Raw genomic sequence first — 56,599 nt, 5'->3', positions numbered from 1 at the left:
CCTCGTCGTCGAGTTGGCGCACGGGTCGCTGCCCGACACCCTCCTCACGGCGGCCGAGGCGTTGAACGGTGTGCGGGTCGACTCGATACGGCCGTACACCGGGCTGCTCGACACCCACCGCGAGCTGGAGCTGATCGACCAGGTCGCGACCGCGCACGACGACCGGATGCAGGTCCTCGTCGACGGTGCCGCCCGCGTGCTCCGGGTGAGTTGGTCGATCGTTGCCGGCATCGGCCCGCACGGGGCGTTCCGGGTCGCGGGCAGCGTCGGCGCGCCGGAGACACACGCCGGCGACGTGCCGTGGATGCCGCTGGAGAAGCCCACGATCCTCGACGGCGGCGCCGACTGGGTGCCCGACGTCTGGAAGGACATGGACACCACCCTCGCCGCGGCGCCGCTCGGCGATTCCGGCCGGGTTCTCCTCCTCGGGCGTTCCGGCGGCCCCGAGTTCCGGCCGTCCGAACTCGCTCGACTCGGCTACCTCGCCGGCATCGTCGCAACCGTCCTGGGCTGACGTTCGTCCACCCCGCCGAGCCCGGGCTCGGTCAGACGATCTCGCGGACCAGCACGGTGAGCGCCATACCGCGGACCGGCTCCCAGTCGCGTTCCGGGATGTGCACGAAGTCGTTGCGGTCGTAGATGCGCCGGGCCTCGACCATCTCCGGTTCCGTCGAGATGACCACGGCATGCAGGCCGCGGTCGTAGGCCGCGTCGAGGCAGTGACGGACGAGCGCCGACCCCGCGCCCTTGCCGCGGGCCGCCGGGGACACCGCCAGCATGCGGAACTCGAGTTCGCCGTCCGTCGCGACGTCCGAGAACGGGGTACCCGGCTCCGCGATGGTGACCGATCCGACGACCTCGCCGTCGAGCTCGGCGACGAGAACCTCCGCCTGGTCGGACCGTCCGGCGGTGTCCCGCAGACGCTGGACGTAGGCGCTCGCCTCCGCGACGAAGCCACCGCTCACGTAGGACTCGACGGTCAGGTCGGCGACGACGTCGAAGTCGGTGGGCTCGACGGGGCGGATCGTGATCATGGCGTCACTATCGCAGGCGGCTCGCGATCCGCTCAAGCCCGTGGTATCAGGCGCGAGCGAGCCGGTCGGCTCATCTGCAGCTACCGCACACCCTCGTCGAACGTGCCGGTGAGCAGGGATTTCCCGACTCCGACCGGTTCAGGACACAGGCAGGCAACTGCTCTCACCGACGCCCCGGGCGTGATGTTCACCACGGCTGGAAGACCCCCGTGAGGTCGTGCGTCTACTCGGATCCGGGCTCGGACACCGCCTCGGGACCGCCCTCGAGAAGCCGCACGAAGCCCGCCTCGTCGAGGATCGGAACCCCGAGCTGTTCCGCCTTGTCCGCCTTCGATCCCGGCGCGTCACCGATGACGACGAAGGCGGTCTTCTTCGACACCGACCCGGCGGCCTTGCCGCCGCGCTGGAGGATCGCCTCCTTCGCGCCGTCGCGGGTGAAGCCCTCCAGCGATCCGGTCACCACGATCGACAGCCCCTCGAGGTTGCGGTCGATCGACTCGTCCCGCTCGTCCTCCATGGACACGCCTGCCGCGCGCCACTTCTCGACGATCTCCCGGTGCCAGTCGACGGCGAACCACTCGACGACCGCAGCCGCGATTGTGCCACCGACGCCGTCGACGGCGGCCAGCTCGTCCACCGAGGCCGCCTCGATCCGTTCGAGGCTCGCGAACTCCGACGCCAGCGCCCGGGCCGCGGTCGGTCCGACGTGCCGGATCGACAGCGCGACCAGCACCCGCCACAGCGGCTTCGACTTCGACGAGTCGAGGTTGTCGAGCAGACGCTTGCCGTTCGCCGACAGGGCTCCGGCCTTGGTGGTGAAGAGCGCGGTGCGCATCAGGTCGTCGGCCGTGAGCGAGAACAGGTCACCCTCGTCCTGGATGACGCCCGACTCGAGGAGCGCCGTGGCGGCCTCGTAGCCGAGGACCTCGATGTCGAACGCACCGCGCCCGGCGACGTGGAAGACCCTCTCCCGCAACTGCGCCGGGCAGGACCGCTGGTTGGGGCAGCGAATGTCCGCGTCGCCCTCCTTCGCCGGTGCCAGTTCGGTGCCGCACTCGGGGCAGTGCGTCGGCATCACGAAGGCACGTTCGGTGCCGTCCCGGGTGTCGACCACCGGGCCGAGCACCTCGGGAATCACCTCACCGGCCTTGCGGATCACGACGGTGTCGCCGATGAGCACGCCCTTCCGCACCACCTCGGAGGCGTTGTGCAGCGTCGCGAGCGAGACGGTGGATCCGGCGACGGTGACCGGCTCCATGTACGCGAACGGGGTCACTCGGCCGGTGCGACCGACGCTGACCCGGATGTCGAGGAGCTTGGTCGTCGCCTCCTCGGGCGGGTACTTGTAGGCGATGGCCCAGCGCGGCGCCCGCGACGTCGCACCGAGCCTGCGGTGCAGCGACATCTCGTCGACCTTGACGACCAGGCCGTCGATCTCGTGCTCGACGTCGTGCCGGTGTTCGTCCCAGTAGGCGACGCGCTCGACCACCGCGTCGGCGCCCTGCACCCGCGCGGTGTGAGTGGACACGGGCAGTCCCCACGCGGCGAGTGCCGTGTACGCGTCGTGCTGGCTGACCGGATCGAATCCCTCGGTGCGGCCGATGCCGTGGCAGATCATGCCCAGCCGACGCTTCGCGGTGACCGCCGGGTTCTTCTGTCGCAGCGACCCGGCCGCGGAGTTACGGGGATTGGCGAACGGCGCCTTGCCCTCGGCGACGAGCGAGGCGTTCAGCGCCTCGAAGTCCTCCAGCCGGAAGAACACCTCGCCGCGCACCTCCAGCAGCGCCGGGATCGGGTAGTCGTCCGTACCGGTCAGGACGTGTGGGATGTCGTCGATAGTGCGGGCGTTGAGGGTGACGTCCTCGCCGGTGCGGCCGTCACCCCGGGTGGCGGCCCGCACGAGCCGCCCGTTCTCGTACACCAGGTTCAGCGCGACACCGTCGATCTTCACCTCGCACAGGTAGTGCAGGTCAGGGCCCGTCGCCGGAGCGGAGCCTGCGGAGCGACCACCCACCTCGGCCTCCACCCGGGAGATCCAGGTGCGCAACTCGGACTCGTCGAACACGTTGTCCAGGCTGAGCATTCGCTCCAGGTGGTCGACGGCGGTGAACTCCGTCGCGAATCCGCCGCCGACGAGCTGGGTCGGCGAGTCCGGGGTCCGCAGGTCCGGCCGACGCTCCTCGAGGTCCGTGAGCTGCCGCAGCAGCGCGTCGAACTCGCCGTCCGAGACGATCGGCGCGTCCTTGACGTAGTAGCGGAACTGGTGCTCGCGAACCTCCTCCGCGAGACGCTGCCACTCGTCGCGTTCCTCGGCCGTCGCCGCCACGTTCTCGGTCACGAGGGAAAGGCTATCCCAGCTCACCGACACCTCCGGAGTGTCAGTCGCCGGAGCCACCCTCCCTCGCCCGCTGCCCGAACGTGCCCGCGGTGAGCGCCGCGTAGGACCCGCCCACGAGCTGTTCGAGCACGTCGAGGTCGATCCTCTCGAGGTCCTTGAGATACAGACATCCGACGCCGGAGGTGTGCCCTCCCAGCCGCTCGACGAGTTCCCGATGCGCGTCGATCCCGTCGTTCAGGTAGATCACCGACGCCGTTTTCCGAGGCGAGAAGCCCGCGGCCGGGGCGTCGCCCTCACGCCCGCTCGCGTACTTGTAGTGGTACGTCCCGAAGCCGACGATGGACGGCCCCCACATCGCGGCTGGTTCCCCCGTCACCCGCGTCATGAGCGCGAGCAGGGTGTCCGCGTCGCGGCGGCGGACACGATGCGTCACACCATCCAGGTAGGTCCGCACAGCGGGGTCGAGCGATTCGTCCGGCGACTCGGTCATGACGTCACTCTACGATCGGGGTGGGACCGAGCCGGTCAGTCGAACTCGGCGCCGTCCGCGAATGCCCGGGCGAGCTCGGATGCGCTGCGCAGCGCCCGGCGCGACCAGTCGGCACCCGCACCCGCGAGACCGCAGGTCGGGGTGACGAGCACCCTCTCTGCGAGAGTGCGGCGCGGGAAGCCGAGGCGGTCGACGAGCGTGACGGCAGGGCGTGCGAGGTCACGCCAGCCCGGCGCCCGTTCGGGCGGGGTGGTCGGGACCAGGCCCAGAGCGAGCGGAAGGCCCGCTTCGAGGATCTCCCCGATCCCGTCGAGGTCGGCAACCGTCAACGCGGTGACGTCGACGCCGATCATCTCGGCGCCGCTGCGGCGCAGCAGGTCGAGCGGCGGTGCGGCCGCGCAGCAGTGCACGAGAACGGGGACGTCGATCGCCTCGATCACGGACTGCACGACCGCGAGAGCCTCGGGTTCGGGCAGGGCGCGCGGCGCCTGCAGGATCGACACCCCGGACAGCGAGCCGTCGAGCACCTCACGTAGTCCGGGCTCGTCGAGTTGCACGAGCACCGGGGAGCCGAGGCGACGTTCGACCTCGGCGACGTGGGCGCGCACCCCCTCGGCGAGCGACTCGGCGAGGTCGCGCAGTGCGCCGTGATCGGTGAGGGCACGATGCCCGCCGAACAACTCGACCTGGGAGGCCAGCGTCAGCGGTCCGACCGCCTGCACCTTCACCGGCTGGTCGGTGCCGCGCCGACCGGCCACCTCCCACGCCTCCTCCAGCGCGTCGAGGTCGCGGGCGAGGAGGTCTCGGGCGGTCCGGGTGACGGGGCCCGGTCGCTGAGCGACGCGGTAGCCGGTGGTGGAGGTGTCGAGCGGGAGGTCGACGAGGAGCGCGGCGGCGCGACCGATCATGTCGGCGCCGAGTCCGCGTCCGGGCAGCTCGACGAGATGCGGCAACTGCGGCAGTTCGCCGACCACGATCGTGGCGGCCTCGCGGGCGTCGTCGGTCGGCCAGGAGCCGACCCCCGTCGCGATACCGACGGGAAAGGACTTCTCCGTCAACGCGATTCGGCCTCGGTACCGGCGATCGTCCCGCTGCCGAGCACGACGTCACCGGCGGCGTCCTTGCGGTACAGCACCACGGCCTGTCCGCGGGCCACGCCGGTCAGCGGCTCACGCAACCGGATGTCCAGGCGCCCGCCGACCTCCTCGACGACCGCGTCCGCGAGACCACCGTGCGCACGGACCTGCACGGTGCACTCGATCGGCCCCTCGGGTGCGGAACCCGACGTCCAGATCGGGCGGTCGGCCCGAATCGTCCGTACCTGCAACCGCTCCGCCGAACCGACCTTCACGGTCCCGGTCTCGGGCTCGATGGCGGTGACGTAGCGGGGCCGTCCGTCGGCGGCGGGGCCCTCGACGCCGAGGCCCTTGCGCTGACCGATGGTGAAGCCGTGCACACCGTCGTGATCGGCAAGTTCGACACCGGTGTCGGCGTCGACGACCTTCCCAGGCCGGACGCCGATCTTCGCGCCGAGGAACGCACGCGTGTCACCGGACGGGATGAAGCAGATGTCGTGGCTGTCGGGCTTGTCCGCGACCGCGAGACCACGCTCCGCCGCCTCGACCCGGATCTGCGGCTTCGGGGTGTCCCCGACCGGGAACATCGCCCGCGAGAGCTGCTGCGCGGTCAGCACGCCCAGCACGTACGACTGGTCCTTGTCCGCGTCGACCGCGCGCCGCAGCACACCGTCCTCGAGCTGCGCGTAGTGGCCGGTGACGACGGCGTCGAACCCGAGCGCGATCGCCCGGTCCGCGAGGGCGGCGAACTTGATCTTCTCGTTGCAGCGCAGGCACGGGTTGGGCGTCTCGCCCGCAGCGTAGGCCGCCACGAAGTCGTCGATGACGTCTTCCTTGAACTGGTCCGCGAAATCCCAGACGTAGAAAGGGATTCCGAGGACGTCGGCCGCGCGGCGAGCGTCGCCCGCGTCCTCCTTGGAGCAGCAGCCGCGCGAGCCGGTGCGCAGGGTGCCCGGAGCCGTGGACAGTGCCAGGTGCACACCGACCACCTCGTGCCCGGCCTCGACGGCGCGTGCCGCGGCCACCGCCGAGTCCACACCGCCACTCATTGCCGCCAGTACCCGCATCAGCGTGTTCCTCCTGCGCTCTGGATCCGACGCGATCCCGCGCCCGCCAGTCCGGCGGCACGAGCCCGCTCGACGACCTGCGGCAGCGCCGCCAGCAGCGCGTCGACGTCGGCGTCGGTCGAGGTGTGCCCGAGCGAGAATCGCAGCGATCCCCGCGCCACCGGCGAATCGACCCCCATCGCGAGCAGGACGTGGCTCGCACTCGCGACTCCGGCGGTGCAGGCCGACCCGGTCGAGCACTCGATGCCCGCCGCATCGAGCAGCATCAGCAGCGAATCGCCCTCGCAACCGGGAAAGGTGAAGTGCGCGTTGCCCGGAAGCCGGCGCGTGCCGACAGCTCCGTTCAGCACGGCGTCCGGAACGAGCTCCCGCACACCGTCGATCAGCTTGTCCCGCAGTCGAATCAGCTCGCCGGCGGTGCGCTCGCGGTCCGCGACCGCCGCCCGCAGCGCGGTCGCGGTCGCGACCACCGCGGCCGTGTCGAGTGTGCCTGCCCGCAGATCGCGCTCGTGGCCGCCGCCGTGCACCAGTGGCACGCACGGCACCTGCCGCCCGAGGAGCAGCGCACCCGATCCGTGCGGACCGCCGAACTTGTGCGCGGCGACGCTCAATGCAGACAGTCCGCTCGCGGCGAAGTCCACGTGAATCTGCGCCGCGGCCTGCACCGCGTCGCTGTGCATCGGGACGGCGAATTCGGCGGCCACCGCGGCCAGGTCCGCGATCGGCATGATCGTCCCGACCTCGTTGTTCGCCCACATCACGGTGACCAGCGCCGTCTCCGCGGCATGCTCCGCGAGTTCTCGGCGCAGGTCGGCGGGGTTCACCGCGCCCTGCTCGTCGACGGGAAGCCAGGCGATCTCCGCTCCCTCGTGCTTCGCCAGCCATTCGACCGCGTCGAGGACGGCATGGTGCTCGACGGGACTGGTGACGATCCGGCGGCGGCGCGGATCGGCATCGCGGCGCGCCAGGTAGATGCCCTTGACGGCGAGATTGTCGGATTCCGTGCCGCCGGAGGTGAAGATCACCTCCGAGGGGCGGGCACCGAGGTCGGCGGCGATGGACTCGCGGGACTCCTCGACGCGGCGACGGGCCGCGCGACCCGATCCGTGCAGGGAAGACGCGTTACCCACCGTCGCGAGGGCCTCGGCCATCGCGGCGATCGCCTCCGGCAGCATCGGCGTGGTCGCGGCGTGGTCGAGATACACCACGGCGGACCGCGCCGAATCGACGCGGTCTCCGGCGGAGTGCAGGTGGGACGAAGTCATGTCGTGACCAGGATAACCCGTCGTCGGGACCGGTCCGGACGGCGACCGGACCCGGGGAACCCGCCTGTGGGGCGTGTCACCGACCGGCGGGCACCGCATCCGACACGGTCCGGGCGAGAATCGCCTCCGCCTCCCGGGTGTCGCGGGCCGAGCCGTGCACCAGGTCCTCGCAGCGGGCCGCGAGCTCTCGGCGGTCCGAACCCGGCTCCTGATGCGGGGCCAGACGTACCCTCGCCTCGACCTGCCGCAGCCCGACGGTCCGCCGCAGACTCTGCAGCAACGTCTGGTCACCGACGAAGCACACGCCCGTCTCGACGGAGCCGTCGACGCCCAGATAGCGCAGTTCGACCGGTTCGATCAGGGCATCTGCGTCGATCGCCGCCTGGAACAGTGCCGGACGCAACCGTCCGGTGGCGCGGCCGCACCACGTGGTGCCCTCCGGAAAGGCGACCATGCGCTGCCCGGTCCGCAGCCGTTCGGCCACCTCGTCGACCACCCCGGACAACTCCCGGAGCCGGTCGCGATCGATGGGCACGACCCCCATCCTGTGTGCCACCGACCCCAGGAAGGGCCACTGCAGCAGGTCGCCGCGAGCGACGAACTGTCCGGGGACCACTGCACCGAGGACGAGGACGTCGAGCCACGACACGTGCCCGGCCACGACGAGCCGCCCGCGCCCGTCCGAAACCTGCGGCTCGCGTTCGTCGTCGACGTGCAACCGGACGCCGAGGGCCCGGAGCGCGGCGCGGGCATAACCGCGGTGCAGAACCGCCCGCCGGCGACGCGGCAGCACGGCGGCCACGGGAAGCAACGGCAACGTCAGCGCCACTCCGATCAGTCCGACCCCGCGCAGGGCGATCCTGGCCACCGCTGCACGGTCGGAGGCCACGCCGAGGCAGCCGTCACCGCAGGGACTGTGCGGCATCCAGGCGTGACTCATCAGGCCACCACCAGCGAGGACGCCATCGACCGCAGGCGCGACAGGTACCGCTGGTCCGCCTCGCCCATGCCGAGCAGGGCCACGAAGTCGGCGACACCGAAGTCCGGGTCGTGCGCGGGCTGTCCGCAGATGCTCGCGCCGAGCCGCAGGTAACCGCGCAGCAGCGGCGGAAGCACCGGCTTCGCGGGTGCGGGCAGCAGGTCGATGTCGGGCACCGGGCGCAGTGGGTGGACACGCCGCTCGTTCGGCCCGGCGTGCCGGTCCAGGAGCAGGTCCCGGACGCCACGCACATTCGCGCCGGGCAGTTCCGCGGGATCGAGCTGCATCGGCACCGACACGCAGCCCATCGCCCAGCGGTGCCCGGTCAGGTCGAGGAAGTTGAGCATGCCCGCCCACATCAAGCCGAGGACCGCGCCGGTCCGGTGGTCGGGGTGCACACACGCCCGGCCCAGCTCGACGAGCTGGTCCCGCAGCGGGTCGAGGGCGCTGACGTCGAACTCGGTCGCGGTGTAGAGGCCGCCTGCGGCACGGGCGGCGTCGGGGGTGAGGATCCGGTAGCAGCCGACGGTCTCGTCGAGGTGCTCGTCCCGCACGAGCAGATGCTCGCAGAACTCGTCGAAGGGGTCGACGTCGCGGTCACCGGACGAGGGATCGAGCCGGAACCCCGGCTCGGCGGCGAACACGGTGTGCCGCAGCCGTTGCGCGGCCTCGCGGTGTTCGCGGTCCGAGGAGAGGAGCACGCGGTATCGGGCGGTGAGGGCGTCGGGCGGGTTCGGGGCCGTGGCCTCGGAGGCGCTCATGGCTCGAAGCGTCGACTCCGCACCCTGCGGCGGGGCGTCGCGGCGGTGTCATGTCGAGGGCAGAACGGTGAAGAACGAGTGATGGGGGCCTTCCGCATGCGGAAGGCCCCCGTCACGGAGCGTCGGCAGTTGCCGGGAGATCAGCCCTTGTGAGCCTTGACCGCCTCGGTGAGCTGCGGTGCGACGTTGAACAGGTCGCCCACGACACCGTAGTCGGCGATCTCGAAGATCGGCGCCTCTTCGTCCTTGTTGACGGCGACGATGGTCTTCGAGGTCTGCATGCCGGCGCGGTGCTGGATGGCACCGGAGATGCCGAGCGCGATGTACAGCTGCGGGGAGACCGTCTTACCGGTCTGACCGACCTGGAACTGACCCGGGTAGTAGCCGGAGTCGACCGCGGCACGCGAGGCACCGACGGCGGCACCGAGCGCGTCGGCGAGCTCCTCGACGACCGAGAACTTCTCGGCGGAGCCGACACCGCGGCCACCCGAGACGACGACCGAGGCCTCGGTGAGCTCGGGGCGGTCTCCACCGACGATCGGCTGACGCGAGGTCACCTTGACCGCGTTCTCCTCCTGAGCCGGGACCTCGACGGCCACGCGCTCGGCGGCACCGGCCTGCGGCTGCGCCTCGACGGCACCCGGGCGGACCGAGATGACCGGAACCTCGCCGTTGGCCTTGGCCTCGACGGTGAACGCGCCACCGAAGATGGAGTGCACGGCGCTGTCGGCCTTGACGTCGATGACGTCGACGAGCAGACCGGAGCCGATGCGTGCAGCCAGGCGACCGGACACCTCCTTGCCCTCGGTCGAGGCGGCGGTCAGAACCGCGGCGGGCGAGACGGACTCGACCAGCGAGGCGAGAACGTCGACCTTCGGGGTGACCAGGTAGCCGTCGATGTCGTCGGACTCCGCGGCGTAGACCTTCGCGGCGCCGGCGGCGGCGAGGGCTTCCTGCAGCTTGTCGGCGGTGCCGGCGGGGCCGGCGACGACGGCGGCGGGCTCACCCAGGACACGGGCGGCGGTGATCAGCTCGGTGCTGACCTTCTTGAGCGCGCCCTCGGCGTGCTCGACGAGCACGAGTACTTCAGCCATTGCTTCTCTCTCCTACGTGTGTTTCTGCTGATGGGGGGCGCGAATCAGATGATCTTCTGACCGACCAGGTAGGACGCGATCTGCTTGCCGCCCTCACCCTCGTCGGCGACGCGCTCACCAGCGGTACGCGGGGGCTTCGGGGTGGAGGCGGTGACCGTGGTCGCGGCGTTCTCGACACCGAAGATGGCCGGATCGAGACCGATCTCGGCGAGGGTCAGGACCTGAACTTCCTTCTTCTTCGCGGCCATGATGCCCTTGAAGGACGGGAAGCGCGGCTCGTTGATCTTCTCGGTGACCGAGACGATCGCGGGCAGCGGGGCCTCGAGCTCGAAGACGCCCTCGTCGGTCTCGCGCTCGCCGGTGGCCTTGCCGTCGGCGACGGTCAGCTTGCGCAAGTGGGTCAGCTGCGGCAGGCCGAGGTACTCGGCGATGATCGCGGGCACGGCGCCGGCGCGACCGTCGGTCGCCTCGTTGCCTGCGATGACCAGCTCGACGCCCTCGATCTGACCGAGCGCAGCGGCGAGCGCGTACGAGGTCTGGATCGCGTCGGAGCCGTGCAGCGCGGGATCGTTGAGGTGGATGGCCTTGTCGGCGCCCATGGACAGCGCCTTGCGGATGGCGTCGGTGGCGCGGTCGGGACCTGCGGACAGCACCGTCACCTCACCGCCCTGGGCCTCCTTGATGAGCAGGGCTTCCTCGACGGCGCGCTCGTTGATCTCGTCGAGCACGGCGTCCGCGGCCTCACGGTCGAGCGTGAAGTCACCGTCGGTGAGCTTGCGCTCCGACCAGGTGTCCGGAACCTGCTTGATCAAAACGACGATGTTCGTCATGGGTCTTCGTCGACCTCCTGTGTCAGTTCTCGGTGAGCGGCTCGTCGGTGGCCGAGCTCTCGTATGTTCATCCACTTCGCATGATGACCGTGCGTCACGTTACAACACGCAAAGCTACTCGTGAGTAACTTAGCGCGAAATTCGCCTCTTCACAGGGCCCGAACGGGGTCCCGTGGATGTGATCTGGCCCACCCTCACACGCGGTGGAACACGTGGCAGTAACCTCGCAGCGGTGAGTGACACTTCAGTTCCGACCGCCGCCGCGACCGACGACCACGCGCCCCTGCCGCTGACCGGCGAGCGCACCGTCCCCGGCGTACCCGAGGAGAACTACTGGTTTCGCCGCCACGAGGTGGTCTACCAGCGACTGCTCGGCCGCTGTGCCGGCCGCGTCGTTCTCGAGGCCGGTTCGGGAGAAGGCTACGGCGCCAACATGATCGCCGACGTCGCCGAGCTCGTCATCGGGCTCGACTACGACACCTCCGCCGTCGAACACGTGCGCGCACGCTACCCGCGGATCGACATGCGTCAGGGCAATCTCGCGGAGCTCCCCCTCGACGACGCGAGCGTCGGCATCGTCGTCAACTTCCAGGTCATCGAGCACCTCTGGGACCAGGCGCAGTTCCTCGCCGAGTGCTTCCGCGTCCTGACGCCCGGGGGCGAGCTCCTGATCAGCACTCCGAACCGGATCACCTTCTCCCCCGGCCGTGACACCCCGCTCAACCCGTTCCACACCCGCGAACTGAACGCCGCAGAGCTCACCGAGCTGCTGGAAGAGGCCGGATTCGAGGTCACCACGATGACCGGCGTGCACCACGGTCCGCGACTGCGTGAACTCGACGAGTCGCACGGCGGGTCGTTCATCGACGCACAGATCGACCGGGCGCTCGCCGGCGAGCCCTGGCCCGCCGACCTCGTCCGCGACGTCGAGTCGATCACCGTCGACGACTTCGCTCTCGTCGAAGCGGACATCGACGCCAGCCTCGACCTCGTCGCGATCGCCCGCAAGCCGGAAGGCCAAGGATGACCGCGCCCCGCACCACCGAGCAGCAGCCGGGCATGTTCGCCCTGGTGCTGCACTCCCATCTGCCCTGGCTGGCCAACCACGGCCGGTGGCCGGTCGGCGAGGAGTGGCTGTACCAGTCGTGGGCCGCGTCCTATCTGCCGCTGACCCGGGTGCTGCGCACCCTCGCGACCGAGGGCAGGCAGAACCTGCTGACGCTCGGCATCACCCCGGTACTGGCCGCGATGCTCGACGATCCGCACAGCCTCTCCGGAATGCACCACTGGCTCGGCAACTGGCAGCTGCGCGCACACGAGGCCGCACTGATGCCGGACCGCGCGCGACGCGAGCTGGGCGCCCGCGAACACCGGCTGGCCGCGCAGTCCCTCGCCGAGTTCGAGCAGTCCTGGGCGCACGGCGCGTCGCCGGTGCTGCGGTCGCTCGTCGACGGCGGCACGATCGAACTCCTCGGCGGCCCGCTCGCCCACCCGTTCCAGCCGTTGCTGCACCCGCGCCTGCGCCGGTTCGAGCTCGCGGAGGGCCTCGAGGACGCCCGGATGCGTTGGGGCACCAAGCCTTCCGGCATCTGGGCGCCGGAGTGCGGATACACCCCGGGGATGGAGGTCGAGTACGCGGAAGCGGGGATCACCCACTTCATGGTGGACGGCCCGTCGCTGCGCGGCGACACGTCCGTCGGCCGTCCGGTGCGCGACTCCGACGTCGTCGCGTTCGGCCGCGACCTCCAGGTCTCGTACCGGGTGTGGTCGCCGAAACAGGGCTACCCGGGACACGCCGCCTACCGAGACTTCCACACCTACGACCACGACACCGGGCTGAAGCCCGCGCGGGTCACGGGCAAGACCGTCGACTCCAAGGACAAGGCACCGTACGACCCGAACCTGGCGGCCGCGGCCGTGGACCGTCACGTCGAGGACTTCGTCCGCACCGTCGTCGACCGGATCCGCAGTGAACGCGCACGCACCGGCCGCGACGCCCTCGTCGTCGCCGCCTTCGACACCGAACTGTTCGGGCACTGGTGGTTCGAGGGACCGCAGTGGCTGGAGAAGGTGCTGCGCGCCCTGCCCGAGGCGGGCGTGCGCGTCGGAACGCTCGCCCAGGCCCGGGAGCAGGGCTACGTCGGGGAACCTGTGCAGCTGACGGACTCGTCCTGGGGCAGCGGCAAGGACTGGCGGGTGTGGGCGGGAGACCAGGTCACCGACCTGGTCCAGCTCAACTCCGAAGTGGTCCAGACCGCGCTCGACACCGTGGACAAGACGCGGGGCAGCGCCCGCGCGCCGGGTCGTCCGGAGCTGCGGGACCGGGTCAACGACCAGATCCTGCGCGAGGCGATCATGACGGTGCAGAGCGACTGGGCGTTCATGGTCAGCAAGGACTCCGCTGCGGGATACGCTCGCGAACGCGCCCACAAGCACGCACACGCGACCAGGGAGATCGCCGACGCGGTCGCGACGGGTCACCCCGATCGCGCCCTCCGCCTCGCCGACGGCTGGAACCACGCCGACGGACTGTTCCCCGGCCTCGACGCGCGACGCCTGCCCGACGACGTCACCCCAGGGAGATGAGATGAAGGTCCTGATCGTGTCGTGGGAGTACCCGCCGGTGGTCGTCGGCGGCCTCGGCAGGCACGTCCACCACCTGGCGACGGAACTGGTCAAAGCGGGCCACGAGGTCGTCGTGCTGTCGCGCAGGCCCACCGGAACGGACGCGTCCACCCATCCGACGATCACGCACATCTCCGATGGCGTCCTCGTCGTCGCGGTCGCCGAGGACCCCGCCCACTTCGTCTTCGGCGAGGACATGCTCGCCTGGACCCTCGCCATGGGACACGCGATGGTGCGTGCCGGAGTCGGACTCGCCCGTCCGGGCATCGGCGAGGGCTGGCGCCCCGACGTGGTGCACGCACACGACTGGCTCGTCGCCCATCCCGCGATCGCCCTCGCCGAGTACTACGACGTCCCGCTGGTGTCCACGTTGCACGCCACCGAGGCAGGCAGGCACAGCGGCTGGCTCTCCGGAGTCATCAACCGCCAGGTGCACTCCGTCGAGTGGTGGCTCGCGAACGAATCGGACTCGATCATCACCTGCTCGGCCTCCATGGAGGAGGAGGTGACCGCGCTGTACGGACCGAACCTGTCGCCGGTCACCGTGATCCGCAACGGGATCGACGTCGCGACGTGGAGCTTCCGCGAGCGGGCACCCCGCTCGGGACCGCCGCGACTGCTGTTCGTCGGCAGGCTCGAGTACGAGAAGGGTGTGCAGGACGCGATCGCCGCCCTGCCCAGGATCCGGCGCAGCCACCCCGGCACGACGCTCGCGGTCGCGGGCGAGGGAACCCAGTACGAATGGCTGCGCGAGCAGGCCCGCACGCACCGGGTGCTGCGTTCGGTGAACTTCCTCGGCTCCCTCGACCACGCGGAGCTGCTCGGCTGGCTGCACGGCGCCGACGCCATCGTGTTACCGAGTCGATACGAACCGTTCGGCATCATCGCGCTCGAGGCGGCGGCGGCGGGGACTCCGCTCGTCGCGTCCACTGCGGGCGGACTCGGCGAGGCGGTCGTCGACGGTGTGACGGGTCTGTCGTTCCAGCCGGGCGACGTCGACGGGCTCACGTCCGCTGTGCGCGAGGCGCTCGATGATCCCCAGGCGACACAGCAGCGCGCCCTGGCGGCCCGTGAGCGGCTCACCGAGGACTTCGACTGGCATCAGGTCGCGCTGGACACCGCGCAGGTGTACCTGAGCGCGAAGCGCCGCGTCCGGCACCCGCTGGCCCGCCCCGACATCCCGCAGCGGCCCCTCCCGGGCCGGTAGGCGCTTCGCGCTCGTGCGCGGTGCGCGGGTCCGGACACCCGCAAACCGCGCACGAGCGCCGCAGGCGCACTACTGCGCGGCGGCCTTCTTGCGCGCGATGTCCTCGAGCGCCGCGATGTACTTGGCCCGATCCTCGGCGCCGGCCTCCCACGACTCCCTACGGTTCTTGACCACCTTCGCAGGCGCACCGACGGCGATGCTGTAGTCGGGCACGACGCCCTTGACGACGGCATGCGCGCCGAGCACGCAGCCGCGGCCGGTGATCGTGTTCCGCAGGACCGTCACCTTGGCGGCGATCCAGGTGTCGGGACCGATCCGGACCGGGCCCTTCACGATGCCCTGATCCTTGATCGGCGTGTTCACGTCGTCCATGCGGTGGTCGAAGTCGCAGATGTAGCACCAGTCCGCAACGAGCGTGGATGCACCGATCTCGATGTCGAGGTAGGTGTTGACGACGTTGTCCTTGCCGAACACCACCTTGTCACCGATGCGCAGGGAGCCCTCGTGGCACCGGATGGCGTTGCCGTCGCCGATGTGCACCCAGCGGCCGATCTCGAGCCGCGACAGTCCGGGCGTGGAGTGGATCTCGACGCGCTTGCCGAGGAACACCATGCCGCGCAGTATCACGTGCGGGTTGGCGAGCTTGAACTTCGCGAGCCGGTAGTACCGCACCAGGTACCACGGCGTGTACGCCTTGTTCGCGATCACCCACCGCAGCGAGTCACGGGTCAGGAACTTGGCCTGGTCCGGGTCGGTTCGCCGGGATCCACGCCACCTCGTGCGCAACGGAGCGCCCCACATGCTGGTCATAGGGGAACAGACTACGTTCACCCATGGTGAGGTCGGTCACGGCCCACACCCTGTCCCACGTGGTCGAGTCCGCTGAGCATCAGCGCAACTCCGACCGCGCCGACGACGACCACGAGGACGGCCAGCGCCGACCAGGTGAGTACGCCGATCAGGACGGTGCTGCCGAGGATCAGCGCGACGACGATGACGACCCCGGCGCGCGGGGTGGCCAGGAGGTGGTCGACCTCGCGATCGCTCGCGGACGTCCCTCCCATTGTGGCGTTCGTCGCTGCCGTTGCCATGAATACATTTCAACACACCATTGATGAAGAATTGACCCCTTGAGAAGATTAACAAATTGTGACAATTGAACGAAGCAAATATCGCAAAACAATAACGCGCAATTCATGTCGTGTAACCGAATGACATCGAGCGCTTTTCGCGCGACCGCCACGGCCACCGATCGGGCGGCGCCAGGACACGTGCGCGGGCCACCCTCGCCGCCCGATAGTGTGCACCGAGCGAAGAACACAGAGGAGTGATGCATGCGGCGCGTCGTACGGTCGACAGCGGTGGCACTTGCGACGGTATCGGCCCTGGTGACGGCCGGCTGCGGAAGCGACCCGGAAACCCCCGGCATCTACTCCCCCTCCGGCTGGCCGGGTATGCACGCCGACGCCCGGAACAGTGACACCAGCCCGGTCACCGGTTCCCGCTCGATTTCACCTGCCTGGTCGCGGCCGCTCGGCGCGCCGACGTCCACGTACGCGTCGGTCGCGGCAACCGGACAGATCTTCGTCACGACGAGCGCCGAGAACGGTTGCACGATCTGGTCGTTCGAGATGGACAGCGGCCGCAAGCGCTGGTGCACCCGCCTCGGCCCAGGCGGCGCCCTGTCGACACCGCTCGTCGACAAGGCGACGAACGTGTACATCGGCGAGGACGGCGCCATGAACTCGTTCAACGAGCACGGTCAGCTCCGCTGGCGGACCGTCGTGAGCGGAACGCCGGTCTCCGCACAGTTCACCGGTGACGGAAACCTGTTGTTCGTCACACACTTCGGGGTCGTGTCGGTGCTCAACCCGCAGAACGGCCGCGAAGTCGTCCCGTCGTACCAGCTGATTCCGGCGCCGACGGCCGACCAGGCGCAGAACGTGCCGCTGATTCCCGCCGCGCAGGGGCTCGACCGGTGCTTCCTCGGTGGCCCCGAATGTGCAGTGGCGCAGCCCCCGGCGATCGATCTGGCGTCTGGACGCTTCTATCTGACGGTGTGGCGGCCCGGGGCGCCGAGCGCCGCACTGGTCGGGATGCGCTACGCGGACGGTGAGCTGACCGAGGAGTGGTCGACCACCACCCTGCCGGGCGGGAGCACGTCGGCTCCGGTTCTGTCCGCCGACGGCTCGACCGTGTACGTGAACGACGGCCGCGGCGCGCTGTGGGCCGTCGACGCGGGCACCGGCGAACCCCGCTGGCACCACGACATCGGGTACGACGCGGCGGCCGGCCCGTCCGTCTCCTCGGACGGACTGATCGTCCCGGCCGGTGGCAGCGAGGGCCGCCTGCTCGCGCTGCGCGACAACGGCGACAGCGCCGAGGTCGTGTGGGAGCGTTCGGACGTCCTGCAGCTCGGGGTGCCCGCGCAGACCGCGGGCGGCACCGGCTACACGGTCGTCCGCGAGGGCACCGACGGCCTGGCGGTGCTCACGTTCGACACGGCGACCGGCGAGACCGCGGACACGGACACCCTGCCCGGCGCCGCGGGATTCACCGTCGGTACGTCGGTCGGCCCCGAGGGCGAGGTCCTCACGCAGACCCTCCTCGGTGAACTGTTCGTGCTCAAGCCCTGAGGTCACCCGCACACACGACGGCCCGGTGATCCCCTGCGACTGCGGGGATCACCGGGCCGTCGTGAACGGTGTCGGGCTAGGCCGGGATGTTCGGCACGAGGGTCGCCCGGGCGTAGACGGTCTCGCCCTCCTCGAGCTGAAGTGCCTCGCTGTCGCCGCGGGTCACCTGTGCGGCGAACAGATCACCGGTGGCGGCGTTGCGCAGTTCGACACGCACCTCGAACCCGAGGTGGACGACGCGTTCGACGGTTGCGCGGGTGACTCCGGCCGACTCCGCGGTTCCGGCCTTCTGCGCCACGGCCATGCTCGGGTCGCGGCCGACGCGGATGTCGTGCGGACGCACCAGCTGGCCGTTCAGCTTCGCCACCGGGCCGAGGAACGACATGACGAAGTCGTTGGCGGGGCTGTCGTACAGCTCGCGCGGCGTGCCGACCTGCTCGATCCGGCCCTTGTTGAGCACTGCGATCCGGTCGGCGACGTCGAGCGCCTCCTCCTGGTCGTGGGTGACGAGCACGGTCGTCACGTGCACCTCGTCGTGGAGGCGACGCAGCCAGGTCCGCAGGTCCTCACGAACCTTCGCGTCGAGCGCACCGAACGGCTCGTCGAGCAGCAGCACCTGCGGGTCCACCGCGAGTGCCCGGGCCAGCGCCATGCGCTGGCGCTGACCGCCCGACAGCTGCGCCGGGTAGCGGTGCTGGAAACCGTCGAGCCCGACGATCCCGAGCAGTTCGTTGACCCGCTTCTCGATCTCCGCCTTCGGCCGCTTGCGGATCTTGAGCCCGAACGCGACGTTGTCCCGCACGGTCATGTGCTTGAACGCCGCGTAGTGCTGGAACACGAACCCGATGTCGCGCTTCTGCGGCGGAACGTCGGTGACGTCCTTGCCCGCGATCGTGATGGTGCCGGAGTCGGGGTGCTCGAGGCCGGCGATCGACCGCAGCAGGGTCGACTTGCCCGAGCCCGACGGCCCGAGCAACGCAGTCAGGGACCCGGACGGGATGTCGAGGGAGAGATTGTCGAGCGCGGCGAAGTCGCCGTAGTTCTTCTGGGCAGCGATCACCGAAATCATGCGTTGCTCCTCTTGCGGTCCAGCAGCGTCATCAGCAGCAACGTCACGAGGGCGATGCCCATCAGCAGCGTGGCCGCGCAGTACGCGCCGTAGGTGTTGTGATCGTCGATGTAGCGCGAGTGCACCAGCAGGGTCAGGGTCTGGGAGACGCCGGGGAATCCGGAGGACACCATGATCACGGCCCCGAACTCACCGAGCGAGCGGGCCACCGTCAGCACGATGCCGTACGTCAGGCCCCAGCGGATCGCGGGCAGGGTGATCCGCCAGAACGTCTGCCACTTGGAGGCGCCGAGCGTCGCGGCGGCCTGTTCCTGCTCGTCGCCGATCTCGTGCAGGACGGGCTCGACCTCCCGGACCACGAACGGCAGCGTCACGAAGATCGTCGCGAGCACCATGCCGGGCAGCCCGAAGATGACCTTGAATCCCACGTTGTCGAGTCCGCCGAACCAACCGTTGACACCCCACAGCAGGATGAGCGACACGCCGACGACGACGGGCGAGACCGCGAACGGCAGGTCGACCACCGCCTGGACGAACCCGCGGCCGGGGAACCGGCCGCGCACCAGAGCCAGTGCGGTGACGACACCGAAGATCACGTTGATCGGGACGACGATCGCGACGATCAGCAGCGACAGGTTCAGCGCCGAGATCGCGGCGGGGGTCGAGATCGCCTCGACGAAACTGAGGAATCCACGCTCGAACGTGCGCCAGAGGATCACGCCGATCGGCACCAGAAGCAGGAGCACCAGGTAGCCGAGGGCGACCACCCTCATGCCGAGCCGGGCCGGTGTCGAGACGTTCATGCCGACTGCTCCTCACGTCGCTGGCTGCGGCTCGCGAGGATGCGCAGCACGAGCAGGGTGACGAACGCGATCGCCAGCAACGCGACCGACACCGCGGCCGCGTTGACCGGCCGGTCGATCTCGATCTGCTGCTGGATGTACTGCGACGTCACCTGCGTCTCACGCGGAATGTTGCCGCCGATGAGCACGACCGAGCCGTACTCGCCGATGGCCCGCGCGAACGCCAGGCCCGCACCTCCGATGATGGCCGGGAGCAGCGTCGGCAGGACGACCTTGCGGAAGATCGTCCAGTTGTCGGCACCCAGAGATGCGGCCGCCTGCTCCACGTCACGGTCGAGTTCGATCAGCACCGGCTGCACCGAGCGCACCACGAACGGCAGCGTGACGAAGGCGAGCGCGACGATCAGGCCGGGCTGAGTCGCGTTGAGCTGCACGTCGATCGGGCTGTTCGGACCGTACAGCGAGAGCAGCACGATGCTGGCGACGATGGTCGGCAGCGCGAACGGCAGGTCGATCAGCGCGTTGACAACGCGCTTGCCCGGAAACTCGTCCCGAACGAGCACCCACGCAATGAGGGTGCCCATCACCACGTTGATCAGCGCGACCACGACGGAAACCGTCACCGTCACCCGCAACGACGCGAGGGCGGTGGGGCTGGTGACTGCGTCCCAGAATCCGCTGATGCCGTCCTCGAACGAGGTGACCGTCAGCGCAGCGAGGGGAAGCAGCACGATGATGCTGAGCCACAGCATCGTGATGCCGATACCGAGGGGCCCGACCGTGCCGCTGACGGCGAACCACCGACGACGACGGGGAGCGGGCTTCTTCGCCGGGGCCTGGGCGCCGGTCGTGGGGGAATCCGGGGGTGACGGAAACTCGGACACCGATCCCCCCGTCGTCGCGGTAGTGGTCATCGTGAGACTACTCAGCTCGCGGCGTCGTAGATCACGGCGATCGAGCCGGTGTCCTTGGCGAACAGCTCGGCGTCGACGGTCTTCCAGCCGCCGAGGTCGGCGATCGTCCACAGCTTCGCCGGCGTCGGGAACTCATCGGCGAACTCGGCGGCGACCGCCGGGTCGACCGGCCGGAAGCCCGCCTCGGCCCACAGGGTCTGCCCCTCGGTGGTGTAGAGGTAGTCGTTGAACGCGGTGGCCTGCTCGAGCACCTTGCTGCTCGAGACGACCGCCACCGGGTTCTCGATCTTGAAGGTGGTCGGCGGGGTGACGTACTCGATGGGGTCGCCGTTGCGCTGCGCGAAGATGGCTTCGTTCTCGTAGCTGAGCAGCACGTCGCCGGTGCCCTGGAGGAAGGTTTCGGTGGCCTCACGACCCGACTTCGGCTGCACCTTCACATGATCGGTGACGAGAGCGTTCACGTAGTCGAGTCCGGCCTGGGGGTTCGCGCCGCCGTCGCTCTTCGCTGCGTACGGTGCGAGGAGGTTCCACTTCGCCGAGCCGGAGCTGAACGGGTTGGGGGTGACGACCTCGACTCCCGGCTGGAGGAGGTCGTCCCAGTCCCGGATGTTCTTCGGGTTGCCCTCGCGGACGACGATGGTCACGACGGAGCCGAACGGAATTCCGTTGTAGGCGTTCTTGTTCCAGTCCCCACTCACGAGCCCCGCATCGACCAGGCGGGTGATGTCCGGCTCGACGGAGAAGTTCACGACATCGGCCTGCGCGCCGTCCTTGACCTTGCGCGACTGATCGCCCGAGGCTCCGTAGGACTGCTGGAACTGCACGTTCGCGCCCTCGTCGGTGGCCTGGAACGCGGGGATCACCTTGTCGAAACCCGGCTTCGGCACCGCGTAGGCGAACAGGCTGACGGTGCCGCCGCTGCCGTCCGCTGCGCCGGTCGCGCCTTCGCCCGCGACGTCGCTCGACCCGCCGCTGCATGCGGTCAACGCGAGAGATCCGGCGGTGACGACGGCGGCCAGCAGGAGGCCGGAACGGGAGATACGGGCACGAACACTCATCGAGATATGCCTTTCACGGATCGCCGGACTGCGGCGAAGAATGGGTCCGTGATCCGCAGCCGAAAGCTGCGGATCACGGTCACAGAAATGGGAGGGTGCCCTCTACGTGGGGCAGACCGTCCGTGCGCGTGGCGCCGGCTCAGTCGATCAACGACAGTCGATGTCGGCGACTGCGAGCATGCCGACAGCGATCAACGCCAGTTCATGGCGGACCTGGTGTACGGCGGTGGCAGACACGCGGGCGAATCTAGCAGAGCAACCCGGCCCGAATCCAACCGGCGGCAAAACCTGCCGATTCACCGGGTGAAGAGCCACCCGACGAGGACGAGGACGAGGAGGGCGATGAGAACGAGGGTGACGCGGGACCGAGGCATCAGCGGTCACCGCCCGCCCGGTCAGCGGACGCCACGTCGATGGGTACCGGAACGCGGTCCCGTCCGAGGAGGGCGAGAGCACGGGCGAGTGCGATGTCGAACACCGTCGCGCACCCGTAGGCGAGGGGCAGCGCCACGACCATGACCAGCACCAACTGCGGAACATAGGGTAGTCCGCTGAGCCACAGTTCGAGTCCGTCCCACCAGTCGGCGATCGCATTCACGTCCACAACCCTACGCGGCGTCTCCACCGTTGGACGACGACGCCCGGCGGGCACAGAATGTGCTGATGACGGCCACCGAGCACGAGGCGACCGGATTCGATCCGGTCGCGGACGACGACCTGACAGCCAACCTGCCCGTGCTGGCGGAGCGCCATGCGCGCCGCAGTCCGTTCCCTCCCATCGACGACTACGCCTTCCTCTCGGACTGCGAGACGACCTGCCTGATCGCCCGTAACGGTTCCGTCGAATGGATGTGCGTGCCGCGCCCCGACTCGCCCAGCGTCTTCGGCGCAATCCTCGACCGCAGCGCCGGCCACTTCCGCCTGGGCCCGTACGGGCAGAACGTTCCGGCCGCCCGCCGGTACCTCCCGGGCGGATTGATCGTCGAGACGACCTGGCAGACCGAGACCGGCTGGCTGGTCGTCCGCGACGCCCTGGTGATGGGTCCCTGGCACAACAACGTCGAGCGGTCCCGCACGCATCGGCGGACCCCGACCGACTGGGATGCCGAGCACATCCTGCTCCGCACGGTGAAATGCGTCAGCGGCGTCGTCGAACTGGAGATGAGTTGTGAGCCGTCCTTCGACTACCACCGGGCGCCCGCCAGGTGGGAGTACACCGGCAAGGTGTACGAGGAGGCGACCGCGACGTGTCACGACAGCGCCCTCGGTGAGCATCCGTCGCTGCGCCTGACCACCAACCTCAAGCTCGGCCTCGAAGGCCGCGAGGCGCGAGCCCGGACCCGGATGAAGGAGGGCGACAACGTGTTCGTCGCCCTGTCCTGGTCGGACCTGCCTGCCCCGCAGACGTTCGAGGAGGCCGCGGACAAGATGTGGACCACTGCGGAGTGCTGGCGTCAGTGGATCACCATCGGCCGGTTCCCCGACCACCCGTGGCGCGGCTACCTGCAGCGCAGCGCGCTGGCGCTGAAGGGACTGACATACTCGCCGACCGGCGCGCTGCTGGCCGCGTCCACGACGTCGCTACCCGAGACGCCCGGCGGCGAACGGAACTGGGACTACCGATACGCCTGGGTGCGTGACTCCACGTTCGCGCTGTGGGGCCTGTACACCCTCGGCCTCGACCGTGAGGCCAACGACTTCTTCTCTTTCATCTCGGACGTGTCGCGCTCCGAGAACGGCAAACCCCACCCGCTGCAGGTCATGTACGGCATCGGCGGCGAGAAGACCCTCGAGGAATCCGAGCTCGACCACCTGTCCGGGTACGACGGCGCCCGGCCCGTCCGGATCGGCAACGGCGCGTACAACCAGAAGCAGCACGACATCTGGGGCACCATGCTCGATTCCGTCTACCTGCACGTCCGGTCCCGGGACCAGGTTCCGGACGCGTTGTGGCCGCTGCTGAAGCGGCAGGTGGAGGAGGCCATCGAGCACTGGCGTCAGCCGGACCGCGGAATCTGGGAGGTGCGAGGCGAGCCGCAGCACTTCACGTCGTCGAAGGTGATGTGCTGGGTCGCCCTCGACCGCGGGGTCAAGCTCGCACTGCTCCACGGCGAGGAGGGATACGCCGAGCGGTGGGCGGCGATCGCCGACGAGATCAAGGCCGACATCCTCGAACACGGCGTGGACGAACGAGGTGTGTTCACGCAGCGCTACGGTCACCCGTCCCTGGACGCGTCGCTGCTCCTCGTTCCACTGTTGCGGTTCCTGCCCGCGCACGACCACCGCGTCCGCGCGACCGTCCTCACCATCGCCGACGAGCTGACCGAGGACGGACTGGTCCTGCGGTACCGAGTGGACACCACCGACGACGGACTGTCCGGGGAGGAGGGCACCTTCACGATCTGTTCGTTCTGGCTGGTGTCGGCACTCGTCGAGATCGGCGAGCTGTCCCGGGCGAAGCACCTGTGCTCGCGACTGCTCGGCTACGCGAGCCCGCTGAAGCTGTACGCGGAGGAGATCGACACCCGGTCGGGCAGGCACCTGGGGAACTTCCCCCAGGCGTTCACCCACCTGGCACTGATCAACGCGGTCGTGCACGTCATCCGGGCCGAGGAGGCCGCCGCCACGGGTGCGTTCCAGCCGGCACACGCCCCCGGCTGAGCGGCACTGTCCCGGTCGACGGGGTCAGCCCGCGACGGCTTCCAGTTGCGGGGTGATCCGGTCGAGGGAGTACAGCACCGAGGTCGCCGACGGGGTGTTGAATCCGACGACCGTCGGGTAGTCGACGACGGCGAGTCCGCCCTCCCTCACCGCGGGGAGGTCCGCGAAACCGGGCAGCGCGTTCAGCTGCTCGGCGGTGCCGCCGTTCGGCAGCATCACGACGAGGTCGGCGGTCAGTGCGTCCACCCGCTCGGGGCTCAGGGTGAGCCGGCCTCCGGTCGCGCCTGCCTCGTCGACGAGCGCCTGCGGTACAGACATGCCCAGCCGCTCGAACACGCTGCTCGCGCCGTCGTCGGGATCGGCGACGACGATGATCTGGTTGGTGGAGAACATGTACTGCGCGAGCGCGGCCGTCTTGCCCTGGAGTCCGGGCAGGCGATCGGCGAGGGCGTCGATCTCGGCGTTGGCGTCGGCGATGATCTGGTCGGCGCGCTCGGGCTGACCGAGGATGTCACCGAGGACGGCGACCTGTTCCTCCCACTGGTCGACCTGCGCGTCGCCGAGAGCCGGAAGTGTGGGCGCGATCTGACTCAGCTTGTCGAAGTCCGACTGGGATGTGACGGTGTAGGAGCCGAGGATGAGGTCGGGATTCTGCGCGGCGATCTGCTCGACCGGCAGGCTCATGGCCGTGGCCGATGCCTCCAGTTCGACGGCGTCCGTGGCCACGTCGGACTGCCACGGGAACAGGCCACGTTCGTCACCGCGCTCGGCGGCCGAGTGGTACGCGACAGGCTGGATCCCGAACTCGAGCAGAGCGTCAACCCACTGACTGGTTCCGGCGACGATCCGCGTCGGTGTGCCGTCGACCGTGGTGGTGCCGTACGTGTGCTCGACGGTGACCGGCTCACCGGCCGACTCGGACGCATCGTTCTCGCCGCAGCCCGCGACGAGCACCGCCACCGCTCCGAGCGTCGCCACCGCGACGGACCTGAGTACGCGCACAACCACCTCCACAGTAAGTGAAGGCTAACCTTTGCACAGTCGTCGGGTATTCGCGAGACCTTCGGTCACGCCCAGCGCGACAACAACCGCTCCGCATCGGCCGCGATCTGCCGCACGACCGCCCCGGCCGGCCGCTCGCCGTGTACCAACCCGACCGCCTCCCCCGCGTACACGACCCCACGGCGAGGGTCGGCGGGGTCGTAGGTCGACTCGAGCTGCGAATCGGGCGCGTCGACGCCGTGGAAGTCGCGGGTGAAGTCGTTCGCGATCGCGCGCCCACCCCACCGCTCCGGCCACGGCTGGTGACGGGCCCTGTCGAACACCGAGGTGTACACGGTGTCCGCGCTGCTTGCCTCGACGATCGCGGTGCGCGCGTAGTCGGGGCCGACGGTCTCGGGGCTCGCGAGGAGCGCGGTACCGATCACCGCGCCCTGCGCGCCTGCCGCGAGCACGGCCGCCAGTCCACGGCCGGTCCCGATACCGCCTGCCGCGAGGACGGGCAGGTCGGTCGCCTCCAGCAGTTCCTGCAGCAGCGGCAACGTTCCGATCCGGCCGGTGTGGCCGCCCGCCTCACCGCCCTGCGCGATGATCACGTCGACGCCGGCCGCTTCCGCGACGCGCATGTCGTCGAGGGTGTTCACTTGCGACGCAACGGGAATCCCGGCGGCGTGAGCGCGCGGAACATAGGGCGCCGGATCGCCGAACGAGAGCGACAGCAGCGTCGGCTTCTCGGCGATGGCCGCGTCGAGGAGTGAGTCGTCGGTGTCGAGCGACCACGTCATCAGCCCGATGCCGACGCGACCACCACGCTCACGAGCGATCGCGGCTTCGGCCGCGATCCAGTCCGGAGTGGTGTACCGGGCGGCACCGAGCATCCCCAGGCCACCGGCCCTGGACACCTCCCCGGCGAGGTCCCCGCCCGCGCGCCCGCCCATCGGGGCACCGAGGACGGGCACCTCGAGACCCAATGTCGTCAACCAGGTCTCGAGCATCCCGCATCCTCTCTACGGCCTTCGCCCCTGTGCGCGTTTCTGGTAGTCGGAACTACCAGAAACGCGCACAGGCGCGGAGCGCACTACTTCTTGGGCTTGTCCGCCACCGACTCGTTCGACAGCGCCGCGACGAAGGCCTCCTGCGGGACCTCGACCCGGCCGATGGTCTTCATCCGCTTCTTGCCTTCCTTCTGCTTCTCGAGCAGCTTGCGCTTACGGCTGATGTCGCCGCCGTAGCACTTGGCGAGGACGTCCTTGCGGATGGCGCGGATGTTCTCGCGGGCAATGATCTTCGAGCCGATCGCCGCCTGGATCGGCACCTCGAACTGCTGGCGCGGGATCAGCTCGCGCAGCTTGGTGGTCATCTTGTTGCCGTAGGCGAACGCCGCATCCTTGTGCACGATGGCGCTGAAGGCGTCGACGGCCTCGCCCTGCAGCAGGATGTCCACCTTCACGAGCGCCGCGTTCTGCTCGCCGGCCTCCTCGTAGTCGAGGCTGGCGTAACCCTTGGTTCGCGACTTCAGCGCGTCGAAGAAGTCGAACATGATCTCGCCCATCGGCAGCGTGTACCGCAGCTCGACGCGCGTCTCCGACAGGTAGTCCATGCCGCCGAGTTCGCCGCGGCGCGACTGACACAGTTCCATGATCGCGCCGGTGTACTCGCTGGGCGCGATGACGGTGCACTTGGCCATCGGCTCGTACACCTCGCGCACCTTGCCCTCGGGCCAGTACGACGGGTTGGTCACCTCGTGCTCGGAGCCGTCCTCCATGATCACGCGGTAGACGACGTTCGGTGCGGTGGAGATGAGGTCGAGGCCGAACTCTCGCTCGAGCCGGTCCCGGGTGATCTCCATGTGCAGCAGGCCGAGGAAGCCGCAGCGGAAGCCGAAGCCCAGCGCCACCGAGGTTTCCGGCTCGTAGGCCAGTGCGGCGTCGTTGAGGCGCAGCTTGTCCAGCGCGTCGCGCAGCACCGGGTAGTCGGAGCCGTCCATCGGGTACAGGCCCGAGTAGACCATCGGCTTCGGGTCGCGGTATCCGGTCAACGGCTCTTCCGCACCGTTGCGGAAGGTGGTGACCGTGTCACCGACGCGCGACTGACGGACGTCCTTCACGCCGGTGATGAGGTAGCCGACCTCACCGACACCCAGGCCGACGGTGGCCTTGGGTTCGGGCGAGATGATGCCCACCTCGAGCAGTTCGTGGGTCGTTCCGGTCGACATCATGGTGATCTTCTCGCGGGGACGGATCTTGCCGTCCACGACGCGCACGTAGGTGACGACACCGCGGTAGGCGTCGTACACCGAGTCGAAGATCATCGCGCGAGCCGGACCGTCCGCCTCGCCGACAGGGGCGGGCACCTGCTTGACGACCTCGTCGAGCAGTTCCTTGACGCCGACACCGGTCTTGCCGGACACCCGCAGCACGTCCTCGGGCTCGCAGCCGACGATGTGCGCGATCTCCGCGGCGTACCGGTCGGGGTCGGCGGCGGGCAGGTCGATCTTGTTGAGCACCGGGATGATGGTGAGGTCCTTCTCCATCGCCAGGTACAGGTTCGCGAGGGTCTGCGCCTCGATGCCCTGGGCGGCGTCGACGAGCAGCACCGCGCCCTCACACGCCTCCAGCGCACGGGAGACCTCGTAGGTGAAGTCGACGTGACCGGGGGTGTCGATCAGGTGCAGCACGATCTCCTCGGTCGTGCCGTCCTCGTGCTCGACGGTCCACGGCAGCCGCACGTTCTGCGCCTTGATCGTGATGCCGCGCTCGCGCTCGATGTCCATCCGGTCGAGGTACTGCGCGCGCATCGCCCGCTCTTCGACGACACCCGTCAACTGCAACATCCGGTCCGCCAGCGTCGACTTGCCGTGGTCGATGTGGGCGATGATGCAGAAGTTCCGGATCTGTGCGGGATCCGTGAACGTCTTCTCGGCGAAGTTGCTGGTCAAGCTGTGTTCCCTCGTCTCACTCTGTCATCGGCGTCGTCGCGGTCCGGCAGCCCGGCCCGCACTGGTCCCGCACCAGAACTGAGTCCACCGCGGCGCGTGCCCTCTCATCATCCCCTGGCCACAGATGTGCGTACACATCGAGGGTCACAGCGGGTGACGTGTGTCCCAGGTCCTGCGCCGCCGTCGGCACCGATGCGCCCACGACAATCGGCGTCGAAACCCGGTACTCGCACCTCTCGACCTCCTCGGCATCCCACACCGGCATTGCGGGCGTGGAGTTCGCGGACCGGCTGCGGCGCCTGCCCGGGAGAGCAGGCCGAGCGGACACGCAACGGCCCCGATCTCACAGCGAGACCGGGGCCGTTGCACACCCGCCGAGTGCGACTACTCGGCTGCCGGGTCCGCCACCTCGAGAGCCGGCGCTTCCTCGTCGGGAGCCTGGGTCTCCTCGTCGTCCGCCGAGCTGCCCGCGGAGCCGGTGGAGAACCAACCGAAGATGGTCGCGATGTTGTCGAAGAACGACGGCGTCGGGTTCTCTGCTTCCTCGGCCGCTGCCTCAGCGGCCGCGATCGCTTCTGCGCGATCCCTGGCCTCCCAGAAGTTCAGGCCGGGCACCTTCGGGGTGCCGTCGGTGTAGCAGCCGAGGGAGAACTCGGTGTCGTCGCACCAGTACGCACTGTCCATCGACCCCTGAGCGGACGCGGTGGCGGGGACCAGGAGGCCGGCGGAGACGACCGCGCCTGCGGCAAGGAGGGTGCTGATCCGCTTCATGTAGAGCTTCCTTCCAGTTAACGAAATGGACACAGTCTGGACATTCAACCAGACCTTTCGGTCGCATTCACCGATGTCATTCAGTCGATCTACATGCCCTAGGAGCTGCGGATACTGCTGCGCTACGCCGCTTCCGCCCAGACGCACAGCCGAGCGCGGCCCGCGGACTCGAACGCACGTACGATTCGTAGCTAACCCCCAACGAACAGCCGGCAACACGGGATTCGCGCCGAAGTCGCCGCCGAACGGCCACGGCCTCGGGGTCACGCATCGGTTGAATCGCGCGCACGCCGCATTCGGGGCCACCGGCCGTGCCGCGAATGCGTCGCCGTCGCCCACGGAACGATCCGGCGCTGCCGGCTGACTAGGTTGTACGCATGGCTTCGAGGTGGACACGCATCGGCAGGCAACTCGGCGACGTCGCACTGCGGGAGGGCCCGAGACTTCTCAAGAGTTTGCAGCAGTCGGGACTGCTGTCCCGCAAGACACCCGAGGTGGCTGCACCGAAGCCGCGTGATCGCGGCCGTCCGGTGTCCGGGGTCGCGGTCCCGACCGCGCACCGTGCCCGCACGATCGAGTACGCACCCGACCTCGACGGCCGCGCCGACCCGGGCGAGATCGTCTGGACGTGGGTGACCTACGAGGAGGACGCCGGGCAGGGCAAGGACCGCCCGGTGCTGGTGGTCGGGCGGGACGGCGGGACGCTGCTCGGCCTGATGCTCTCGTCGAACTCCGACCGTGATGGCAGCCGGAACTGGATGGGCATCGGAACGGGGTCGTGGGACGCCGGAAACAGGCCGAGCTGGGTGCGACTGGACCGCGTGCTCGACGTGCCGGAGGCCGGCATTCGCCGGGAGGGCGCGATCCTCGACCGCGGCCGGTTCGACCAGGTGGCGGCACGGCTGCGCAGCGACTACAGCTGGAGCTGACCGAACGCAGGATTCTGCTGCGGCGCGGGGAACGGCACCGGGTGCGCGTTCCCCGCGCCTGCGGTCAGGCGGTGGTGCGCCCGAAGAGGGCGCGATAGACGAACGCGCCGAGCGCGCCGCCGACGAGCGGGAACACGATGAACGCCCACAACTGTGCGGGCGCCCCGTTCTGGTACCAGGCGACGGCGAAGCTGCGGGCCGGGTTGACGGACGTGTTGTCCACCGGGATCGACATGATGTGGATCGCGGCGAGGGTGAAACCGATCGCGACGCCCGCGAGCGCGCCGTGCCCCAGCTTGTCGGTCGATGCGAGCACCACGAACACGAGCAGCGCGGTGAGCACGACCTCGATGACGATCATCGCGCCGAACGCGTAGCCGGGCTGCAACACCCCGCCGAGCGGACCCGCGATCGCGGACGGACTGTGGTCGCCCCAGCCGTTGGCGGCGAGGCCGGACGTCGCCCGGTCGTAGGACGGCAGGCTGGTCGCGACGGCATACACCGCGAGACCGGCCACGAGGCCGCCGACCACCTGCGCGGCCATGTAGAGCGCCGCCTTGGTGGGGGCGATCCGGCCGAGCACCAACTGTCCGAGCGTGACCGCCGGATTGACGTGACATCCGGAGATCGGCCCGATGGCGTAGACGAGGAACAACAGGGTGAGGCCGAAGGCCAGGGCCACGCCCAGGTTCCCGACCTTGCCGCCGGCCACGACTGCGGTTCCGACGGCGACGAAGACGAGGACGAAGGTGCCGATTCCCTCGGCGAGGTACTTCCTGGCGTCCGACACGGACTGCTTCTCGGAGATTTCCTGTGCTGTGAGAGACATGTGCCACCTTTCGGCGTCGAAACCCGACGTGATTGGGGGAAACACTGCGGTCAGCACGCTACGCGAGGCGAATGACCTCCACAACGACATCGAAGTCCGTGGCGCCGCCGCCGGAAATGATCCCCATCAGCGGCGGCACGTCGGCGTAGTCTCGGCCCACCGCCACCGAGATGTGCTGCTCGCCGACCGGAACCGCGTTGGTCGGGTCGTAACCCCACCAGGACCCCGTCCACGCCTGTACCCACGCGTGCGACTCGCCGCTGACCGACTCGCCGAGCGCCGCCTCGCGATGCGGATGCAGGTACCCCGAGACGTACCGACTCGGAATTCCCATCGCCCGCAACACCATTCGTGTCAAGTGTGCATAGTCCTGACACACCCCCCGACGTTCCTCCCACGCCTCGAGCGCCGACGTGTGGACGCCGGTGACGCCCGGAACGTACGACATGTTCTCGTGCACCCAGTTCGCTGCCGCGACGACGGCCTCGGTCGGGTCGCACTCGCGACGCAACTGCTCCGCGATGTCGTCGAACCGGTCGCTGAGCGGAACGTAGTCGGTGGCGGTCAGGTACTCGCCGTACTGGTCGCGGACGGTCTCCTCGGCGAGCCTGTCCCAGTCCACGCCGTCGGTCGGCACGGTGACCGCATCGGTCTCGACGACGGACGTTCCCGTGACCGACAGCGCGGTGTGCGGCGCGTGCAGGTCGAACGAGGTCACGGCCGTGCCCCAATAGTCGGTGTACCGAAAGGAACGGGTCGCGGGCGTGGTCTCGACACGGTTGTGGATCACGTTCTGCCGCCCGTCGCTGCGCGGCGTCAGCCTCGCCTCGTTGAACGACGACGTCACCGGAGCGTCGTACGCGAACCCGGTCGTGTGCACCACCCGCAGTCGCCAGGTCACGCCTCCCCCTCCATTCCCGCGGTCACGCCGACGCTCGCCGTTCCCGCATCGGTCCACGCCACCCAGGGGGCGGAGTGGAAGTACTGCTGCGCGATCGCCTCCTGGAGTTCGCGGCACGTCTTCTGGAGCGCGAGCAGGCGCTCCTGCAGGTCCTCCATCACCACCACCGGCGGCAGGAACTCGAGTTCGCTACGTGCCCGACCGACGATGCGCTGCGCCTCGTCGCGGGTGCCGAGGCGGCTGTTCGGGTTGGCGTCGAGCTGGGCGAGGCAGCGTTCGGCCTCCGTGATCGCGTGGAACACCGACCGAGGGAAGAGCCGGTCGAGAAGGATGAACTCGACGACCCGGTGCGCGTCGAGAGCGCCGCGGTAGGTGCGCAGGTAGGTGTCCTGGGCGCCGGCGGAACGCAGCACGGTGACCCATGCGGGCGAGCTGTTGCGGTCGCCCGCACGCGAGAGCAGCAGTCGGACGATCATGTCGACCCGCTCCACCGACCGGCCCAGCAGCAGGAACCGATAGCCGTCGTCGCGGCTGAGGGTGGAGTCTGCGAGCCCGGCGAACATCGCGGCCCGGGACTCGACGTAGCTGAAGAACTCGTGGGGCCCGAGGCGGCGCGCGGCCCGTTCCCGTTCGGCGAGCCCGTTGTACATGGTGTTGAGGCACTCCCACATCTCCGTGGACGTGACTTCCCTTGCACCCCTGGCATTTTCGCGAGCCCGCGACAGGGAGTCGACGATCGAGCCGCCACGGTTCCGGCTGAACGCCACCGCGTCGGTCAGCGACCACACGTCCATCGGACCCTCCGGCGGGTCGATGCCGAGCACCCGCAGCAGGAGCCGGGACGACCGGTCCGGGTCCACCGTCGAGTCCTCGAACAGCTGGTGCACCGCCACGTCGAGGATGCGGGCGGTGTCGTCGGCCCGCTCGACATAGCGGCCGATCCAGTACAGCGACTCGGCGTTACGTGCGAGCATCCTCGTCCCCCTCCGTCGCGTCGGCGGCGGCGTCGTCCCACCGCCCGTTCTGCTGCTGCTGTTGCTGCTGCTGTCCGGCGGACAGTTCCGGACCGAGTTCGCTGTGCCCCGGCCGAACCGGCTCGCCCACGAGTTCCCGGCCACCCAGCTCGCGTTCGGCGTCGGGGACACGGCTGGCCAGAACCCACGTGTCCTTGCTGCCGCCGCCCTGACTGGAGTTGACGACGAGCGAGCCCTCGGGGAGCGCGACACGGCTCAGCCCGCCGGGCAGCACCCAGACGCTCTCGCCGTCGTTGACCGCGAAGGGCCGCAGGTCGACGTGCCGCGGGGACAGCACGTCACCGACCTTGGTGGGGACCGTGGACAGCTGCACCACGGGCTGCGCGATCCAGCCGCGGGGATCGACGAGGACCTTCTCCCGGATCTCGGCCAGTTCCTCGGTCGACGCGTCCGGCCCGAAGACGATGCCGTAGCCGCCCGAGCCCTCCACCGGCTTGATCACGAGTTCGTCGAGCCGGTCGAGGACCTCCTCACATTCGTTCGGCAACCAGCACCGGAACGTGTCGACGTTCTCCAGCAGCGGTTTCTCGCCCAGGTAGTACTCGATGATCTCGGGAACGTAGGTGTAGACGAGCTTGTCGTCGCCCACCCCGTTCCCCACGGCACTGGAGATGACGACGTTGCCCGCGCGGGCCGCGTTGAGAAGCCCGGCGACCCCGAGCACCGAGTCCGGCCGGAAGTGCAGCGGGTCCAGGAAGTCGTCGTCGATACGCCGGTAGATGACGTCGACCTGCCGCTCCCCCTCCGTCGTACGCATGTAGACGACGTTGTCGCGACAGAACAGGTCCCGTCCCTCGACGAGCTCGACGCCCATCTGCCGGGCCAGCAGCGAGTGCTCGAAGTAGGCGGAGTTCGCGATACCGGGGGTGAGGACGACGACAGTCGGGTCCGCGGTGTTCACCGCCGCGGACGCCCGCAACGCTCGCAACAGGTGCGTGGAGTAGTCGCCGACCGCCCGCACCCGATGGGACGAGAAGAGGTCGGGGAACACCCGCGCCATCGTGCGCCGGTTCTCCATCACGTAGGAGACGCCCGACGGCGAGCGGAGGTTGTCCTCGAGCACCCGGAAGGTGCCGTTGGCGTCGCGGACGATGTCGATGCCGGCCACGTGGATCCGGACCCCGTTCGGCGGGACGATACCCATCGCCTGGCGATGGAAGTGGTCACAGGAGGTGACCAGACGCTTCGGGACCACCCGGTCACGGAGGATCTCCTGGTCGCCGTACACGTCCGCGAGGAACATCTCGAGAGCCCGGACGCGCTGCGCGATGCCGAGTTCGAGGCCGGCCCACTCGCGTTCGGCGATCACCCGCGGCACGAGGTCGAGGGGGAAGGGGCGCTCCTGTCCCGAGAGGGAGAACGTCACACCCTGATCGACGAATGCACGGGCCAGCGCGTCGGCGCGGGCGGCGAGCGAGGCGGCGCTGGACGGCTGCAGCGCCGCGAAGATCCCCTCGTACGGTTCCCGGACGTTCCCGTCGGCGGTGAACATCTCGTCGTAGGCGAGTGCGTAGCGGCCTATGTCGGCGTATCCGTCGAAAACCGCACCCTCGGACTGTCCGGGCGCGGATCGGGTGGCGACTCGAGCGTTCATCGGCTCATGGTCCGACAGCCGTGTCACCAGCGCATCACGTACCGTAAACGGCAGATGTGCTTGATGAAACAAACATGTTTCGTGTGAACGGAGTGTGATCCGCGCACATCGGTTTGGGTCGATGCGTCCGCCACTGGTACAGTGGCCTGTCGGTGCATCAGTGCGCCCAAAGCTTTCTCAACCAGAAACCAGCGAAGACGACAGGATTTTACGCGTGGCCAACATCAAGTCCCAGGTGAAGCGGATCCGGACCAACGAGCGTCAGCGACTGCGCAATCAGTCGGTGAAGTCCTCGCTGCGCACCGCCATCCGTTCCTTCCGTGAGGCAGCTGCCGCGGGCGACAAGGACAAGGCCACCGAGCTCCTCGTCTCCGCCAGCCGCAAGCTCGACAAGGCAGCCAGCAAGGGCGTCATCCACGCCAACCAGGCTGCGAACAAGAAGTCGGCGCTCGCGCTCGCCGTCAACAAGCTCTGACACACCCCGCGTGACGGCTCCGCCGTCACCGGACCCGGCGGCCCGCCCGCCGAAGCACGTCATCGCTGGAGACCGCCCTGTCACTCGACCGGGCGGTCTTTGGCGTATCGGGGCCGGCGCGAGACACCGGCCCCCCCGGCCAGTCCGCCGCCTACGAACGCAGTTCCGCGACCCGCCCGACGGCGTACTCGACTGCGTAGTCGGCGTCCGCCGCCCCGCCCTTGACGTCGGCGTTGAGCTGCGCCACGACCCGCAGCGCCACTCCGAGCGTCTCGGGGCTCCAGCCCCGCGCCTGGGCCTGGGCGTTCTTCACCTTCCACGGCGGCATGCCGAGGCCCGACGCCATCTTGAACGGGTCGCCCCGCCCCGCGGAGTCGACCCGGGCGATGGTGTGCACGGCTGCAGCGAGCGCGTCGGCGAGCAGGACGTGCGGGACGCCGCGCAACATCGCCCAGCGCAACGCCTCCAGCGCGCCGGAACGGTTCCCGGCCACCGCGAGCTCCGCGACGTCGAACCCCGAGACCTCCGCCTTGCCCGAGTAGTACCGCTGCACCGCGGCGGCGTCGATCCGCCCACCCGTGTCGGCCGCCAGCTGCGAGCACGCGGCCGCGAGCTCACGCAGGTCCGACCCGACCGCATCCAGAACGGTCTCGATCACCTCGGGAGACACCCGGACTCCGGCCGCGCGGAACTCGCCGCGGACGAAGTCGACGCGCTCGGATGCCTTGAGCTTCGCGCACTCGTGCACCTGCGCACCCGACTTCTGCAGGGCCCCGACCATCGCCTTCGCACGGCCCCCACCCGAGTGCAGGACGACGAGCGTGAATCCCTCCGGCGGCGCCTCGGCGGCGTCGAGCACCAGGGTGACCGCGTCCTTACCGGCCTCGGCGGCCGACTCCAGGACGATCACCTTGTCCTCGGCGAACAGGGACGGGCTCAGCAGTTCGGCCAGTTCGGCGGAACTCGCGTCTCCGGTGCGCAACCGTTCCACCGGCACCTCCGCCGGATTGCCGGACGCTCCCCGGACCGTCGACACGATGGACGCGACGGCCCTCTCGACGAGGAACTCCTCGTCGCCGAGGACCAGATGCAGCTGCGGATTGGCACTCACGGGTCGATCGTCCCACGTCGGTACGTCACGGCCACACCACCACCGCCGGAGCGGCTGACCGCGACGTCGCCGGCGAGGTCGGTCCGCGCGACCGTCGCGCCGAGTTCCTGCAGTGTCCGCAGGATCCCGGGGTTCGGGTGACCGAACGTGTTGTCCGCGCCGACCGACACGACGACCAGCCTCGCCCCGACGGCCCGGAGGAACTCGGGCGTCGTCGTCCGTGAGCCGTGGTGCGGCAGTTTGAGGATGTCAGCGCCGAGCTGGGCACCGTCCCGCAGGAGGTCACGCTGGCCGGGCACCTCCACGTCGCCGGTCAGCAGGATCCGCCCGGCAACGGTGTCGACCGCCATCACCAGCGACTGGTCGTTCGCGGCACCGTCGGCGTCGTCCGGATCGCGGGGTGCGGGCAGCGTCGGACCGAGCACGCGCAGGGTCACCGCGCCGACCGTCAGCACCTGCCCGGCGTGGACGGTGGTGAGCGGGACGCCGTCACCGGCCGCCAGCTCCCGAATGTGCTCGTACACCGGTTCCGGCAGGTGCATCGGCCCGGTCACGACCTGCGCGACCGATCGCCCGTGCAGGACGCCCGACAGTCCGTCGACGTGATCGGCGTGCAGATGCGTGAGGACGACGGCGCCGACGGTCCGCACCCCGAGCCGGTCGAGGCAGCCGTCGACTGCACGCGGGTCGGGTCCGGCGTCGACGACCACCGCGGACCCTCCGCCGGCGGCGAGGACGAGGGCATCCCCCTGTCCGACATCGCAGGCGACGAGGACCCAGCCCGGAACCGGCCAGCCGGGGGCGAGGATCCGAATCGGGACCCACACGACGACGAGCCCGACCGCGACCGCCAGGGCGGGCAGCCGCAGTCGGCGCACCGCCACTGCGGCCACCGCCGCCGCGACCACCCCGGCGAGGATCACGAACCCCGCCGCACCGGACGGCACCGCGAGCGACGCGCCCGGCACCCCTGCGGCCTCGCGCGCCACCCGCAGCAGCCACCACAGCGGCGGCCCGGTGGTCAGTGCGGCGACCTCACCGAGCGGCACCCACACCGCGGCACCCACCGCTGCTGTCGCGCCGATCACCGTGACCGGCGCGATCACCGGGGCCACGAGGAGATTCGCGACGACCGCGACCGTGCTGACCGTCCCCGACATCGCCGCCACGATCGGCACGGTGACGACGTGGGCCGCGACGGCGACCGCGACCGCTTCCGCCAGCGGGCGTGGCCATCCGCGGCGCTGCCACCGCCGCGCCCAGTGCGGCGCGATCAGCACCAGCGCAGTGGTCGCTGCCACGGACAGCGCGAAGCCGAAGCTGACGCCGAGCTCCGGCCACCACGCGAGCAACGCGACGACCGCACCGCCCAACGCGGGCATCGCCTGACGGCGCCTGCCCACCACCATCGCCAGCAGCACCACCGCACCCATCGCCGCCGCGCGCAGCACGCTCGCGGACGGCCTAGCGAGAACGACGAACCCGAGCAGGGCGACGCCGGCCACCGCCGCCGACGTGCGCGGTCCGAGGGCGGCCGCCCTGGTCAGGAGCAGGACCACACCCAGCAGGATCGAGACGTTTGCGCCGGAGACCGCCGTCAGATGCGCGAGGCCCGCGGCGGTGAAGTCGTCGGACACGGGCTGCGGCAGGTTCGACGTGTCGCCCACCACGATTCCCGGAAGCAGTCCCGCCGCATCGTCGGACAGGGCGCGCGAGGATGCCTCGGCGAAGCTATCCCGCACGTACCCCGCCGCCCGTTGATGCCAGGGCGGACCGCTCGTCACACTCGGCGATCCGGAGGCCCGGACCACCGCGACGGTCAGGTCCGCGCGGTCCGATTCGCCTGCCCTGCCCCGGAACCGGACCGTGCTACCCGGCAGCAGATCACGCCAGCCCTCACCCCGAGCGAAGACCAGCACCGTACCGCCGACGTCGAGCGTGTCCCGCCCGGCGCTCATCGATCGGAGTGTGGCGCGAACCATCACGGTGTCCCCGGTGGGTCCGCGGACCGCGCGCGGATCGTCGGCGACGACCGCGGTCAGTGTGGCGTCGCCGCCGCGCTGCGCGATCGCGGCGAGGGGATGGGTGTCCACGGCGTGGACACGCGTCGCCGTGGCGACCGCGAAACCCGCCCCGATCAGCAGGGCCGCGATCACCGTCGTCGTCACGGCCGGTGCACGTCCACGGAAGCCGAAGGCTGCTGCTGCGGCCACGAGCGCGAACACCGCGAACCAGGTGGCCGCTCGCCAACCGAACCCGATCCCGACAGCGGTTGCCGCCCAAGCAGATCCGGCGGACGGGAGCAGGCGCAGGTCGACGATGCGCGGCGACGTCACCGCACGGTCACGAGGTCGCGCAGCTTCTCGAGCCTGGCGGGACCGATCCCGTCGACCTCGCCGAGTTGCTCGACGTCGGTGAAGCTCCCGTTCTCGCTGCGCCACGCCATGATCGCCGTCGCCGTGACGGGACCGACCCCCGGGAGCTCGTCCAGTTGCGACTCGGTCGCGGTGTTCAGATTCACCGGTCCACCGGTCGTGGCTCCCCCGGTCCCCGGGCCGACGGTGGCACTCCCCGCGACGGGCACCGAGCCGGGAGGCGGCGCCAGCCCCACGAGCACCTGGTCGCCGTCGGCTAGCTTCTGTGCGAGGTTGAGCCCCAGCAGATCCGCGCCCTCCCGCGCCCCGCCGGCCGCGGCCAGCGCATCCGCGATCCGCGACCCGTCCGGCAGCCGAACGAGCCCACCGGTGTGAACGAGACCGACCACACTGACGACGATCTCGGGTGCCGCCTCCGGAACCGGAGCGGCCGTCGACGCGACGCTCTCGTCCACCGCGCTCACCGCGGGGAGTGGGGCCACCGCCTGCGGAACGGGACGGTCCCGCCACACCACGACGCCACCGACTCCGGCCGCGACCGCCGCGAGGACCGCGAGCGCCGCGACGCCACGGCGACCGGGCGCGAATCGCACGCGCGGACCGGGATCGGGGGTGTCGCCGGCGAGCCAGCCCGGTTGCGTCACCGGGGTTGCCGGATCGAACTCGTCCGCGTCGTCGACGGCGGCATCCAGCCTGCGCCGGACCTGCTCACGAATCTCGGTGCTGCCCATGCCCCGACGCTAGGACCGCGTGGCGACCGAACATCCCCGCAGCGGGCCGAGACGGGCCGACCTGTGGATGGATTCGTGCCTGTGGACTACTCGGTCCCGCCGTCGAACGAGGAGGGCAGGTCACTGCCGCCCGGTACCACCAGCACCCCGACCGCACCGGGCCCGAGATGGCTCGCCACCACGGGGCCGAGCTCTGCGACTACGAACTCTCCGACGTCGGGCATCCGCTCACGGAGATCGGCGGCGACCTGCTCGGCGCGCTCGGCGGCATGGACGTGGTGCACCGCGACCGCGACGTCGCGGCTCGCCGTTCCGGGCAGTTCCTTGGTCCCGGTCGCCGCCAGTTCGACGGCGCCGTCGACGAGCCGGCCGAGCGCCTTGGTGACGGTGCGGGTCTTCTCTCGCAGCACCAGCTTCCCGTCGACCAGGTGCAGCACCGGCTTCATCGCGAGGGCGGTCCCGAACAGCGCGGCCGCCGTGCCGATCCTGCCACCGCGGCGCAGGTGGTCGAGTCGGTCGACCATGATGAGCACGCGACCGCGGTCGGCGACCTCGACCGCCCGCTCGTACACCGCGCGCAGACTGCCACCGGCCCGTGCCACGCGGGCCGCGGCGAGCACCGCGTAGCCCAATGCCATTGCCGTGGAACGGGAGTCGACGATGCGGACCTTCTCCCCCAGTTCCTGCGACGCCTGCCGCCCGGCGTCCCAGGTCCCCGACAGTTGACGCGAGATGTGCACCGCGACGACCCCGTCGCCGTCACTGTCCTCGAGGGCCTGCGCGTAGGCGTCCGTCAGCTCGCCCGGGGAGGCACCGGACGTGGTGATCCCGGCTCCGACGAACAGGTTCGCCGGCATCTCGTCGACGCCCTCGCGCAGATCGAGACCGTCGACGAGCACGTGCAGCGGGACCACCCGGATACCCAGGCCCTCCGCGACCTCCGGTTCGAGACCGCAGGACGAGTCGGTGACCACGACGACCGCCATCGGCGACTACCGGGCTCCGTCGGCGGTGGCGGTCACGCCGTCGGCCGCGTCACCGTCACCCGAATCCGCGGCGGCGAGGGTCTCCCGGATCGTCGCGAGCATCGCCTCGGCGACCGCGGCGTGCCCGTTCCAACCCCAATGGATGCCGTCGGGATTCCCCTCACCCGAGAAGATGTCGGGACGAACCGCCTGCGCGAGATCGACCAGCGGCACGTCCTTCTCCCGACCCCACGCCTCGAGGGCGTCGACGGCCGCGGGACGACCGGCGTGCACCTTGCCGTACGCGTCGCTGAGATGCACCGACGGCAGGCAGCCGATGATCGGCAGTTCCGGCCGCATGTACTCCAGCGAGGTACGGCACTCCTCGAGGTACTCGACACTCAACTTCGGTGGCAACGCCACCGGCCAGCCCAGCGGCGCGAGCCGCGGCTGCAGCCACTGGTAGGCGGTGCGGACCTGCCGCCGCAGCGCAGGCGGCCGGATGTAGCGCAGCGTCTCGCGCACCGCGGTCGGCAACGGTGACGGCAGCGAATCCATCCCGCCGACCGCGAAGACCACCGCGCCCGCCCGGGGCACCGTCGCCCACACCCGCGGGTCCTGGATCAGCGCCCAGTAGGCGTCCCGGCTGGTCCAGCCGATCCGCGCGACCAGTTCGACGTCCCAGCCGAGTTCGGCGGCGACGAGGTTCGGCCAGATCCTCGGATGGTCCGCGGCGAGGCCGCCCTTGGGACCGAAGTAGGACAGGGAGTCCGCGATCACCAGCAGCGTCGGACGCCGCTCGGAGGTCGCGTCGGCAGCACTGCCGCCCGTGGGCTCAGAGGACATCGCCGGCCACCGAGGCAGAGGCGTTCCACACGTCGAGACGCCACGACACGGCATCCGCCGCACCGTGCCCGCTGAGCTGAACCCAGCTGGTGTTGCCCAGTCCGCCGAGGACGGGCCAGCGGCCGACCGGGAGATCGAGCAGCGCCGCGGTCAAGGCAGCGATCAGGCCACCGTGCGCGACGATCACCACCGGCTCCTCCCCCCACTCGGGGCGCGAGGCGAGCAGTTCGTCCACGACGGGCACCGCGCGCCGGGCCACCTCGATGCGGCTCTCGCCGCCGGGCGGCGTCCATGACGCGTCGGCCCGCCAAGCCGCCCGGGCGCCGGGATCACGCTCGTCGACCTGGATATGGGTGAGGCCCTGCCACTCACCGAGGTGGGTCTCCCGAAGCCGGGTGTCGGTCGTGACGCTCAGTCCGGTGTGCTCGCCGAGCGCGGTCGCGGTGTCCAGGGCGCGGCGCAGGTCCGAACTGACGATCGCGGCCGGTGCACGCTCCGCGAGCGACTTCGCCGCCGACTTCGCCTGCAGGCGCCCGAGCTCGGACAGGTCGGTGTCGAGCTGCCCCTGCATCCGGTCGCCCGCGTTGTACTCCGTCTGACCGTGCCGAAGCAGGATCAGCCGCCGCACCCGCGGCAGCGAGGACGTCACAGTCCGGACTCCGACTCGTCGTCCAGATCGGCATCGGTCAGGGCGAGGTCGTCGGTGACGTCGCCGTCGGAGTCGGCGCCCCACTCGGCGGTGCGCGGCTCGATGCCCTCGACGGTCACGACCGGGCAGTCCTTCCAGAGCCGCTCGAGCCCGTAGAAGTTGCGCTCGTCGTCGTGCTGCACGTGCACGACGAGGTCGACGTAGTCGAGCAGCGCCCAGCGCCCCTCGCGGGTGCCCTCCTTGCGGACCGGCTTGTGCCCGGCCTCGCGCAGCTTGTCCTCGATGTTCTCCACCACCGAGTTGACCTGACGCTCGTTGGACGCGGACGCGATCACGAAGCAGTCGGTGATCACCAACTGCTCCGACACGTCCAGGACCACCACGTCGTTGGCCAGCTTCTCGTCGGCGGCCAGCGCGGCGATCCGCGACATCTCGAGTGCTTCGGCGGATGCGCTCACTTAGGTGTTCTCCCGGTTCTGGGTTCGGCTGGAGTTGTGGGTTGTGCCCGTGTCGTGCTGCGGTGCCGGTCCCGACACCGTGATCGCACCGTCGTGACGCTCCGCGCCCCGCGGCCGATACAGGTTCCGCTTCGAGATGTACTGCACCACCCCGTCCGGCACCAGGTACCAGACGGGCCGGTTCTCGCTCGCCCGCAGTCGGCAGTCCGTCGAGGAGATCGCCATCGCGGGGATCTCGACGAGGGTCAGCGCATCGGCGGGCTGGCCGGCGAGATGATCGGCGAGGTGGTCGATGCCCAGTTCGTACCCGGGCCTGCTCACGCCCACGAACTTCGCGAGCTCGAACATCTCCTCCCAATTCTGCCAGGTGAGGATCGTCTCGAGCGCGTCGGCGCCGGTGATGAAGTACAGATCCGCGTCGGGATGCTGGTCGTGCAGGTCGCGCAGTGTGTCGACCGTGTAGGTGTCCTTGTGCCGGTCCACGTCCACGCGGCTGACCGAGAAACTCGGGTTGGACGCCGTCGCGATGACGGTCATCAGGTAGCGGTCCTCGGCGGCGCTGACGTTCTTGCCCGCCTTCTGCCACGGCTGACCGGTCGGGACGAAGATGACCTCGTCGAGGTCGAAGCGGTCCTTCACCTCACTCGCCGCGACGAGATGGCCGTGGTGGATCGGGTCGAAGGTCCCACCCATCACGCCCAGTCGGCGGCGGCGCGTGGCCGCCCTGTCTCCCTTGTGCACGATCGTCGAGCTTACTGGGCGGTGGCGGGTCGGATCCCCGGCACGGTCACACCGGCAACAGCCCTGCCACGACCGCCGCCAGCTGCTGCGCGTTGCGGCACTCGTGCATCGGCACCACGTCGGCGTACACGTTCGCGGCGGAGTCGCCACCGCCCCACTGTCCGCGCGGCTCGGGGTTGAGCCAGTGCGTGTGCTTGGCGACGGTGGCCAGGTGCGCCAACGACGCCAGGTTCGGATCGCGGTAGTTGTTGCGCGCGTCGCCGAGGATCAGCAGCGACGACCGGCTGGTGAGACTGTGCGCGAACCGCTCTGCGAACACACCGATGGCGTTGCCGTAGTCGGAGTGCCCGTCGTACGCGATCAGGTCGGCCTCGCGGATCATCCGCGACATCGACGCACCGAGATCGGTCCCGGAGTCGAAGAAGCGGGTGACCTCGTCGGTGGTGTCGATGAACGCGAACACCCGCACCCGGGCGAACTGTTCGCGCAGCGCGTGCACGAGCAGCAGCGTGAAGTTCGAGAAGCCGGCGACGGAGCCGGACACGTCGCACAGGACGACGAGCTCCGGGCGCGCGGGCCGGGGCTTGCGCAGGACGAGGTCGATCGGGACGCCGCCGGTGGACATCGACTTGCGGAGCGTCTTACGGAGGTCGATGGCCCCGGCGCGGGCGCGCTTGCGGCGGGCCGCGAGCCGGCTCGCGAGCTTGCGGGCGAGGGGGGTCACGGTCCGCTTCAGCGTCTGCATCTCGGTGTCCGAGGCGCGCAGGAAGTCGACCTCCTCGGCGAGCTTCGGAACGCCGTAGCTCGCGACGCGTTCCTTGCCGAGTTGTTCGGCGGACCGGCGGCGCGTCTCGATCTCGACCATCTTGCGGAAGTCCGCGATCCGCTGCGCCGCCGTGCGGCGCGCGATCTCGGTCGCGTAGTCGTCGGCCTGCCGCTCCTCCGAGTGGGCGTTGCCGAGCAATCCGTCGAGGATGCGCGTGACGAGGGTCTCGGGACCGACCTCCCGCAGCGCCTGGTACGCGGAGAACGACGGCCCCTTCGCGGACTGGTACTGCCCCAGTTCCTCGACGAGGCGGGCCGTGAGCTGCTCGATCAGCTGCATGGACTCCGCCGAGCCGTCGACGAGCAGGCCCGCGATCAGCTCCCGCAACGCCTCGAAGTCGACGTCGCCGTTCTCCCCGCGCGGGATCTCGATCTCCGCGTCGCCGCTGCCGTCGGTGCGCTGACCGACGGCGGCCGGGAACCACAGGTCGAACAGGGCGTCGTAGGTGGCGCGGTGTGTGGGCCTGCGCAGCAACGCGCAGGCGAGTCCCTCCCGAACCGCCTCCCTGTCGAGCAGGTCGAGGACCGACATCACCTGACCGGCGTCGACGGTTTCGGACGGTCCGACCGCGATGCCGCGGGTGCGCAGGGCCTCGACGAAGTCGACGAGGTGCCCGGGCAGCCCGTGCGGTGCCGCCGGAATACCCGACCTGCCTGCGGTGACGGCCATGCCGCGCCTCCCTGGTCTGCTCTGCCTCGAACGCGTGTCAGTTGAGCCGGAGTTCCGACTCGGCCCGCTGCTGGTCCGCCTGATGCTTGAGGATCACACCGAGTGTCGCGCGGATCGCGTCGTCGTCGAGGGTGTCCATGCCGAGCGCGAGCAGGGTGCGGCCCCAGTCGATGGTCTCCGCGACGGACGGCAGCTTCTTGAGCTGCATGCCACGCAGGACGCGGACCGTGCGGACGAGCTGCTCGGCGATCGCCTCGGGCAGCTCCGGCACCCGGCTGGCCAGGATCCGGCGCTCGAGGTCCGCGTCCGGGAAGTCGAGGTGCAGGAAGAGGCAGCGCCGCTTGAGCGCCTCGGACAGCTCGCGCGTGCCGTTGGACGTCAGCACCGTGAACGGCTTGCGGGTCGCGGTGATCGTGCCGAGTTCGGGAACGGTGACGGCGAAGTCGCTGAGCACCTCGAGCAGCAGGCCCTCGATCTCGACGTCGGCCTTGTCGACCTCGTCGATCAGCAGGACGGTCGGGTCCTCGCGGCGGATCGCGGTCAGCAGCGGCCGCGACAGCAGGAACTCCTCCGCGAAGACGTCCTGCCGGGTCTCGTCCCAGCCGTTCTCCCCGCTCGCCCCGGCCTGGATGCGCAGGATCTGCTTGGCGTGGTTCCACTCGTACAGCGCGCGGGACTCGTCGACGCCCTCGTAGCACTGCAGCCGGACGAGCTCGGCGCCCGCCGTCTGTGCCACCGCACGGGACAGCTCGGTCTTGCCGACGCCTGCGGGGCCCTCGATCAGCAGCGGCTTGCCCAGCCGGTCCGCGAGGAACACGGCGGTCGCGGTCCCCTTGTCCGCGAGGTACCCGGTCTCGGCGAGACGTGTGATGACGTCGTCGACGCTCGCGAAGACGGGCGGGGTGGTCGGAAGTGCTCGATCCACGGGGGGAACCTTTCGTACGGGCCGGGCTGTCGGGGCCGGGTCAGGCGGGACGGATGTGGCCATCGCCCCACACCACCCACTTGGTGGAGGTGAGCTCGGGCAGGCCCATCGGGCCCCGGGCGTGCAGCTTCTGTGTGGAGATGCCGATCTCGGCGCCGAACCCGAACTGCTCGCCGTCGGTGAACGCGGTCGACGCGTTGACCATGACCGCCGCCGCGTCGACTCGCGCGGAGAACTCACGGGCCGCGGAGAGGTCGTCGGTGACAATGGCCTCGGTGTGCCCGGTGCCGTAGGTGTCGATGTGCGCGACGGCGGCGTCGAGGTCCGCGACCACCTTCATCGCGATGTCGAGGGTGAGGTACTCCTGCGTCCAGTCGTCCTCGGTCGCGGGGACCTGGCCCTCGAGATCGCCGTGGATGACGACACCCGCGGTCTGCAGCGCCTGCGTCAGCGCCGGGACCGCGGTGTCGGCGATGCGTGCGTCGATCAGCACCGTCTCGGCGGTGTTGCAGACGCTGGGGCGCCGGGTCTTGGCGTTGAGCACGATCGTGACGGCCTTGTCCAGGTCGGCCGCCGAGTGGACGTAGACGTGGCAGTTGCCGACGCCCGTCTCGATGGTCGGCACGGTGGCGTTCCGGACGACGGTGTCGATCAGACCGGCACCGCCGCGCGGGATCACGACGTCGACGAGGCCACGCGCCTGGATGAGGTGGGTGACCGAGGAGCGGTCCTCGGACGGCAGCAGCTGCACGGCGTCGGCGGGCAGGCCCTGCGCGGTGAGCGCGGACCGCAGCACCTCGACGAGGGCGGCGTTCGAGCTCTTCGCGGACGACGAGCCGCGCAGCAGTGCGGCGTTGCCGGACTTGAGCGCGAGCCCGAAGGCGTCGACGGTCACGTTCGGACGGGCCTCGTAGACCATGCCGACGACGCCCAGCGGGACGCGGAGCTGACGGATCTCGAGTCCGTTGGGAAGTGTGGAGCCACGTACGACCTCGCCGACCGGATCGGCGAGACCGGCGACCTGACGCAGACCCGAGGCGATGCCGTCGATGCGGTCGTGGGTGAGCCGGAGCCGGTCCAGCAGCGAATCCTCGGTCCCGGCGGCGCGTGCGGTCTCGATGTCGACGGCGTTGGCCGCGAGCACCGTGTCGGCGGCGGCGAGAATCGCGTCCGCCGCTGCGTGCAGCGCGGCGTCCTTCCGAGCCGTGGTCAGCAGGGCCAGGGTGCGGGACGCGACGCGTGCCCGGCGGGCCGCCTCGTGCACGGCGTCCCGGATGGTGTCCGTTCCCTGCTCTTGCTCGTTCACCGCTGTCATGACACAAGCCTAACGACCGCTGGGGTGGAGGTCGGCGCCGTCCCCGGCGGACGGGCGCTCATCCCGCGCACGCGGCGTCGCGACGCTGTTGCCCGCGCCCACCTTTCCCGTCGTGCTTCCGGCGTCCCGGGATGCGGTGCGCACGCCTCCGCAGCGCCAGCTCGTGCTGCAGCCGCTCCGGCGACAACTTGCCCGGTCCGTGGATACGGGTGCCGTCGCCCCGCTCGATGGTCGCAGCCATGGGCATGTCCTCCCCCGAAACCGATGTGTCGGGAGCACGGTAGAGGCACCGTCCGACAGCGTCATCCGATTTTCCGCTGCCCGCCGCGGGCCACGACCCCTAACCTCGGAGGCATGCCCGCGCACGTGACGGTCCTCGGCAGCGTCAACATGGATCTGGTGACCACCGCACACCGACTTCCGGAACCCGGGGAAACGGTGCTGGGAACGGGTTTTCACACCGGACCGGGCGGCAAGGGCGCCAATCAGGCGACGGCAGCGGCGCGCGCCGGAGCGAACGTGACGTTCCTCGGTGCCGTCGGTGACGATGCATTCGCCCCCGAGCTCCGGGCGGCTCTCGACGCGGCAGGCGTCGACACCGACCTCGTGCGCGAAACCGCAGGTCCGAGCGGAATCGCGGCGATCACGGTGGATGCGGGCGGAGAGAACTCGATCGTCGTCGTGTCGGGGGCCAACGCCACCGTCTACACACTGACCGAACCGGAACTGGACCGCATCGCCGAGACGGATGTGCTGCTGATGCAGCTCGAACTCCCACTGTCGACGGTGACCGACGCCGCAGCGCACGCCCGCCGGTCGGACACCCTCGTGATACTGAATCCGTCACCGGTGCAACCACTTCCCGATTCCCTCCTCGACGCCGTCGACGTGCTGATCGTCAACGAGACCGAGGCCCGGCAGCTGATCGCGACGGCGCGTGTTCCGTACGTCGTGACCACGCTCGGCGCCGCGGGGGCACACCTGCTCGGGCCTGACCTGGACATGACGGCGCCCGCTCCACCCGTCGACGTCGTGGACACGACCGGCGCAGGCGACGCCTTCGCCGGCACGTTCGCCGCCTGCTGGTACCGGGGCCCTGAGGTCGCCCTGCGTCGCGCCGTTGCCGCCGGGGCACTAGCGGCGACCCGCCCCGGGGCCGCGGCCGCACCGTCGGCCGCGGAGGTCGACGCGATCCTCGCCCGACACGACGCGTCGTGAAAAGGCACCGCGAACTCCTTCGCTCGGCATAGCATCGCCCCACCGCGGCCATCGTGAGCAAGATCACAGGCCGCCCGTCGGGACTGGAGTGCGAATGAATCGGACAGTTGCGGGCAAGACCATCGCCGACCTCGTCTTCCGCGCCGCGGAGGCGTACGGGGACCGGCCGGCCGCCCGCTGGCAGAGCGAACCGGACACGTGGGAGCAGTTCACGTACCGGGAGCTGGCCGAGCGGGTGGACGAGTTCGGCTCCGGGCTGATCGAGCTCGGACTGGACGTCGGCGACCGCGTCGCCGTCCTCGCGAGCACCCGACCCGACTGGTCCGTCGCGCACCTCGCCGTCGTCGCCGCGGGTGGCGTCCACGTCTCCGTCTATCCGACCAACTCCCCCGAGGAGTGCGCGTGGGTGGTGGGCAACTCCGAGGCCCGCGGCATCGTGTGCGAGAACGCCGACCAGGTCGCGAAGATCGTCGCCGTCCGCGACCGATTGCCCGCACTGGAGTGGATCGTCGTCCTGGACGGTGACTCCACGGAGGCGATTCCGGCGGCCGAGATCCGCCGCCGCGGCCGCGAGCGCGACGGCGAGGAACTCCGTCGCCGATCCGCCGCCGTCGACCCGACCGACCCGTACGTCTTCATGTACACCTCGGGGACGACGGGCCCGCCGAAGGGATGCGTGCTGTCGCACGGCAACTACCGCGCGATCATGACCGCGAACGACAGCCTCGACGTGCTGGACGGCATCACCTCGGACAAGGACATGGTGCTGTACCTGTTCCTGCCGCTCGCGCACGCGTTCGCACTGTTGTTCCAGCTGATGGCGTTCGACCGCGGCGGTGTCATCGCGTACTGGGGCGGTGACACCACCCGCATCGTCGGCGAGGTGATGGCGGTCAAGCCGACGCACCTGCCGTCGGTGCCGCGTGTCTTCGAGAAGGTCTACACCCTGGCGGTCGGGTCGAAGCCTGTCGAGGAGCAGGAACGAATCCTGGCGGCTGCTGCGCTCGGCGTGCGAGTCCGCGACATGGAGCAGGCGGGCGAGCCGGTGCCGGCGCAGCTGCGGGAGGCGTTCGACGCCGCCGAGGCCGCACTGTTCCAGGGCGTTCGCGCGCTGTTCGGCGGGAATCTCGACCTCGCGATCACCGGTGCCGCCCCGATCGCGAAGGAGATCCTCGAGTTCTTCTACGGCTGCGGCGTTCCCCTGATGGAAGGCTTCGGCATGACCGAAACCTCCACCGGCGCAACAGTCAACACCGTCAGGAACCACCGTTTCGGAACGGTCGGCAGGCCGCTGCCCGGCATCGAGGCCCGCATCGCGGAGGACGGCGAGTTGCTGATCAAGGGCGGCAACGTCTTCCAGGGCTACTACAGGATGGACGACGCCTCGTTCGGCGCCGTCACCGACGGCTGGCTGCACACCGGGGACCTGGCGTCGATCGACGAGGACGGCTACGTCTCGATCGTCGGCCGCAAGAAGGACATCATCGTCACCTCCGGCGGCAAGAACCTGACGCCGGCCAACCTGGAGAACGACCTCAAGCGGTCACCGTGGATCAGCCAGGCCGTCATGTACGGCGACCGACGCCCGTACCCCGTTGTACTGGTGACCCTCGATCCGGAGACCGTGCTGCCGTGGGCGCAGGCGCAGGGCCTGCCGCAGTCCGTTGCGGAACTCTCCCGGCATCCGATGGTGATCGAACTGGTCCAGCAGGCCGTGGACGCGGCGAACGCGAAACTCGCCCAGCCCGAACAGGTCAAGAAGGTCGCCATCGCCGACCGCGACCTCGCCCAGGAGACGGGCGAGCTGACACCGACCCTGAAGATCAAGCGAAAGATCGTCGGCGAGAACTTCGCCGACGTCTTCGACTCCCTGTACGCGGACTGAGCCCGCGGGCCGCGTTCGCCGGGGTCACGCCTCGGCGAACGCGAGCCCCCGCTCGGCGAGTTCCTCGCCGAGGATCCGGATCGCCTTGGGCCCCACACCGTGAATCGCCAGCAGGGTCTTCTCGCTCACCGCGGTCAACTGCTCGTACCGGGTGTATCCGTGCGCCGTGAGTTCGCGGGTGGCCACCTTGCCGATGCCCCTCGGGAACTCGGTGTCCGGTTGCGCCGCGTCCGTCACGACCCGTCCCCCAGCCACTCCAGAGCAGCGACGACCAACGTGGCGACACCGGTGTCGAGCGTCGGCCGGACGACCGGCGCGAACTGCGGGGAATGGTTGGACGGCAACGGCTTTCCGTCCGTTACATCGAAGCCGCCGATGAACCAGTAGGCCAGCGGAACCCCGAGTTCGGTGGCCAGGTCGCCCACGTCCTCGCTGCCCGACACAGGTCCGATCTCCAGCACCTTGTCCGCACCGAGCAGGCCGCGCAGCGCGTCCAGGGTCCGCCTCGTCGCGTCGGGGTCGTTCACGGTCAGCGGGAAGCTGTTCAGGTCGGTGATCTCCGGCGGCTTCGGCGCCCGCGACGCCTCGGACTCCGCGTTGGCGATGCGGGTGATGCCCTCGGCGAGCTGGTCGGAGACGTGCTGGTCGAAGGAACGAGTGTTGACCTTGAGCACCGCCTCGTCGGGGATGACGTTCTCCTTCGTACCCGCCTGGAACGAGCCGACGGTGACGACGGCGGGATTCGTCGGCGACACCTCCCGGGAGACGAGCGTCTGCAACCGCATCACCGTCGAGGCGCCCATCACCACCGGGTCGACGCACTGGTCGGGCATCGAGCCGTGGCCCCCGCGGCCGAACATCCGGATCTGCACGCTCCGCGCGGCCGCCATCGCGGTCCCGGGGCTGGCGAAGGCAGACCCGACGGGACCGGGCATGACGTGCTGGCCGAGCACCACGGACGGGCGCGGGATCACGTCGTAGAGGCCGTCGTCGATCATGCTGCGGGCGCCGTCGCCGAGTTCCTCGGCGGGCTGGAACAGCGCGATCAGCGTCCCCGACCACCGCGCACGCGCCTTCGCGAGCAGGTCCGCGGCGCCGAGGAGGCACGTGACGTGCATGTCGTGCCCGCAGGCGTGCATCACCGGCACGGTGTCGCCGTCGGCGTTCACCGCAGTCTCGGTGGACGCGTAGTCCAGTCCGGTGTCCTCCCGCACGGGCAGCGCGTCCATGTCGGCGCGCAGCAGCACCACCGGTCCGTCCCCGTTGACGAGGACACCGACCACGCCGGTGCCACCGATGCCGCTGGTCACGGCGTACCCGGACGCGGTGAGGCGCTCTGCGACGATGCCCGCCGTCCGGTGCTCGGCGTACGACAGTTCGGGGTTCGCGTGCAGGTCGCGGTAGAGGTCCGCGAGGTCCGGGGCGATCTCGTCGAATCCCGTCAGTGCGGGGTGCTCGGTCACGGTCATGATCCACACCTACCACGGCCGCGGCCTGTCCACCGGGACCGTCTCGGACGCTGGGCGGCATTCGGCGGTGGACTTGTCGGGGCGGTCCGGCACGATGGACCCATGACCTCAGCGACCACGGACCTCCGCCCCGACGCCGAGGCGCTGCTGCGCGATCTCGCCGGGCCGAACGCCACGCTCCGCGACGACCAGTGGACCGCAATCGAGGCCCTGGTGGTGCATCGGCGCCGGGCACTGGTGGTGCAGCGCACCGGGTGGGGCAAGTCCGCTGTCTACTTCATCTCCGCGAAGCTGCTGCGCGCCCAGGGCCGCGGACCCACGGTGATCGTCTCGCCGCTGCTGGCGCTGATGCGCAACCAGGTCGAGTCCGCGGCCCGCGCCGGGGTCCGCGCCGCGACGATCAACTCCGGGAACGTCACGGAGTGGGAGGAGATCCACCAGCAGGTCGCGCGCGGCGAGGTGGACGTGCTGCTGGTGAGCCCGGAGCGCCTCAACAACCCGGACTTCCGGGACCAGGTGCTGCCGTCGCTCGCCGCCGACGCCGGACTCGTCGTGGTCGACGAGGCGCACTGCGTGTCCGACTGGGGCCACGACTTCCGCCCCGACTACCGCCGCATCCGCACTCTCGTCGCAGAGCTCGGCGACGGGATCCCGGTCCTCGCGACGACGGCGACCGCGAACGACCGTGTCGTGGAGGATGTTTCGTCCCAGCTCGGCGTGGGCGGCAGCGACACCCTGGTGCTGCGCGGCGGCCTCGAGCGGGAGTCGCTGCGACTGTCGGTGGTGCGGATCGACGGTGCCACCGAGCGGGCGGCCTGGCTCGGCCAGCGGCTCGCGTCACTGCCCGGCTCGGGCATCGTCTACGCGCTCACCGTGTCCGCCGCCCGGGATCTGGCGTCCCTGCTCGCCGACCAGGGGCACGTGGTCGCGGCGTACACCGGGCAGACCGACCCGGCCGAACGCGAACAGCTCGAGGCCGACCTGCTCGCCAACCGGGTCAAGGCGCTCATCGCCACCTCCGCCCTCGGAATGGGTTTCGACAAGCCGGATCTCGGGTTCGTCGTGCACCTCGGAGCGCCGTCCTCACCGATCGCGTACTACCAGCAGGTGGGCCGCGCCGGACGCTCCACTGATCGCGCAGAGGTGGTGCTGCTGCCCGGACCGGAGGACCGGCAGATCTGGAGTTGGTTCGCCTCGGTCGCGTTCCCCCGCGAGCACATCGTGCGCCGGGTGCTGGAGGTTCTCGACCTCGAACGACCTCAGTCGACGCAAGCGCTCGAGCCGCAGGTGGAACTGAACCGCTCCCGGCTCGAGATGGTGCTCAAGGTCCTCGACGTCGACGGCGCGGTGCGCCGCGTGCGTGGCGGCTGGATCGGCACCGGTCAGCCGTGGGAGTACGACGCCGCCCGGTACGAACGACTGGAGCAGGCTCGGGCCGCGGAGCAGCAGGCGATGCTCGAGTACGAGACGACCTCGTCGTGCCGGATGGAGTTCCTGCGTCGCCAGCTCGACGACCCGCTGCTCGCCGACGGCCCGGCCCCGTGTGGGCGGTGCGACAACTGCACGGGCGCCGCTCCGGACTCGGCGGTCGACGAGGCGGAAATCGCGCGGGTCCGGCAGCGACTGGACCGGCCCGGCGTGGACCTCGCTCCCCGCAAGCAGTGGCCGACGGGACTGGCGAAGCTGGGGGTGTCGCTGTCCGGAAAGATCACCGACGGCCCGCTGACCGGCCGCGCGATCGGCAGGCTCTCGGACCTCGGCTGGGGTGCGCGACTGCGCGCGCTGTTCGACGCGCCGGACGGCCCGGTCCCCGACGCGATCGTCGACGCCGCGATCCGGGTGCTCGCAGCGTGGGACTGGGAGGTCCGCCCGACCGCCGTGATGGCAATCGAGTCGGATCTCCGGCCGCAACTGGTGTCCTCACTGGCAACACGGCTCGCCCAGGTCGGCCGACTGACCGACCTGGGCACCGTTGCTCGCACTCCCGGCCGTCCCCCCGTGTCTGCGGCGAATTCCGCCTACCGGGTGGCTGGTCTGGCCGGCGCGTTCGTCACTCCGGATCCACTCCCGGCCGACGGACCGATCCTGCTCGTCGACGACCTCTGGGACACCGGCTGGACGCTGACAACGGCCGCACGAGAATTGCGGTCGGCGGGCGCTCCAGCCGTGCTGCCGTTCGCCATCGCCACACCGAACTGACCGACCCGAGCACTCACTGGTTCTCGGACCGATCCGTCTTCGACGGCGCGTCCACCACCGACCGCGGCGCCGCGGCGTTCGGGTCCCACTCCTCGTCCAGCTCGCGGCGACTCTCCTCCTCCGCTGTCGCGTCGACCCGCGCCATCGTCGCCCGCAGCAGCGGTGGCGCGATGACGGACGTCACGACCGCGACGAGCACGATGACGGTGTAGGACTCGGTCGTGAGGACGCCGAGGCTCAGCCCGATCATCGCGATGACGATCTCGACGGCTCCTCTCGCGTTGAGCCCGGCGCCCAGTGCGAGAGCCTCCCAGCGTTCGAGGCGGACCAACCGGGCGCCGACGTACGCACCGACGAACTTTCCGACGATCGCGAGCGCGAGGATCGCCATCGCCGCCCAGAACACGTCCGCCCGCGCGAGCACGGTGAGGTCGACACGCAATCCGGCTGTGGCGAGGAACAGCGGCGCGAGGACGCTGAACACGACGGTCCGTAGCGGGGCAAGAAGCCTGGCGTGGCTCCCCCCGAGCGCAAGCCCTGCCGCGAACGCGCCGAGAACCGCCTCGAGGTGCATCGCCTGCGTCGCGGCCGCCCCGCCGATGATCAGGATCACCGCGGCGGGAATCACTCCCGCCGGGTGCTCGCTGGTCGCGAGGCGATCGAGGATCCTCCCGGCGATCGGCCTGACGACGAACCATGCCACGGGCACGAGAGCAGCGGCGGCGACGATGGTGAGCGCGAGCCGGTCCGCACGCAGGCCGACGGTTGCCACGGCCGACAGGCCGGACAACACCAGCCACCCGAGGGCATCGTCGAGTGCACCGGATGCCAGCGTCAGTTGCCCGACGTTTCGGTGCAACAGCTTGAGCTCGGCGAGCGTCTTCGCGATCACCGGGATCGCACTCACCGACAGCGCCACCCCGAGAAACGCGGCGAACACACCTGGCGACGCCTGGGGTCCGTGGAACGATTCGGGAACAACCAGCCCGATGCCCACACCGAGCACGAGGGGCAGCACGAAGGCACCGGTCGCGACGCCACCGACAACCTTCGCCCGGCGTCGAAGGAAGCCGGTGTCGAGTTGGGCGGCGGACAGTCCCACGAGCAGCAGGATGCCGATCTGCCCGATCGCGTCCAGCATGTGCTGTTGCGATGCATCGGGTGGAAACACGTACTGCTGAACTGCCGGGGCCACCTTGCCGAGCAGGCTGGGGCCGAGGAGCACTCCTGCGGTCAGTTCACCGACGATCGCGGGCAGTCCGAATCTCTGCGCGATACGGCCGAGGACGAGCGCAGCAGTGACGACCACCGCGACCTGCAGCAGCAGGGTCATCAGAGAGTCGCCGCCGAGCAACGGAACCTGTGCCACCGGCGGTCAGCCCGCGACCGGGACGACGTCGGGTTCCGCCCATGCCAGGCCGTTTGTGGAGGGAACGAGTCCGCCGTCGAGAAGCGGCGGCTCGACCTGCGCGGACCCCATCACGCCACGGGCCTGCATGGCGTTCATCTCCTCCATGACCTCCCGCACGACGGGCGTCTTGAACAGGTGGTTCATCCGGTGGCCGGCGTCGGTGTCCATCCCGCCGGTCTTGGCTGCGGCCTCGGTCAGCGCCTGGGAGGACGCGGTGAAACGCTCGACGACCGCCGCGGCGTCGGTGAGGGCGGCCTCCTTCGAGAATCCGCCCGCGACGAGCGAGACGAACGCCTCGAGGTCCGCAGTGGGTGCGCCGGTCACCTTCCGTGCTCGCCAGAAGTACGAGTCCTCGCTCTGCTCCATGTCGTAGAAGGAGGAGAGAAACTCGTAGAACACCGCGTACTCGCGGCGGTACCGCCCTTCGAACTCGCCGAAGGCACGCTCCTCGGTCATGGCGCCGGACAGCACGCTGTTGATCGACCGCGCGGCGAGGACGCCGGAGTAGGTGGCCAGGTGCACGCCGGTGGAGAAGACGGGGTCGATGAAGCAGGCGGCGTCACCGACGAGGACCATGCCGTTGCCCCAGAACTTCGTGTTGGCGTACGAGTAGTCCTTGCGGGTGCGGATCTCGCCGTAGACGCCATCGGTGACGCGGGTGGCGTCGGTGAGCATGTCCTCGACGATGCTGCAGCGGTCGATGAGCCGCAGGAGCGCGGCCTCCTGGTCGCCCTGGATCTTGGCGGCGTGTTCCTTCGCGACGACGACACCGACACTGGTCAGGTCGTCGGTCAGCGGGATGTACCAGATCCAGCCCTCGTCGAAGGCGGCACACAGGATGTTGCCAGAGCTCGGCGCGGGCAGGCGCTTGCCTCCGGTGAAGTAGCCGAAGAGGGCGACGTTCTGGAAGAAGTCCGAGTAGACGCGTTCGGCGCCCGCGTGCTTGGTCAGCCGGGTCTTGTTGCCGGAGGCGTCGACGACGTAGCGGCCGAGTACGCGGTGCGCGACACCGTTCTCGTCGGTGTAGTCGACACCGGTGACGCGGCCGGTCTCGTCGGTGAGCACTCCGGTGACGGCGGACTGCTCGCGGACGTCGACACCGGTCTTCGCGGCGTGGCGGAGCAGGATCTCGTCGAACCGCATGCGCTCTACCTGGTAGGCGTGCGAGGTGGGTCCGGCGAACTCCGGCGAGATGGCGAAGTTGAAGTTCCACGGAGTCGGGCTGGTGCCCCACCGGAAGCTGCCGCCCGCCTTCTTCATGAATCCGGCGTTCTCGATCTCGTCCTCGACGCCGAGGAGCCGGCACACACCGTGGATCGTGGACGGCAGGAGGGACTCGCCGATCTGGTATCGCGGGAAGCTCTCCCGTTCGAGCTGAACCACACGATGTCCGCTCTTCGCGAGCAGTGTTGCGGTCGTGGAGCCGCCCGGGCCGCCGCCGACCACCACGACGTCGACCTGCTCGACAGTTCCCATCGAATCTCCTCATTCGTAGAGCTTTCAACCATTGACATTGGTTAGCCTAACCTTCAGGTTTGGCCCCTGTCCCGTCCTTGGATACGTCGCGGCCGCGAATTTCGTTCGAGAAATGCGCATAAATCGCCCGAAAGACCCCGTGCGCTACACAAATGTGTCGCACCTCACAACCCCTGCCTCACCTGCGGGAGACCCGGCATATCTCAACGGAATCCGACGAAGGAGGTGATTCGCTCGACATCCGGTTGTTACGTTCGAGTTGCATATGAGCCCAGTTACGGAGAGAAACACCCCGCCCCGGACAGCTCCACCGTCCGATGCCAGTGCACGCAAGGCCGTGATCTCCTGTCGCCGACCGACGATCGACGATGCGATCAGGATCTGGGAGATCGCCCGCGACTCACGCGTGCTCGATCTGAATTCCAGCTACGCCTACCTGTTGTGGTGCAGAGATTTTCACGACACCTGCGTCGTCGCGGAACTCTACGGCCAGGTGGTCGGATTCGTCACCGGATTCGTCCGACCCACGGAACCCGACACGTTGTTCGTGTGGCAGGTCGCGGTCGACGAGTCCGCACGGGGGCACGGAGTGGCCGCGTCCATGCTGGGAAACCTCATGGACCACCTTGCCCACCAGGGCATCTCACGACTCGAGACGACGATCAGCCCGGACAACGCCGCGTCGATCGCGCTGTTCACCGCACTGGCCCGCAACCGCTACACCACGATCACGAAACGAGAACTGTTCACTCCCAGCCATTTCCCCGATTCGCACGAAGCCGAAGAGCTGTACGTCATCGGGGACGAGAGCACTCAAGGAGCGCAACGATGACCCTCACGATCGGTACCGACACCGACATCTTCACCGAACGCGAATCCGAGGTCCGCAGCTACAGCCGATCCTGGCCCACCGTCTTCACCTCCGCCAAAGGATCCTGGCTCCGCACCGAAGA

Annotated in this window: 54 protein-coding genes (1 of these 54 cut by a window edge); 12 read left to right on the top strand and 42 right to left on the bottom strand. The window is 69.8% G+C overall.

What is annotated here, in order from left to right:
* A protein-coding gene (locus tag ACFSJG_RS03405) for an ACT domain-containing protein (RefSeq protein ID WP_378483806.1) crosses the window boundary here: on the top strand, window positions 1-514 show its 3' portion. Its footprint begins 137 nt before the window's first position; the window shows 514 of its 651 coding nt (coding positions 138-651); the start codon falls outside the window, past its left edge; the stop codon is at window positions 512-514.
* Window positions 515-545: 31 nt separating this feature from the next.
* On the opposite strand, the gene ACFSJG_RS03400 is transcribed toward ACFSJG_RS03405, so the two are convergent.
* The 10 genes from ACFSJG_RS03400 to ACFSJG_RS03355 form a co-directional block, all read right to left on the bottom strand.
* Window positions 546-1,034: a GNAT family N-acetyltransferase gene (locus tag ACFSJG_RS03400; RefSeq protein ID WP_378483805.1), complete on the bottom strand. Its 489-nt coding sequence runs from the start codon at window positions 1,032-1,034 to the stop codon at window positions 546-548.
* Window positions 1,035-1,257: 223 nt separating this feature from the next.
* Window positions 1,258-3,372 carry an NAD-dependent DNA ligase LigA gene (gene ligA / locus ACFSJG_RS03395; protein ID WP_378483804.1) on the bottom strand — a complete coding sequence of 705 codons (2,115 nt, stop codon included), beginning with the start codon at window positions 3,370-3,372 and terminating at the stop codon, window positions 1,258-1,260.
* A 40-nt stretch (window positions 3,373-3,412) separates the two neighbouring features.
* Complete coding sequence (locus tag ACFSJG_RS03390) at window positions 3,413-3,862, bottom strand: DUF1801 domain-containing protein (protein WP_378483803.1); 450 nt, start codon at window positions 3,860-3,862, stop codon at window positions 3,413-3,415.
* A 35-nt stretch (window positions 3,863-3,897) separates the two neighbouring features.
* Window positions 3,898-4,920 carry a methionine synthase gene (locus ACFSJG_RS03385; RefSeq protein WP_378483802.1) on the bottom strand — a complete coding sequence of 341 codons (1,023 nt, stop codon included), beginning with the start codon at window positions 4,918-4,920 and terminating at the stop codon, window positions 3,898-3,900.
* Window positions 4,917-6,005, bottom strand: a complete 1,089-nt coding sequence (gene mnmA, locus ACFSJG_RS03380) for a tRNA 2-thiouridine(34) synthase MnmA (RefSeq protein WP_378483801.1) — start codon at window positions 6,003-6,005, stop codon at window positions 4,917-4,919. The genes ACFSJG_RS03385 and mnmA overlap by 4 nt, the downstream gene beginning before the upstream one ends.
* On the bottom strand, window positions 6,005-7,270 hold the full coding sequence (locus tag ACFSJG_RS03375) for a cysteine desulfurase family protein (RefSeq protein ID WP_378483800.1): 1,266 nt from the start codon (window positions 7,268-7,270) through the stop codon (window positions 6,005-6,007). Before ACFSJG_RS03375 ends, mnmA begins: the two co-directional genes overlap by 1 nt.
* A 76-nt stretch (window positions 7,271-7,346) precedes the next feature.
* On the bottom strand, window positions 7,347-8,210 hold the full coding sequence (locus ACFSJG_RS03370) for a lysophospholipid acyltransferase family protein (RefSeq protein ID WP_378483799.1): 864 nt from the start codon (window positions 8,208-8,210) through the stop codon (window positions 7,347-7,349).
* Entirely contained in the window at window positions 8,210-9,010 is an 801-nt protein-coding gene (locus tag ACFSJG_RS03365) for a GNAT family N-acetyltransferase (RefSeq protein WP_378483798.1), read from the bottom strand. Before ACFSJG_RS03365 ends, ACFSJG_RS03370 begins: the two co-directional genes overlap by 1 nt.
* A gap of 140 nt (window positions 9,011-9,150) precedes the next feature.
* Window positions 9,151-10,104 carry an electron transfer flavoprotein subunit alpha/FixB family protein gene (locus ACFSJG_RS03360; RefSeq protein ID WP_378483797.1) on the bottom strand — a complete coding sequence of 318 codons (954 nt, stop codon included), beginning with the start codon at window positions 10,102-10,104 and terminating at the stop codon, window positions 9,151-9,153.
* Window positions 10,105-10,148: 44 nt separating this feature from the next.
* Entirely contained in the window at window positions 10,149-10,934 is a 786-nt protein-coding gene (locus tag ACFSJG_RS03355; protein ID WP_378483796.1) for an electron transfer flavoprotein subunit beta/FixA family protein, read from the bottom strand.
* 232 nt (window positions 10,935-11,166) lie between these two features.
* Between ACFSJG_RS03355 and ACFSJG_RS03350 the strand changes: the two genes are divergently transcribed.
* Genes ACFSJG_RS03350 through ACFSJG_RS03340 form a run of 3 tightly spaced genes read left to right on the top strand, consistent with a single transcriptional unit; the run spans window position 11,167 to window position 14,766 of the window.
* Window positions 11,167-11,961 (top strand): class I SAM-dependent methyltransferase, encoded by a 795-nt coding sequence (locus tag ACFSJG_RS03350; RefSeq protein ID WP_378483795.1) that lies wholly within the window; start codon window positions 11,167-11,169, stop codon window positions 11,959-11,961.
* A complete protein-coding gene (locus tag ACFSJG_RS03345) occupies window positions 11,958-13,520 on the top strand; it encodes a 1,4-alpha-glucan branching protein domain-containing protein (RefSeq protein ID WP_378483794.1) in 1,563 nt (520 codons plus the stop codon). Before ACFSJG_RS03350 ends, ACFSJG_RS03345 begins: the two co-directional genes overlap by 4 nt.
* Before the next feature lies 1 nt (window position 13,521).
* Window positions 13,522-14,766: a glycosyltransferase family 4 protein gene (locus tag ACFSJG_RS03340; protein ID WP_378483793.1), complete on the top strand. Its 1,245-nt coding sequence runs from the start codon at window positions 13,522-13,524 to the stop codon at window positions 14,764-14,766.
* A 69-nt stretch (window positions 14,767-14,835) separates the two neighbouring features.
* On the opposite strand, the gene ACFSJG_RS03335 is transcribed toward ACFSJG_RS03340, so the two are convergent.
* Window positions 14,836-15,576: an acyltransferase gene (locus ACFSJG_RS03335; RefSeq protein ID WP_378483792.1), complete on the bottom strand. Its 741-nt coding sequence runs from the start codon at window positions 15,574-15,576 to the stop codon at window positions 14,836-14,838.
* 17 nt (window positions 15,577-15,593) lie between these two features.
* Complete coding sequence (locus ACFSJG_RS03330) at window positions 15,594-15,857, bottom strand: hypothetical protein (RefSeq protein ID WP_378483791.1); 264 nt, start codon at window positions 15,855-15,857, stop codon at window positions 15,594-15,596.
* A 243-nt stretch (window positions 15,858-16,100) separates the two neighbouring features.
* Between ACFSJG_RS03330 and ACFSJG_RS03325 the strand changes: the two genes are divergently transcribed.
* The gene (locus ACFSJG_RS03325; protein ID WP_378483790.1) at window positions 16,101-17,402 is read left to right on the top strand and encodes an outer membrane protein assembly factor BamB family protein; all 1,302 of its coding nucleotides are present in this window, start codon (window positions 16,101-16,103) and stop codon (window positions 17,400-17,402) included.
* Between the two features lie 76 nt (window positions 17,403-17,478).
* On the opposite strand, the gene ACFSJG_RS03320 is transcribed toward ACFSJG_RS03325, so the two are convergent.
* The 6 genes from ACFSJG_RS03320 to ACFSJG_RS03295 all read right to left on the bottom strand — a co-directional run bounded on the left by ACFSJG_RS03320 (window position 17,479) and on the right by ACFSJG_RS03295 (window position 21,844).
* Window positions 17,479-18,471: a sulfate/molybdate ABC transporter ATP-binding protein gene (locus ACFSJG_RS03320; RefSeq protein WP_378483789.1), complete on the bottom strand. Its 993-nt coding sequence runs from the start codon at window positions 18,469-18,471 to the stop codon at window positions 17,479-17,481.
* Window positions 18,468-19,274 (bottom strand): sulfate ABC transporter permease subunit CysW, encoded by an 807-nt coding sequence (gene cysW / locus ACFSJG_RS03315; protein WP_378483788.1) that lies wholly within the window; start codon window positions 19,272-19,274, stop codon window positions 18,468-18,470. Before cysW ends, ACFSJG_RS03320 begins: the two co-directional genes overlap by 4 nt.
* Window positions 19,271-20,188 (bottom strand): sulfate ABC transporter permease subunit CysT, encoded by a 918-nt coding sequence (gene cysT / locus ACFSJG_RS03310; RefSeq protein WP_378483787.1) that lies wholly within the window; start codon window positions 20,186-20,188, stop codon window positions 19,271-19,273. Before cysT ends, cysW begins: the two co-directional genes overlap by 4 nt.
* A gap of 11 nt (window positions 20,189-20,199) precedes the next feature.
* Window positions 20,200-21,246: a sulfate ABC transporter substrate-binding protein gene (locus tag ACFSJG_RS03305; protein ID WP_378483786.1), complete on the bottom strand. Its 1,047-nt coding sequence runs from the start codon at window positions 21,244-21,246 to the stop codon at window positions 20,200-20,202.
* Between the two features lie 147 nt (window positions 21,247-21,393).
* Complete coding sequence (locus ACFSJG_RS03300; protein WP_378483785.1) at window positions 21,394-21,483, bottom strand: Ms4533A family Cys-rich leader peptide; 90 nt, start codon at window positions 21,481-21,483, stop codon at window positions 21,394-21,396.
* Window positions 21,484-21,619: 136 nt separating this feature from the next.
* Window positions 21,620-21,844 carry a hypothetical protein gene (locus tag ACFSJG_RS03295; RefSeq protein WP_378483784.1) on the bottom strand — a complete coding sequence of 75 codons (225 nt, stop codon included), beginning with the start codon at window positions 21,842-21,844 and terminating at the stop codon, window positions 21,620-21,622.
* A gap of 65 nt (window positions 21,845-21,909) precedes the next feature.
* Between ACFSJG_RS03295 and ACFSJG_RS03290 the strand changes: the two genes are divergently transcribed.
* Complete coding sequence (locus ACFSJG_RS03290; protein WP_378483783.1) at window positions 21,910-23,907, top strand: glycoside hydrolase family 15 protein; 1,998 nt, start codon at window positions 21,910-21,912, stop codon at window positions 23,905-23,907.
* Between the two features lie 24 nt (window positions 23,908-23,931).
* Here the strand turns inward: ACFSJG_RS03290 and ACFSJG_RS03285 are convergent, their stop codons facing one another.
* From ACFSJG_RS03285 to ACFSJG_RS03270, 4 genes are all read right to left on the bottom strand, one after another.
* The gene (locus ACFSJG_RS03285; RefSeq protein ID WP_378483782.1) at window positions 23,932-24,909 is read right to left on the bottom strand and encodes an ABC transporter substrate-binding protein; all 978 of its coding nucleotides are present in this window, start codon (window positions 24,907-24,909) and stop codon (window positions 23,932-23,934) included.
* Window positions 24,910-24,974: 65 nt separating this feature from the next.
* On the bottom strand, window positions 24,975-25,901 hold the full coding sequence (locus tag ACFSJG_RS03280) for an NAD(P)H-dependent flavin oxidoreductase (protein ID WP_378483781.1): 927 nt from the start codon (window positions 25,899-25,901) through the stop codon (window positions 24,975-24,977).
* Window positions 25,902-25,984: 83 nt separating this feature from the next.
* Complete coding sequence (lepA, locus tag ACFSJG_RS03275; RefSeq protein ID WP_378483780.1) at window positions 25,985-27,844, bottom strand: translation elongation factor 4; 1,860 nt, start codon at window positions 27,842-27,844, stop codon at window positions 25,985-25,987.
* 384 nt (window positions 27,845-28,228) lie between these two features.
* On the bottom strand, window positions 28,229-28,615 hold the full coding sequence (locus ACFSJG_RS03270) for a hypothetical protein (RefSeq protein ID WP_378483779.1): 387 nt from the start codon (window positions 28,613-28,615) through the stop codon (window positions 28,229-28,231).
* A 377-nt stretch (window positions 28,616-28,992) separates the two neighbouring features.
* Here ACFSJG_RS03270 and ACFSJG_RS03265 point away from each other — a divergent pair, with 377 nt between their 5' ends.
* Window positions 28,993-29,544 (top strand): type II toxin-antitoxin system PemK/MazF family toxin, encoded by a 552-nt coding sequence (locus tag ACFSJG_RS03265; RefSeq protein WP_378483778.1) that lies wholly within the window; start codon window positions 28,993-28,995, stop codon window positions 29,542-29,544.
* A 64-nt stretch (window positions 29,545-29,608) separates the two neighbouring features.
* Here the strand turns inward: ACFSJG_RS03265 and ACFSJG_RS03260 are convergent, their stop codons facing one another.
* Genes ACFSJG_RS03260 through ACFSJG_RS03245 form a run of 4 tightly spaced genes read right to left on the bottom strand, consistent with a single transcriptional unit; the run spans window position 29,609 to window position 33,902 of the window.
* Window positions 29,609-30,373 (bottom strand): aquaporin, encoded by a 765-nt coding sequence (locus ACFSJG_RS03260; protein WP_378483777.1) that lies wholly within the window; start codon window positions 30,371-30,373, stop codon window positions 29,609-29,611.
* A 58-nt stretch (window positions 30,374-30,431) separates the two neighbouring features.
* Window positions 30,432-31,274 carry a transglutaminase family protein gene (locus ACFSJG_RS03255; protein WP_378483776.1) on the bottom strand — a complete coding sequence of 281 codons (843 nt, stop codon included), beginning with the start codon at window positions 31,272-31,274 and terminating at the stop codon, window positions 30,432-30,434.
* A complete protein-coding gene (locus ACFSJG_RS03250) occupies window positions 31,271-32,248 on the bottom strand; it encodes an alpha-E domain-containing protein (protein ID WP_378483775.1) in 978 nt (325 codons plus the stop codon). Before ACFSJG_RS03250 ends, ACFSJG_RS03255 begins: the two co-directional genes overlap by 4 nt.
* Window positions 32,235-33,902 carry a circularly permuted type 2 ATP-grasp protein gene (locus tag ACFSJG_RS03245; protein ID WP_378483774.1) on the bottom strand — a complete coding sequence of 556 codons (1,668 nt, stop codon included), beginning with the start codon at window positions 33,900-33,902 and terminating at the stop codon, window positions 32,235-32,237. Before ACFSJG_RS03245 ends, ACFSJG_RS03250 begins: the two co-directional genes overlap by 14 nt.
* Window positions 33,903-34,116: 214 nt before the next feature.
* Between ACFSJG_RS03245 and rpsT the strand changes: the two genes are divergently transcribed.
* Window positions 34,117-34,377, top strand: coding sequence for a 30S ribosomal protein S20 (rpsT, locus tag ACFSJG_RS03240; RefSeq protein ID WP_378483773.1), 261 nt, complete (start codon window positions 34,117-34,119; stop codon window positions 34,375-34,377).
* A 151-nt stretch (window positions 34,378-34,528) separates the two neighbouring features.
* Here the strand turns inward: rpsT and holA are convergent, their stop codons facing one another.
* From holA to ACFSJG_RS03180, 12 genes are all read right to left on the bottom strand, one after another.
* Window positions 34,529-35,488 carry a DNA polymerase III subunit delta gene (gene holA / locus ACFSJG_RS03235; protein WP_378483772.1) on the bottom strand — a complete coding sequence of 320 codons (960 nt, stop codon included), beginning with the start codon at window positions 35,486-35,488 and terminating at the stop codon, window positions 34,529-34,531.
* Window positions 35,485-37,824 carry a ComEC/Rec2 family competence protein gene (locus ACFSJG_RS03230; RefSeq protein WP_378483771.1) on the bottom strand — a complete coding sequence of 780 codons (2,340 nt, stop codon included), beginning with the start codon at window positions 37,822-37,824 and terminating at the stop codon, window positions 35,485-35,487. Before ACFSJG_RS03230 ends, holA begins: the two co-directional genes overlap by 4 nt.
* Window positions 37,821-38,594, bottom strand: coding sequence for a ComEA family DNA-binding protein (locus ACFSJG_RS03225; protein ID WP_378483770.1), 774 nt, complete (start codon window positions 38,592-38,594; stop codon window positions 37,821-37,823). The genes ACFSJG_RS03230 and ACFSJG_RS03225 overlap by 4 nt, the downstream gene beginning before the upstream one ends.
* Before the next feature lie 86 nt (window positions 38,595-38,680).
* Window positions 38,681-39,580, bottom strand: a complete 900-nt coding sequence (locus ACFSJG_RS03220) for a DegV family protein (protein WP_378483769.1) — start codon at window positions 39,578-39,580, stop codon at window positions 38,681-38,683.
* Window positions 39,581-39,586: 6 nt separating this feature from the next.
* A complete protein-coding gene (gene octT, locus ACFSJG_RS03215; RefSeq protein WP_378483768.1) occupies window positions 39,587-40,405 on the bottom strand; it encodes a diglucosylglycerate octanoyltransferase in 819 nt (272 codons plus the stop codon).
* Complete coding sequence (locus tag ACFSJG_RS03210; RefSeq protein ID WP_378483767.1) at window positions 40,395-41,054, bottom strand: histidine phosphatase family protein; 660 nt, start codon at window positions 41,052-41,054, stop codon at window positions 40,395-40,397. The genes octT and ACFSJG_RS03210 overlap by 11 nt, the downstream gene beginning before the upstream one ends.
* The gene (rsfS, locus tag ACFSJG_RS03205) at window positions 41,051-41,512 is read right to left on the bottom strand and encodes a ribosome silencing factor (RefSeq protein ID WP_378483766.1); all 462 of its coding nucleotides are present in this window, start codon (window positions 41,510-41,512) and stop codon (window positions 41,051-41,053) included. Before rsfS ends, ACFSJG_RS03210 begins: the two co-directional genes overlap by 4 nt.
* The gene (gene nadD / locus ACFSJG_RS03200) at window positions 41,513-42,205 is read right to left on the bottom strand and encodes a nicotinate-nucleotide adenylyltransferase (protein ID WP_378483856.1); all 693 of its coding nucleotides are present in this window, start codon (window positions 42,203-42,205) and stop codon (window positions 41,513-41,515) included.
* Between the two features lie 94 nt (window positions 42,206-42,299).
* Window positions 42,300-43,748, bottom strand: coding sequence for a vWA domain-containing protein (locus ACFSJG_RS03195; protein ID WP_378483765.1), 1,449 nt, complete (start codon window positions 43,746-43,748; stop codon window positions 42,300-42,302).
* 37 nt (window positions 43,749-43,785) lie between these two features.
* Complete coding sequence (locus ACFSJG_RS03190; protein ID WP_378483764.1) at window positions 43,786-44,673, bottom strand: AAA family ATPase; 888 nt, start codon at window positions 44,671-44,673, stop codon at window positions 43,786-43,788.
* Window positions 44,674-44,713: 40 nt separating this feature from the next.
* Window positions 44,714-45,988: a glutamate-5-semialdehyde dehydrogenase gene (locus ACFSJG_RS03185; RefSeq protein WP_378483763.1), complete on the bottom strand. Its 1,275-nt coding sequence runs from the start codon at window positions 45,986-45,988 to the stop codon at window positions 44,714-44,716.
* A gap of 58 nt (window positions 45,989-46,046) precedes the next feature.
* Window positions 46,047-46,229 (bottom strand): hypothetical protein, encoded by a 183-nt coding sequence (locus ACFSJG_RS03180; protein ID WP_378483762.1) that lies wholly within the window; start codon window positions 46,227-46,229, stop codon window positions 46,047-46,049.
* Window positions 46,230-46,342: 113 nt separating this feature from the next.
* On the opposite strand from ACFSJG_RS03180, the gene ACFSJG_RS03175 reads away from it, so the two are divergent.
* Together ACFSJG_RS03175 and ACFSJG_RS03170 are read left to right on the top strand one after the other, a co-directional pair.
* Complete coding sequence (locus ACFSJG_RS03175; RefSeq protein ID WP_378483761.1) at window positions 46,343-47,206, top strand: ribokinase; 864 nt, start codon at window positions 46,343-46,345, stop codon at window positions 47,204-47,206.
* A 94-nt stretch (window positions 47,207-47,300) separates the two neighbouring features.
* On the top strand, window positions 47,301-49,091 hold the full coding sequence (locus tag ACFSJG_RS03170; protein WP_378483760.1) for an AMP-dependent synthetase/ligase: 1,791 nt from the start codon (window positions 47,301-47,303) through the stop codon (window positions 49,089-49,091).
* A 24-nt stretch (window positions 49,092-49,115) separates the two neighbouring features.
* Here the strand turns inward: ACFSJG_RS03170 and ACFSJG_RS03165 are convergent, their stop codons facing one another.
* A complete protein-coding gene (locus ACFSJG_RS03165) occupies window positions 49,116-49,328 on the bottom strand; it encodes a helix-hairpin-helix domain-containing protein (RefSeq protein ID WP_378483759.1) in 213 nt (70 codons plus the stop codon).
* Window positions 49,325-50,560, bottom strand: a complete 1,236-nt coding sequence (locus tag ACFSJG_RS03160; RefSeq protein ID WP_378483758.1) for an amidohydrolase — start codon at window positions 50,558-50,560, stop codon at window positions 49,325-49,327. The genes ACFSJG_RS03165 and ACFSJG_RS03160 overlap by 4 nt, the downstream gene beginning before the upstream one ends.
* 102 nt (window positions 50,561-50,662) lie before the next feature.
* Between ACFSJG_RS03160 and ACFSJG_RS03155 the strand changes: the two genes are divergently transcribed.
* On the top strand, window positions 50,663-52,759 hold the full coding sequence (locus ACFSJG_RS03155; RefSeq protein WP_378483757.1) for a RecQ family ATP-dependent DNA helicase: 2,097 nt from the start codon (window positions 50,663-50,665) through the stop codon (window positions 52,757-52,759).
* Between the two features lie 13 nt (window positions 52,760-52,772).
* Here the strand turns inward: ACFSJG_RS03155 and ACFSJG_RS03150 are convergent, their stop codons facing one another.
* Window positions 52,773-54,092, bottom strand: a complete 1,320-nt coding sequence (locus tag ACFSJG_RS03150; RefSeq protein WP_378483756.1) for a cation:proton antiporter — start codon at window positions 54,090-54,092, stop codon at window positions 52,773-52,775.
* Window positions 54,093-54,134: 42 nt separating this feature from the next.
* A complete protein-coding gene (locus ACFSJG_RS03145; RefSeq protein ID WP_378483755.1) occupies window positions 54,135-55,646 on the bottom strand; it encodes a tryptophan 7-halogenase in 1,512 nt (503 codons plus the stop codon).
* A gap of 265 nt (window positions 55,647-55,911) precedes the next feature.
* Between ACFSJG_RS03145 and ectA the strand changes: the two genes are divergently transcribed.
* The gene (ectA, locus tag ACFSJG_RS03140; protein WP_378483754.1) at window positions 55,912-56,478 is read left to right on the top strand and encodes a diaminobutyrate acetyltransferase; all 567 of its coding nucleotides are present in this window, start codon (window positions 55,912-55,914) and stop codon (window positions 56,476-56,478) included.
* The last annotated feature ends 121 nt before the right edge of the window (window positions 56,479-56,599 follow it).

The sequence above is a fragment of the Rhodococcus gannanensis genome (assembly GCF_042681175.1).
Lineage (GTDB): Bacteria > Actinomycetota > Actinomycetes > Mycobacteriales > Mycobacteriaceae > Rhodococcus_G > Rhodococcus_G gannanensis.
The sequence above is the reverse complement of the archived record's forward strand: the minus strand, read 5'-3'. Positions and strand labels throughout refer to the sequence as shown.

Coding starts and splice junctions, on each gene's coding strand:
- nadD (WP_378483856.1), bottom strand. CDS start 42,205: ATGGGTGGGACCTTCGACCCGATCCACCACGGCCATCTCGTCGCGGCG.
- ectA (WP_378483754.1), top strand. CDS start 55,912: ATGAGCCCAGTTACGGAGAGAAACACCCCGCCCCGGACAGCTCCACCG.
- ACFSJG_RS03345 (WP_378483794.1), top strand. CDS start 11,958: ATGACCGCGCCCCGCACCACCGAGCAGCAGCCGGGCATGTTCGCCCTG.
- ACFSJG_RS03355 (WP_378483796.1), bottom strand. CDS start 10,934: ATGACGAACATCGTCGTTTTGATCAAGCAGGTTCCGGACACCTGGTCG.
- ACFSJG_RS03180 (WP_378483762.1), bottom strand. CDS start 46,229: ATGGCTGCGACCATCGAGCGGGGCGACGGCACCCGTATCCACGGACCG.
- ACFSJG_RS03280 (WP_378483781.1), bottom strand. CDS start 25,901: ATGCTCGAGACCTGGTTGACGACATTGGGTCTCGAGGTGCCCGTCCTC.
- cysT (WP_378483787.1), bottom strand. CDS start 20,188: ATGACCACTACCGCGACGACGGGGGGATCGGTGTCCGAGTTTCCGTCA.
- ACFSJG_RS03390 (WP_378483803.1), bottom strand. CDS start 3,862: ATGACCGAGTCGCCGGACGAATCGCTCGACCCCGCTGTGCGGACCTAC.
- ACFSJG_RS03375 (WP_378483800.1), bottom strand. CDS start 7,270: ATGACTTCGTCCCACCTGCACTCCGCCGGAGACCGCGTCGATTCGGCG.
- ACFSJG_RS03290 (WP_378483783.1), top strand. CDS start 21,910: ATGACGGCCACCGAGCACGAGGCGACCGGATTCGATCCGGTCGCGGAC.
- ACFSJG_RS03145 (WP_378483755.1), bottom strand. CDS start 55,646: ATGGGAACTGTCGAGCAGGTCGACGTCGTGGTGGTCGGCGGCGGCCCG.
- ACFSJG_RS03185 (WP_378483763.1), bottom strand. CDS start 45,988: ATGACAGCGGTGAACGAGCAAGAGCAGGGAACGGACACCATCCGGGAC.
- ACFSJG_RS03175 (WP_378483761.1), top strand. CDS start 46,343: ATGCCCGCGCACGTGACGGTCCTCGGCAGCGTCAACATGGATCTGGTG.
- ACFSJG_RS03325 (WP_378483790.1), top strand. CDS start 16,101: ATGCGGCGCGTCGTACGGTCGACAGCGGTGGCACTTGCGACGGTATCG.
- mnmA (WP_378483801.1), bottom strand. CDS start 6,005: ATGCGGGTACTGGCGGCAATGAGTGGCGGTGTGGACTCGGCGGTGGCC.
- ACFSJG_RS03335 (WP_378483792.1), bottom strand. CDS start 15,576: ATGACCAGCATGTGGGGCGCTCCGTTGCGCACGAGGTGGCGTGGATCC.
- octT (WP_378483768.1), bottom strand. CDS start 40,405: ATGTCCTCTGAGCCCACGGGCGGCAGTGCTGCCGACGCGACCTCCGAG.
- ACFSJG_RS03220 (WP_378483769.1), bottom strand. CDS start 39,580: ATGGCGGTCGTCGTGGTCACCGACTCGTCCTGCGGTCTCGAACCGGAG.
- ACFSJG_RS03265 (WP_378483778.1), top strand. CDS start 28,993: ATGGCTTCGAGGTGGACACGCATCGGCAGGCAACTCGGCGACGTCGCA.
- ACFSJG_RS03330 (WP_378483791.1), bottom strand. CDS start 15,857: ATGGCAACGGCAGCGACGAACGCCACAATGGGAGGGACGTCCGCGAGC.
- ACFSJG_RS03340 (WP_378483793.1), top strand. CDS start 13,522: ATGAAGGTCCTGATCGTGTCGTGGGAGTACCCGCCGGTGGTCGTCGGC.
- ACFSJG_RS03360 (WP_378483797.1), bottom strand. CDS start 10,104: ATGGCTGAAGTACTCGTGCTCGTCGAGCACGCCGAGGGCGCGCTCAAG.
- ACFSJG_RS03365 (WP_378483798.1), bottom strand. CDS start 9,010: ATGAGCGCCTCCGAGGCCACGGCCCCGAACCCGCCCGACGCCCTCACC.
- ACFSJG_RS03270 (WP_378483779.1), bottom strand. CDS start 28,615: ATGAAGCGGATCAGCACCCTCCTTGCCGCAGGCGCGGTCGTCTCCGCC.
- ACFSJG_RS03370 (WP_378483799.1), bottom strand. CDS start 8,210: ATGAGTCACGCCTGGATGCCGCACAGTCCCTGCGGTGACGGCTGCCTC.
- ACFSJG_RS03195 (WP_378483765.1), bottom strand. CDS start 43,748: ATGGCCGTCACCGCAGGCAGGTCGGGTATTCCGGCGGCACCGCACGGG.
- ACFSJG_RS03245 (WP_378483774.1), bottom strand. CDS start 33,902: ATGAACGCTCGAGTCGCCACCCGATCCGCGCCCGGACAGTCCGAGGGT.
- ACFSJG_RS03305 (WP_378483786.1), bottom strand. CDS start 21,246: ATGAGTGTTCGTGCCCGTATCTCCCGTTCCGGCCTCCTGCTGGCCGCC.
- ACFSJG_RS03155 (WP_378483757.1), top strand. CDS start 50,663: ATGACCTCAGCGACCACGGACCTCCGCCCCGACGCCGAGGCGCTGCTG.
- ACFSJG_RS03225 (WP_378483770.1), bottom strand. CDS start 38,594: ATGGGCAGCACCGAGATTCGTGAGCAGGTCCGGCGCAGGCTGGATGCC.
- ACFSJG_RS03160 (WP_378483758.1), bottom strand. CDS start 50,560: ATGACCGTGACCGAGCACCCCGCACTGACGGGATTCGACGAGATCGCC.
- ACFSJG_RS03320 (WP_378483789.1), bottom strand. CDS start 18,471: ATGATTTCGGTGATCGCTGCCCAGAAGAACTACGGCGACTTCGCCGCG.
- ACFSJG_RS03260 (WP_378483777.1), bottom strand. CDS start 30,373: ATGTCTCTCACAGCACAGGAAATCTCCGAGAAGCAGTCCGTGTCGGAC.
- ACFSJG_RS03250 (WP_378483775.1), bottom strand. CDS start 32,248: ATGCTCGCACGTAACGCCGAGTCGCTGTACTGGATCGGCCGCTATGTC.
- ACFSJG_RS03150 (WP_378483756.1), bottom strand. CDS start 54,092: ATGACCCTGCTGCTGCAGGTCGCGGTGGTCGTCACTGCTGCGCTCGTC.
- ACFSJG_RS03170 (WP_378483760.1), top strand. CDS start 47,301: ATGAATCGGACAGTTGCGGGCAAGACCATCGCCGACCTCGTCTTCCGC.
- ACFSJG_RS03400 (WP_378483805.1), bottom strand. CDS start 1,034: ATGATCACGATCCGCCCCGTCGAGCCCACCGACTTCGACGTCGTCGCC.
- cysW (WP_378483788.1), bottom strand. CDS start 19,274: ATGAACGTCTCGACACCGGCCCGGCTCGGCATGAGGGTGGTCGCCCTC.